Genomic DNA, 57671 nt, shown 5'->3' on the forward strand with positions numbered 1-57671 from the left:
AAGGGCGTCAACCCCGACGAGGTGGTGGCCGTCGGCGCGGCCCTGCAGGCGGGCGTCCTGCGCGGCGACGTCAAGGACGTGCTGCTCCTCGACGTCACCCCGCTGTCCCTGGGCATCGAGACCAAGGGCGGCATCATGACCAAGCTCATTGAGCGCAACACCACCATCCCGACCCGGCGCTCGGAGATCTTCACCACGGCGACCGACAACCAGCCCTCGGTCGGCATCCAGGTCTACCAGGGCGAACGCGAGATCGCCGCCTACAACAAGAAGCTCGGCGTCTTCGACCTCACCGGCCTGCCGCCCGCCCCGCGCGGAGTCCCGCAGATCGAGGTGGCCTTCGACATCGACGCCAACGGCATCATGCACGTCTCCGCCAAGGACCTCGCGACCGGCCGCGAGCAGAAGATGACCGTCACCGGCGGCTCGGCACTGCCCAAGGAGGACATCGACCGCATGATGCGGGACGCCGAGCAGTACGCGGAGGAGGACCGCAAACGCCGGGAGGCGGCCGAGACCCGCAACCAGGCCGAACAGCTCGTCTACCAGACCGAGAAGTTCATCCGGGACAACGGCGACCGGATTCCCGCCGACACACGCGGAGAGGTCGAGTCGGCCGTCGCCGACCTCAAGGACCGGCTGGAGCGGAACGCCGACACGGCCGCCCTGCGCGAGGGCGTCGAGAAGCTCGCCTCCGTCAGCCAGCGCATGGGCCAGGCGATGTACGCCCAGGCCCAGCCGTCGTCGGAGGCGGGCGGCGGACAGTCCTCCGCACCGCAGGACGACGAATCCGTGGTGGACGCCGAGATCGTCGACGACGAGCGGGAGACCAAGGGGCCCGCCGCCTAGGCCCGCTCAGGACCCCGCCCGCTCCCAGCCCCGCCGGTCCGGGCGCGGCCCCAGCTGCCGGGGGTCGCGCGACCGGTACACCACGTACGGCCGTACCAGGTACTGCACCGGCGCGCTGAACATGTGCACCAGACGCGTGTACGGCACCAGGGCGATCAGCACCATCCCGGCCACCGCGTGCACCTGGTACAGCACCGGCACGCCCTCCATCAGCCCCGTCTGCGGGCGCAGGATGAACAGGGAGCGCGCCCAGGGGGCGATGGTGCCGCGGTAGTCGTAGCCGTCGCCGGAGGTGTCGGAGAGCTTGGCGGCCATGCCCAGCACGATCGCCCCGAGCAGGAGGACGTACATGGCCTTGTCGTTGGCCGTGGTCGCCCGGAGGACGGGCGCCTTGGTGCGGCGCCGGTAGATCAGCATCCCGATCCCGGCGACCGCCAGCACCCCGGCCGCCGTTCCGCCGTACAGGGAGAACAGGTGGTAGGTGTACTCGCTCACGCCGAGCGCCCCGGTCCACGACGCCGGCACGAACAGCCCGACCAGATGGCCGACCAGCACGAAGAGGATGCCGTAGTGGAACACCGGGGAGGCGATGTTCAGCAGCTTCGACTCGTACACCTGGGAGGAGCGGGTCGTCCAGCCGAACCGGTCGTAGCGGTGCCGCCAGACCAGTCCGGCGACGAGCAGGGCGAACGCGGCGTAGGGCAGCACACCCCACAGGAAGACGGTCACGGGCGGTCTCCGGGGGGTGTGGTCGGCAGGGTGGCGCACACGGCGTCCAGGACGCAGGCGTACGGGGTGCCGAAGGCGGTGAGCCGGGAGCGCAGCTCCTCCAGGGCGCCGCGGTGCTCGACGAGCAGGCCGTCGTCCCCGGTGCGGGAGGTGAACTCCAGCACGGCGGGCAGGAAGTCGGGCAGCTCCTCGCCGGTGAACGTGAGCCCGTGGGCGCGGTAGAGGTCCTTGAAGCGGACCAGCGACATCCCGCGCCGCCGGGTGTCCCCGTCCCGCCACCAGCTCAGGTACAGGCTGTGGCGGTTCCTGAAGTCGAAGACCTCCACGTAGTGCGCCTGGAGCTCCCCCTGCGGAGTCACCGCCGCGTGGTCGGTGAACCCCCGCAACTGGGGCGCGGCCTCGCGCACCAGCGGCAGCCGGGCGCGGAAGTCGTCGTCGGGGTAGGTGAGACACAGCGCCGCCGCCTGGTACAGCACCTCGAAGCCGGGCATCAGACCTCCCTCTCGTCGTCCGCGGTCTGCCGCCTGCGCAGGATGTGGAAGTTCTCCACTGGCACCAGCGGCAGCCGCCGCCGTCCCGAGTCCTGTCCGAACGGGCCGTCGCCGCCCATCCCCGGGCCACCGTCGTAGTCCAGGCTGCACGCCTCGGGCAGCGCCGACTCCTCCAGCCGGCGCGCGTCCCCGACGGCCGCCGTCGGGATCACGTACCGCTCCTCGTACTTGGCGATCGCCAGCAGCCGGTACATGTCCTCCACCTCCCCGGGCGTCATGCCGACGGCCGCCGGGACGGCCGGGTCGGGCTCGTCGCCGAGGTTGACCGACCGCATGTGGGAGCGCATCGCGGCCAGCTTCTCCAGGGACGCGCGCACCGGGCCGACGTCACCCGCCGTGAACAGCTCGGCCAGGTACTCCAGCGGGATGCGCAGCGTGTCGATCGCACCGAAGAGGTTGCCCGCGTCCTCGCCGTCGTGCCCGGTCTCCGCCAGCGCGTCCACGACCGGCGACAGGGGCGGGATGTACCAGACCATCGGCAGCGTCCGGTACTCCGGATGCAGCGGCAGCGCCACCCGGTACGTGCTCACCAGCGCGTGCACGGGGGAGCGGCGGGCCGCCTGAAGCCAGTCGTACGGGATGCCCGCCTCCTTTGCCGCCCGGATCACCGCGGGGTCGGCGGGGTCGAGGAAGACGTCCAGCTGCGCCTCGTACAGGTCCCGTTCGTCCGGCGTGGACGCGGCCCCGGTCACCCTGTCGGCGTCGTACAGCACGACCCCCAGGTACCGCAGCCGTCCCACGCACGTCTCCGAGCAGACCGTCGGCAGGCCGGCCTCGACGCGCGGGTAGCAGAAGGTGCACTTCTCGGCCTTGCCGGTGCGGTGGTTGAAGTACACCTTCTTGTACGGGCATCCGGTCACGCACATCCGCCAGCCCCGGCAGCGGTCCTGGTCGACCAGGACGATGCCGTCCTCCGACCGCTTGTACATCGCCCCGGACGGGCAGGACGCCACGCAGGACGGGTTGAGGCAGTGCTCGCAGATGCGCGGGAGATAGAACATGAACGTCTGCTCGTAGGCGAACCGCACCTTCTCGGCGGCCCGCTCCCGGGTGCGCTCCACCATCGGGTCGAGATCGCCGTGGGCGGGGGCGCCCGCCAGGTTGTCGTCCCAGTTCGACGACCACGCGATCTTCATCGGCTTGCCGTCGAGCTGCGAGACGGGCCGCGCCACGGGGTAGTCGGTGCCGAGCGGGGCGTCGGTGAGGTTCTTGTAGTCGTACGTCCAGGGCTCGTAGTAGTCCTTGATCTCGGGGAGCCTGGGGTTGGAGAAGATCCCGGCGAGTTTCTTCAGCCTCCCTCCCGCCTTGAGCTTCAGCGCGCCCCGCCGGTTCAGCTCCCAGCCGCCCCGCCACCTGTCCTGGTCCTCGTAGCGGCGGGGGTAGCCCTGGCCGGGCCGGGTCTCGACGTTGTTGAACCACACGTACTCCATGCCCCGGCGGTTGGTCCACGCCTGTTTGCAGGTGACCGAGCAGGTGTGGCAGCCGATGCACTTGTCGAGGTTCATGACCATCGCGAGCTGGGCCATCGGGCGCATCAGTACTCGACCTCCTGGGCGCGGCGGCGGATCACCGTCACCTCGTCGCGCTGGTTGCCCGTCGGGCCCAGGTAGTTGAACGCCCAGGACAACTGGGCGTAGCCGCCGATCAGATGGGTCGGCTTGAGGATCAGCCGGGTGAGCGAGTTGTGGATGCCGCCGCGCATGCCCGTCGTCTCCGCCAGCGGCACGTTCACGGTGCGCTCCTGCGCGTGGTGCATGTAGACCGTGCCGGGCGGCATGCGGTGCGAGACCACCGCCCGGGCCACCACCACCCCGTTGCGGTTGACCGCCTCGATCCAGTCGTCGTCGGCCACCCCGACGGCCTCCGCGTCCTGCGGGGACATCCAGATGTTCTGCCCGCCCCGGGACAGGGACAGCATGAACAGGTTGTCCTGGTACTCGGAGTGGATGGACCACTTGTTGTGCGGGGTGAGGTACCGGACCGTCACCTCCCGCTGCCCGTCGGGGCCGAGCCGCGGTTCGCCGAACAGCCGGTGCATGTCCAGCGGCGGCCGGTACACCGGCAGTGCCTCGCCCAGCTCGTGCATCCAGTCGTGGTCCAGGAAGAAGTGCTGCCGGCCGGTGAGCGTGTGCCAGGGCTTGAGGTGCTCGGTGTTCAGCGTGAACGCCGTGTACCGGCGGCCTCCCGACTCGCTGCCCGACCACTCCGGCGAGGTGATCACCGGCACGGGCGCGGCCTGCGTGTCCGCGTACGTGACCCGCTTGCCCTCGTGCTCGGCGGCCAGGTGCGCCATCTCCTGCCCGGTCTTCGCCTCCAGGGTGCGGAAGCCCTGCACGGCCAGGCGCCCGTTGGTCGTGCCGGACAGCGCCAGGACGGTGTTCGCCGCCTTCACCGCCGTGTCCAGCGCCGGGCGTCCGTCGGCCGGGCCGCCCCGTACCGCGCCGTTCATGTGCCGCAGCCGCTCGACCTCCTCGTCCGGCTTCAGCGTGATGCCCTTGGCGGGCAGGCCCTTGGCCTCCACCAGCGGGCCCAGCGCCGCGAACTTCGCGCCGACCGCCGTGTAGTCCCGCTCCACGACGGTCAGGTTCGGCAGGGTCCTGCCCGGCACCGGGTCGCACTCCCCGCGCTTCCAGTCCCGCACGACACCGCCCGGCTGGGCGGTCTCGCCGGGTGTGTCGTGCTGGAGCGGCGCCGCCACCAGGTCCCTGCGCACGCCGAGATGGCCGGCGGCCAGCTCGCTCAGCTTCTCCGCGAGCGCCTTGAAGGTGTCGAAGTCGGTCCGCGCCTGCCACGGCGGGTCCACGGCCGGCGAGAAGGCGTGCACGTAGGGGTGCATGTCCGTACTGGACAGGTCGTGCTTCTCGTACCAGGTCGCGGCGGGCAGCACCACGTCCGACAGCAGCGTGGAGGAGGTGTGCCGGAAGTCCAGCGACAGCAGCAGGTCGAGCTTGCCCTCGGGCGCCTCCTCCCGCCAGACCACGTCCCGGGGGCGCTCGTCGGGTGCCGCCTGTTCGGCGCGCAGCGAGGAGTGCGTGCCCAGCAGGTGCTTCGTGAAGTACTCGGCGCCCTTCGCCGACGAACCGAGCAGGTTGGCCCGCCACAGGTTCACGATCCGCGGCCAGTTCTCCGGCGCGTCCGGGTCCTCGCAGGCGAACCTCAGCGTCCCCGCCCGCAGCTCGGCCACCGCGTGCGCCACCGGGTCGCCGAACACCTCGCCCAGCTGAAGCGGATTGCGGTCGAACGTCGGATACGACGGCATCCAGCCCGTGCGTGCGGACAGCGCGAGACAGTCAGCGGCCGTCATCCCCGCCAGCCGGCCCTGACCCAGCGGCGAGGCCAGCACGTCCGCGCCGAACCGGTCGTAACGCCACTGGTCGGTGTTGAGGAACCAGAACGCCGTGCCGATCATCTGGCGCGGCGGGCGCGACCAGTCCGACGCGGCGGCCAGCGCCGCCCAGCCGGTCACCGGACGGCACTTCTCCTGGCCCACGTAGTGCGCCCAGCCGCCGCCGTTGCGACCCTGGCAGCCGGTCAGCTGGAGCAGGGCCAGGAAGGTGCGGTAGATGGTCTCGGAGTGGAACCAGTGGTTGGTGCCCGCGCCCATGAGGATCATGCAGCGGCCCTTCGACCGCTCGGCGGTCCGTGCGAACTCCCGGGCGATCCGCACACACGCCGCCGCCGGGACGGAGGTGTGCGTCTCCTGCCAGGCCGGGGTGCCGGGCGCGCCGGCGTCCTCGTAGGAGGCGGGCCAGTCGCCCGGCACCCCGGGGCGCGCCACGCCGTACTGCGCCAGCAGCAGGTCGAACACCGTCGTCACCAGCGGCCCGTCCGGCCCGCCGGGCCGGATCGCCGGAACTCCCCGCCGCACGACGTCCCCGCGGCCCTGCCCGTGCGGGCCGCCGTCGGTGTCGAAGCGGGGCAGCAGCACCTCCACGCCCGCCGCCTCCCCATGGCCGTGCAGGCTCAGGCGGGGGCGTACGTCGCCCAGGTCGAGGTTCCACCTCCCCCGGTCGGCCTCGTTCCAGCGGAAGCCGAGGGAGCCGTTCGGGACGACCGGGCGGCCCGTCGCCTCGTCCAGCACGACCGTCTTCCAGGGCGCGTCCTCGCCCTGCTGCCCCAGATCGGCGGCGCGCAGGAACTTCGCCGGGACGTGGCCCCCGTCCCGCTCGCTCAGCGTCACCAGGAACGGCAGGTCGGTGAAGCGCCGCACGTAGTCGTCGAAGAACGGCGTGACGCGGTCGACGAAGAACTCCTTCAGGACCACGTGCCCCATCGCCAGCGCCAGCGCGCCGTCCGTGCCGGGGTGCGGGTGCAGCCACAGGTCGGCGAACTTGGCGTTGTCCGCGTAGTCGGGTGCGATCACCACGACCTTCTGGCCCCGGTAGCGGGCCTCCGCCATCCAGTGCGCGTCCGGCGTGCGGGTCACCGGGACGTTCGACCCCCACATGATCAGATACGCCGCGTCCCACCAGTCGCCCGACTCCGGCACGTCCGTCTGGTCGCCGAAGACCTGCGGGGAGGCCACCGGCAGATCGGCGTACCAGTCGTAGAACGACAGCATCGGGGCACCGATCAGCGAGTGGAAGCGGGCACCGGCCGCGTGCGACACCATCGACATCGCCGGGATGGGGGAGAACCCGGCGATGCGGTCCGGGCCGTACGTCTTGATGGTGTGGACGTGGGCCGCGGCGACCATCTCGACCGCCTCGTCCCAGCTCGCCCGGACCAGCCCGCCCTTGCCGCGCGCCCGCTGGTAGCGCCTCCGCCGCTCGGGGTCGCCCTGGACGTCGGCCCAGGCCAGCACCGGGTCGCCGAGCCGCTCCTGGGCCTCCCGGTACATCTCCAGGAGCACCCGGCGCACGTACGGGTGACGCACCCGGGTCGGCGAGTACGTGTACCAGGAGAAGGCGGCGCCCCGGGGGCAGCCGCGCGGCTCGTACTCGGGGCGGTCCGGACCGACGGACGGATAGTCGGTCGCCTGCGTCTCCCAGGTGATGATCCCGTCCTTGACGAACACGTTCCAGCGGCACGAGCCCGTGCAGTTCACGCCGTGGGTGGAGGTCACGACCTTGTCGTGGCTCCACCGGTCCCGGTAGAAGGCGTCCGCCTCCCGGCCGCCCACCAGCCCGATGCTGTGCAGGTCGGGCGCGGCCGTGCCGGGCCGGAAGAACCGCCCCGCGCGCAGCAGGGCGGCGCCCGGCTCGGTGGGCGGTGTCCGCGTGTCCGTCACGTGCGCTCCCTTGCTCGCCCTGGTTCCCGAACCTAGGGGCGGGCGCGGGAGCGCACCCGTTCGCAGCGCCCGTACGGGTCAGGGCGCACGCGGGCGGCCGTAGGTCAGGGCTTGCGCGCCACTCCCGCGTACACCGGCACGATGCCCTCCGCCTGGGCCGCCACGTCCTCCGGCTCGGGCCGCCACCCGGTCACCGGGATGATGCCGGGGCCCAGCAGCTGAAGGCCGTCGAAGAAGCGCGCGAACTCGGTGAGCGAGCGCGGGTGGAACGGCGTGCCGCTGCGCGCGAACAGGCCGGCGGCCTTCCCCACCGCCTCCGGGTTCAGATCCGGCGTGACCTGCGACAGGATCAGGAAACTGCCCGGGGCGAGGGCGTCGACGTACCGCTTCAGCAGACCGTGCACGTCGTCGCCGTCGACCGCGTCGCCGAGGTAGTGCGTCAGGGCCACCAGCGACAGCGCGACGGGCTGTGCGAAGTCCAGGGTCTCGCCGGCCAGCCGCAGGATGGTGTCCGGGTCCCGGACGTCCGCGTGGACGTAGTCGGTGGAGCCCTCCGCCGATCCGTGCAGCAGCGCCTCGGCGTGCCGGAGCACGATCGGGTCGTTGTCGGCGTACACCACCCGCGAGCCGGGGGCGACCCCCTGGGCCACCTGGTGCAGGTTCGGCTCGGTGGGGATGCCCGTCCCGATGTCCAGGAACTGGCGTGTCCCGGCCTCGGCGACCGTCCGGACGGCCCGGTGCATGAACCGGCGGTTGGCGCGTGCCCCGCGGACGGCCGTGTCGTCGACGGCGAGGATCTTGCGGGCCAGCTCCTCGTCCACCGGGTAGTTGTCCTTGCCGCCCAGCCACCAGTCGTAGACGCGGGCCGGATGGGGCCGGCTGGTGTCGAGGGGGGCGGGGGCGGCGTCGGATCCGGTCATGCGGTGTCTTCTCCTCGAAGGCTCTGCCGCGGTGCGCGGCGGGACGGGCGGATGGGGCGGGCAAAGGGGACGGCGGACGGGTCGGGCGGACGGGTCGGGCGGATCAGAAGTTCTCGCGGTACTCACGCAGGAGTTTCTCGGTGCGCTGGGTCGACGCCGCCCGCGCCGTCATGTGGTCCAGGACCTCCAGGTGCGTGGAGACCTCCGCGCGCGAGTCCAGGTACAGGGCGCCCGTCAGGTACTCCGTGAAGACCATGTCCGGCAGCTCCGGCTCGGCGAAGCGGAACAGCGTGAAAGGCGCGTACGTCCCCGGGTGCGGCCCGTCCGCGAACTCGGCGACCTGCAGCGTCACCCGGTCACGGGCGGCGAACTCCAGCAGCTTGTCGAGCTGTTCGCGCATGACCCGGCCGTGGACGCTCACCGGCCGCCGCAGCACCGTCTCGTCCATCACCACCCAAAGATGCGGCCGGTCCGGGCGCTCCAGCAGCCGCTGCCGCTCCATGCGCAGGGACACGTGCCGCTCGACCGTGTCCGGGCCCGCGCTCCCGATGGTCCCGGCCTCCATGACCGCCCGCGCGTAGTCCTCGGTCTGCAACAGCCCCGGCACGAAGTGCGGTTCGTAGGACCGGATCATCCGGGCCGCGCCCTCCAGGCTCACGTACAGGCTGAACCAGTCCGGCAGCACGTCGTGGTACCGCTGCCACCAGCCGGGCCGGTTCGCCTCCTCGGCCAGCGCCACGAACGCGGTCACCTCGTCCTCCGGCACGCCGTACGCCGTCAGCAGGATCTGGACGTACGGTATTTTCAGCGCGACCTCGGCCGTCTCCATCCGCCGCACGGTCGCCGGGGCCACCCGGAGCACCTTGGCGGCCTCCTCGCGTTTGAGGCCCGCCGCCTCGCGCAACTCCTGCAGCCGCTTCCCCAGGACCACCTGGCCCACGGTGGGTGCGGCACGCCGCTCACTCACGCCACGCCTCCCCAACGCGCCGAAGATGACCGCAGTTTGTCATGTTCCCCTGTCGATCTCACAGGGCGGTGGGCACATCGGCGGCATTACCTGCCGGGTAATCGACCGTGCGCGGGCCGGACGGGATCGTGGAGTCACCGGGTACCGGGCCGGCGCACTCCGGTCCGGCACCCGGGTCCCGACAGCCGTGCCCGACCCCGACGAAGGGTGACTCGTCATGTCCACGAACCAGCTGGCCGCCCTCGCCCGCACCGCCGAACCGCAGGTCATGCTGCGCCGATTCCTGGCCCTCGACGCGGTCGTGACCGGCGGCAACGCGGTCGCCTACCTCGCCCTGTCCGGCCCGCTCGGCCGGTTCCTCGGGGCCGGCTCCGGGCTGCTGCTCGCCCTCGGCGCGTTCCTCGCCGGGTACGCCGGCGCCGTGGGCCTGCTGGCCTCGCGCCGCCACCCGCCGGCCCTCGCCGTACGGGCCGTCGTCGAGGCCAACCTCGCCTGGGCTGCGCTGAGCTTCGTCGCCCTCGCCGTATGGCTGTCGCCCACGACCGCCGGGGCCGTGTGGACGGTGCTCCAGGCGCTCACGGTGACCGGGTTCGCGCTGCTCCAGCACATCGCGCTGAGGGCACGTCAGGGAAGCAGCGTGTGAAGGTACTTGACCGTTGCCGGGTCGGCCGGGAGCAGCGTCTCGATGGCCAGCTCGGCGACGGTCACGTCCATCGGCGTGTTGAAGGTGGAGATGGAGGAGATGAACGACAGCGTCCGGCCCTCGTGCTCCACCTGCATCGGCAGCGCGAAGTACGGCACCGGCTCGTCGGGTTCCGCACCCGGCGCGCCGTCCGGCACCGGGTAGGCCGCCACCTCTTCGTACAGGGCCCGCAGCGGCTCCGAACGGTGCAGGGCGATCTGCCGTTCCATCTGCGCCAGCAGGTGCCCGCGCCACTCGCGGAGATTGCGGATGCGCGGTGCCAGGCCCTCCGGGTGCAGCGTCAGCCGCATCGCGTTCAGCGGGGGCTCCAGCAGGTGCTCCGGGACGCCCTCCATCAGCATCATGATGCCCCGGTTGGCGGCCAGCACGTGGTACGTCGCGTCCACCACCAGCGCCGGGTAGGGCTCGTAGCCCCGGATCAGCCGCTCCATGCCCTCGCGCAGGGCGTCCAGCGCCGGGTCGTCCAGCGGGGTCTCCGGGTAGTGCGGGGCGTAACCGGCCGCGAGCAGCAGCGCGTTGCGCTCGCGCACGGGCACGTCCAGGTGCTCGGCGAGCCGCAGCACCATCTCCTCGCTCGGCCGGGAGCGGCCGGTCTCGATGAAGCTGATGTGCCGGGCGGAGGAGTCGGCCCGCAGGGCCAGTTCCAGCTGGCTGACCCGCCGCCGCTCCCTCCAGGCCCGCAGCAGCGGGCCCACGCCCTGGGCGGTGGCAGCGGTACCGGACATGAGAGCGGTCATGTGCCGAACGGTAGTCGACGGCGCCGCCCTGCGGCACCGCTCCATCCCGTGTGACTCCCGTGTGACCAGGGCCCCGGCGGCCGCGCTGTGGCAGGCTGGGAGGGTATCCGCCCCGTTCGCCCGCCCAGGGAAGGAGCGCAGCCCATGCCCGTCGAACCGCTGTCGCAGAAGGAGATCGAGGAGCGGCTGGCCGAGCTGCCCGGCTGGTCCCTCGACGCCGGCCGGCTCACCCGCTCCTACCGGCTCGGCTCGCACTTCGAGGCGACGGCCATGGTCGTCCACATCGCGCAGGTGCAGGAGGAGCTGGACCACCACTCCGACCTGACGCTCGGCTACAACACGGTCTCCCTGTCCGTCCACACCCACAGCGCGGGGGGTGCCGTCACCGAGAAGGACGTCGAGCTCGCCCGCAGGGTGGAGGACCTGGCCGCGGGCCACGGTGCACACTGACGGCGTGCTGGACTACGACAAGGAAGCGGAACGGTACGACGCCTCGCGCGGCGGCGAGCCCCGCGCCGCGGCCGCCGCGGCCGCCGTGCTCGGCCTCGTGCCGCCGCGGGCGCGCAGCCTGCTCGACGTGGCCTGCGGCACCGGCATCGTCACCCGGCGGCTCGCGGCCGGACGGGACGCCCTGCGCGTGACCGGCGTCGACCTGGTACCCGCCATGGCCCGCCGGGCCGCCGCCCGGCTGCCCGGCGCCGTCGTGCTGGCCGACAGCCGCCGGCTGCCGTTCCGGGACGGGGAGTTCGACGCCGTCAGCAGCGTGTGGCTGCTGCACCTGGCCGGCAGCGCCGAGGCCGTGCGGACCATCGTCGGCGAGTGCGCCCGCGTGCTGCGGCCCGGCGGGGTGTACGTCACCACCGTGGACAAGGGCGCCTCGCACAACGTGGGCAGCGACATCGACGCCGTGCTCGCCTCCCGTCCGCCCAGTACCGCCCGGGACGCCGCGGAACTGGTCGAGCAGTACGCCGGCGCGCACGGCCTGGTCCCGGCCGGCCGGGCCACCTTCACCGGCCACGGGCAGGGCCGCAGCCCGCGCCGCACGATCGCGGACCTCAGGCGCGGCTGGTTCGTCACACTGCCGCCCGGCGAGCCGCTCGCCGAGACCTTCGCCGCCCGCCTCGCCGCCCTCCCCGACCAGGACCGCCCCCGCCCCGACCCCGTCTTCACCTTGCGGGCCTTCATCAAGCCGTAGGCCCGCCGCCGCTTCCCGCCCGCCGGCGACGCCCGGCAGGACCGCGACGCCGCGGCCTTGCCCTGCGGGTGCCGGGGTGGTGGCGTGCTGCTCTGTGGGCGGGTGCCGCGAAGGTGACGCAGCCCTGCGGGTGGAACGCCGGAAGCCGACCCTCACCCTCTGGGTGGAACGCCGCGAACGTAAGACCCGGCCTTGCGGGCGGGTGCCGCGAAGGTGACGCCAGCCCTGTGGGTGGAACGCCGGAAACAGACCCCCGCCCTCCGGGTGGATGCCGGGATGACGGTGCCTTGGCCTGTCGGCGGACGCCGGGATGGCAGTGCCCTGCCCTCCATGTGGACGCCGGTGAAGTCGTGCCCTGCCCTCCGGGCGGACGCCGGGATGGTGGCGCCCCCGCCTCCGTGCGGGCGCCGGAAGGCGACGGCGGGCGTGCCGGGAACCGGGCCGGGGCGGCAACTTCCGTGGTGGCGGTGGCGACTGGGGGACGGAAATCCCCCGTCCTCCCAGGAGGCCCCCATGAAGCACCCGCGCGGGCACCGCAGACGCCGTGTCCTCCTCCCGGCCCTCGCCGCCGCGGCGGCCCTGGCCGGCGCCGGTCTGACCACGCTCGGCACCGACACCGCCGAGGCCGCCACCGCCCGGCAGGCCGAGGCCCTCGACCGGGGTGTGGTCAGCGTCCACACCGGCAGCGGCAACCTGATCAGCTGGCGCTGGCTCGCCACCGACCCGGACAACGTGTCCTTCAACGTCTACCGGGCCGGCACCAAGGTCAACTCCACGCCGGTCACCGGTTCCACCAACTACTTCCACTCCGGCGCCCCGTCCCACGCCGACTACACCGTCCGCGCGGTCGTGAACGGCGTGGAGCAGGGCGACTCGGTCCACGCGATCCAGTTCCGCGCCGGCTACAAGGACGTCCCGATCACCCCGCCGGCCGGCGGCACGACACCCGACGGCGTCGCCTACACCTACGAGGCCAACGACGCCTCCGTCGGCGACCTCGACGGCGACGGCGCCCTCGACATCGTCCTCAAGTGGCAGCCGACCAACGCCAAGGACAACTCCCAGTCCGGCTACACGGGCAACACGATCGTCGACGGCGTCAGGCTCGACGGCACCCGGCTGTGGCGCGTCGACCTCGGCCGCAACATCCGCTCCGGCGCCCACTACACCCAGTTCCAGGTGTACGACTACGACGGCGACGGCCGCGCCGAGGTCGCCATGAAGACGGCCGACGGCACGAAGGACGGCACCGGCGCGGTCATCGGCAGCTCGTCGGCCGACCACCGCAACTCCTCCGGCTACGTCCTGTCCGGCCCCGAGTACCTGACCATGTTCGACGGCCGCACCGGCAAGGCCCTGGGCACCGTCGACTACGTCCCGGCCCGGGGCACCGTCTCCTCCTGGGGCGACTCCTACGGCAACCGCGTCGACCGCTTCCTCGCGGGCACGGCGTACCTGGACGGCTCACGCCCCTCCCTGATCATGGCGCGCGGCTACTACACGCGCACGGTGATCGCCGCCTGGGACTGGCGGGGCGGCACCTTCACCCGCCGCTGGACCTTCGACACCAACTCCTCCACCAACACCGGCAAGGGCTACGACGGCCAGGGCAACCACCAGCTGTCCGTGGCGGACGTCGACGGCGACGGCAAGGACGAGATCGTGTACGGCGCGATGGCCGTCGACGACAACGGGCAGGGCCTGTGGACCACGCGGAACGGCCACGGTGACGCCCTGCACGTCGGCGACCTCGACCCCTCCCGCGCGGGGCTGGAGGTGTTCAAGGTCGACGAGGACGCCTCCAAGCCGTCGTCGTGGATGGCGGACGCGGCGACGGGCCGGATCCTGTGGTCCACGCCCGCGAGCGGCGACAACGGCCGGGGCGTGTCCGCCGACATCTGGTCCGGCAGCGCGGGCGCCGAGTCCTGGTCGTCCGCCGAGAGCGGCATCCGCGACCCGAAGGGCACGGTGGTGAACGGCCGCAAGCCCTCCAGCACCAACTTCGTGGCCTGGTGGGACGGCGACCCGGTCCGCGAGCTCCTCGACGGCACCCGCATCGACAAGTACGGCACGTCCGGCGACACCCGACTGCTCACCGGCTCGGGCGTCTCCTCCAACAACGGCACCAAGGCCACGCCGGTCCTGTCCGGTGACATCCTCGGCGACTGGCGGGAGGAGGTCGTCTGGCGCACCGCCGACAACACGGCCCTGCGCATCTACTCGACACCGCACGAGACGGCCACGAGGATCACGACCCTGCTCCACGACACCCAGTACCGCACGGCCCTCGCCTGGCAGAACTCCGGCTACAACCAGCCCCCGCACCCCGGCTTCTTCATCGGCGCCGGCATGCCGGCGGCGCCGAGGCCGACGGTCCACACACCGTGACCGGCGCGAACACCGCCCCGACACGGTGAGGGAGGCGGCCGTCCCGGGTCACCGGGCGGCCGCCTCCCGCGTCGTCGCCGGGTCTACGCGGCCTCGTCCACCGCCGGGGGCCTCCTTCCGATCACCACATGCCGGACCCACCCCTGCGTCAGCCGTGTCCGGGACGCGAGCACCTCCACCGGCACGCCCCGCCGGTGCGCGGCGCGCAGCACCGCGTTCCGCCACTCCTGCTGTCTTCTTCTCGCCGCCTCGTCGGTGAGCGTGCGGTGCAGCAGCACCGCCAGTCCGACCAGCAGCCGGCCCGCCAAGTCCTTCCACGGTCGCCCCACGCAGCGCCCCCTGTCGTTGCCACCACTCCCACTCACACAACGGTCGAAGGAGTGCAGCACGGCCACAAGGGCGTGAAACGGGCGCACTTGTCCCGGAGGAGACGGGACGCGGGCGGGCACGCGCCCTCCACGAGCGCGGGAAGGGCCGGGCGGCCCCGTGTGGGAGGGACCGCCCGGCCCGGTGCGCGGAGCATCAGCGGGGACTATTCGAGGAGCTCCGCGTACGAGCCCATGGCGAGGGCGATGTCCGCCTGGGCCCAGAACCGGTGGTACGTAAACGTGGGCGCGGCACCGCCCGCGAGATAGCTCTCGATCTTCGACCAGGCCGGGTCGTCCTGGTAGAAGGAGCGGATCGAGTCGAAGGTCGACGAGGAGTTGATCGCGTCGCCGTTCGGCATGGTGCCGGTCCAGCCGTTCGGCACGTACACCGGGTCGTCGAAGCGGCTGTAGTCGGCGCGGGTCTCCGGGACGGCGATGCCGAGCGCGTCCTGGTTGTTCTCCCACATGCCGTCGAGCAGCGCCTTGGCCGTCGCGGCGGCCTCCGTGTCACCGGAGCGGTCGGCGTAGTACGTCAGCGTCTTGGCGTACGCCGCCGCCACGCCGACGTCGTTGGTGTAGTCCGCGACGGTGACGTGCAGGTCGCTGTTGTCACCGGGGGAGGAAGGGTTCCAGGTGTCGGGCTTGCCCGACCACTGGAGCGTCGACGGGATCCGGAAGCTGCCGTCCGGATTGACGGTGGTCTCGGACAGCGCCCAGTCGACCCACTTGTCGAGGACCGCCTTCGCCTCGGCGTCACCGCTCTGCCGGTAGTACTCGGCGACCCGCTCCATGGACCACGCCTGGAAGCCGAACCACTGGTTGGACGGCGGGTCGTGGTACACGGGCTTCTCGTCGTAGTACATGCCGTAGAAGGTCGGCGTACCGGCCGGCGGGGTCGCGTACCGGCCCGCCCAGCTGTTGGTCGCACCGCCCGCGATGGCACCCTCGTCGGACTGCAGCCAGCGGTAGAACTCGAGCTGCCGGTCGAGGGACTTGGCCCAGTCGGCCGCGCCCGTCGCCGACTTCGGCTTCAGGTCGGCGTAGGTGCTCAGCGCGTAGGCGGCCAGCGGGTTCTGGTAGCCGCCGTGGGTGTGGCTGGAGCCGATGCGCCAGGCCCAGCCCGCGGAGGTGTCCACGGCGCCGCCCCAGGCGTAGTACCAGGACAGCAGGTAGTGCGAGGAGTCCTTGCCGGTGCCGGCCGGGCAGGCGGAGGCGCCCACGCAGTTGCCGACCTTCTTGAAGTACTTGTCGAACATGGCGTAGCGCAGGTAGTCGCCCATCTTGGCGGCCTTGGCCACGGTCCCGGCGACCTCACCGCCCTTGCCCTGCTCCTCGGCCCAGATGTCCGCCCAGTAGGCGGCCTGCACCGCTCGCGCGTCGGCGTCCGGGGCGTTGGTGAACTTCCACTGCTTGGCGTAGGACGCGTCACCGGTGAACAGGTCCAGGTAGCCGTTCTTCCCGCCGTACTTGAAGGCGTCGCAGGTCGGCTGCGGCACCGTCTCCCACACCGACTCCTGCGCACCGCGCTGGAAGGTGTTGATGTAGGACGGGCCGGTGTCCGACGGGCCGGCCTCGCACTTGCCGGGCGAGTTGCCGTAGCCGTAGACGTTGTCGACGTCCTGCAGCCAGTGCATGCCGTAGACGTCGTCCGTGCCGTACGCCGACTTCAGCTCACCGGCGATCGGGTCCGGGCCCACCGAGACGCCGCTGTCGAGCTTCGCCGGGTACTCCTGGGGAGTGTCCAGCTCGGGCGCGTAGGTGGCCGGTTTCGAGGCGTTGTACGAGGAGTTGGTCGGCTGGTCGGCGTGGGTGGGGATCATGTACTTCTCCATGATCTCCCAGGCGTTGTTGAACTTCGCCCAGTCGCCGGTCACCTTGCCGTACATCGCCTGCAGCCACAGCAGATAGCTGTACGCCTCGGACGTGGTCTCGTGGCCGTGGTCCGGCGCCTCGACGATCAGCGTCTCGACCGAGTGGTAGGGGATGCCCTCGGGCGAGAAGTAGCCGTTCGCCGGGTCGGTGATCTTCCCGTAGAGCTCCAGGAAGCGGGCGTCGTACTCCTTCGCGGCCGCCAGTTGCGTCACGGTGACCGCGGCCTTGCCGTGGCCGGGGGCCGTCGACTCGAAGACGGCCGAGCCGGTGCCGGAGGAGTCGGCGGTGACGGTCACCTTCTGGGCGGTGTCCCAGTTGGAGGGGGTGAAGGTGAGCGTCGCCCCGCCGCTGACCGTGAGGCCGGTGTTGCCGCTGGCGCGGGCCGTCGTGACGGTCACGTTCGCGGTCGGCTGCTTGGACAGCTTCACCTCGTACGTGCCCGACTGCCCCTGCCGGACGCCCAGCTGACCCGGCGTGGCGACCACGGTCGGTCCCGAGGCGACCGTGATGCCGACCGGGGTGGAGTCGGCGGAGGCGCCCAGGCTGTCGTACGCCTTCGCCACCAGGGAATGACTGCCCACGGTCAAGCCAGTGGCCGAGAGCGTGTACGGCGCGCTGGTGTCGGTGCCCAGCAGGGTGGTGTCGTCGTAGAACTCGACCTTGGTGATCGTGGCGTCGTCGGCGGCGGCCGCGGTGGCCGCCAGCGGGACCGCCTCGCCCTGCGTGTAGACGGCTCCGGCCTCCGGGCTGGTCAGCACGGTGATCGGCGGCTGGTGCGCACCGGTGCAGGGGGTGCCGTTGACGGCGAAGCTCGTCGGCGCGGTGTTGGTGCCGCTGTAGGTGAACTGGCCGCCGGTGGAGACGGCCGCTCCGGCGGCGATGCGGGCGTTGTACGAGGCGTTCTTGACGGTGACCGTCTGACCGGACTGGGACCAGCTGCCGTTCCAGCCGTTCGTCAGCTTCTGGTTGCCCGAGTAGGCGTAGGTCAGCGTCCAGCCGTCGATGGCCTCGGTGCCGCGGTTGGTGAGGGTCAGGTCCGCGGTGAAGCCGGAGCCCCAGTCGTTGGTCTTGTAGTCCACGCTGCACTGGAGCGCCGCTGCGTGGGCGGGCGTCGTCCCCGTCCCCAGCGTGGTGAGGGGGAGCGCGAGGGCCGCCAGTACGGCGGTCCACAGCCGCCGCGCGGCGCGGCGTCTGCGTCTGGGATGCATGGTGCTGGTTCCTCCTTGCGGCTCGGAGAGGTGGGGGAGGAGCAACAAGCCTTGAACCAGTGGGAGCGCTCCCATATTGAGGAGAGGGGTGGGAGCGGTCAAGGTGCTTGAAGAGTCGAAAAGATTCGACCTGCGACTCCCGGAGAAAGTCGGTTACTCCTCTGTTCTTTGCCGTCACTTGGCGCTACCTTCACTGGCACCAGTGGGAGCGATTCCATCAGTCGACGCGTCCGTGACGGCGCGCCCGAACTGCAAGGAGTCGCTCATGCGACACCCCCCGCGTTCAGTACTTTTAGCCGTCGCCGGCGCGGTCGTCCGCCCGGCACCTGTACGGCCTCCGCACCCGCTCCACCGAGAGCCGCTGCACCTCCACGCCCGCCCCGGTCACCGCCCAGGTGCCGCAGGCCGACGTCCCTGATCTCCGAACACGACGGCACAGCCGTGCCGTCCGGCGGGCACCGCGCGGCCTGACGCCGCGGGCCCCGGCGGACAGTGCCGTCGCCCCACGAAGAAACCCCGGAGAAAGAAAGAAGGAACCCGCACTCATGAGTCGTACCAGAACCGCGATGCTCGCCGCCCTGGCGCTGGTCGCCGGAGCCTCCGGCACGGCGTTCGCCGTCCACTCGGCGGACACCGGCGCCGCGGCCGTCCCCTGTACCGTCGACTACAAGGTGCAGAACGACTGGGGCAGCGGCTTCACCGCCGCGGTCACGGTCACCAACAACGGCGCCGCCCGCTCCGGTTGGTCCCTCGCCTGGTCGTACGCCGGGAACCAGAAGGTCACCAGCGGCTGGAACGCGAAGGTCAGCCAGAGCGGCGCCGCCGTCACCGCGGCGAACGAGTCCTACAACGGGAACCTGTCCACGGGCGGTTCGGTGAGCTTCGGCTTCCAGGCCACCTACAGCGGCAGCAACGCGATCCCGGCCACCTTCACCCTCAACGGGGTGACCTGCAACGTCGACGACGGCGGCTCGACCGACCCCGACCCGACCGACCCGCCGGACCCCGGTGGCCCCTCCGGCCGGGTGGACAACCCCTACGCCGGCGCCAAGGTCTACGTGAACCCCGAGTGGTCCGCCAAGGCCGCCGCCGAACCCGGCGGCGACCGCATCGCCGACCAGCCCACCGGTGTGTGGCTCGACCGGATCGCCGCCATCAACGGCGTCAACGGCGGCATGGGACTGCGTGACCACCTCGACGCGGCACTGGAGCAGAAGGGCTCCGGCGAGCTGGTCGTCCAGCTCGTCATCTACAACCTGCCCGGACGGGACTGCTCGGCCCTCGCCTCCAACGGCGAGCTGGGCCCGACGGAGATCGACCGGTACAAGACCGAGTACATCGACCCGATCGCCGCGATCCTCGCCGACCCGAAGTACGCCTCGCTGCGGATCGTCAACACCATCGAGATCGACTCGCTGCCCAACCTCGTCACCAACGCCGGCGGCCGTCCCACGGCCACCCCGCAGTGCGACACGATGAAGGCCAACGGCAACTACGTGAAGGGCGTCGGCTACGCCCTGAACAAGCTGGGCAACGTGGCCAACGTCTACAACTACGTCGACGCCGGCCACCACGGCTGGATCGGCTGGGACGACAACTTCGGCGCCAGCGCCGACGTGATCAAGCAGGCCGCCACCGCCGAGGGTGCCACCGTCGACGACGTGCACGGCTTCATCACCAACACGGCCAACTACAGCGCCCTGAAGGAGAACAACTTCACCATCGACGACTCCGTCAACGGCACGTCCGTACGGCAGTCCAAGTGGGTCGACTGGAACCGGTACGTGGACGAGCTGTCCTTCGCCCAGGCGTTCCGGAACGAGCTGGTCTCCAAGGGCTTCAACTCCGGCATCGGCATGCTGATCGACACCTCCCGCAACGGCTGGGGCGGCGCGGCCCGGCCCGCCGGTCCCGGACCGCGGACCAGCGTCGACGCCTACGTCGACGGCGGACGCTACGACCGCCGCATCCACCCCGGCAACTGGTGCAACCAGTCCGGCGCCGGCCTCGGCGAGCGCCCGCAGGCCAACCCGGCCGCCGGGATCGACGCGTACGTGTGGATGAAGCCCCCGGGCGAGTCCGACGGCGCCAGCAAGGAGATCCCGAACAACGAGGGCAAGGGCTTCGACCGGATGTGCGACCCCACCTACGAGGGCAACGTGCGCAACGGCAACAACCCCTCGGGCGCGCTGGCGAACGCCCCGCTGTCCGGGCACTGGTTCTCCGCGCAGTTCCAGGAGCTGATGAAGAACGCCTACCCGCCGCTGTCGTGACCGGGTGACGCCGTCGGGGCCCGGCCTTGCCGTGCGGGCCCCGGCGGATCGTTTTTGCGATTGCGGCAACAGAAGTTGTCGCAGCGCGCGCGGTGGCCCACCCTGGGCGGCACACGGGAACGGGAGGCCACCACCATGGCGCACGCGCACCACCACGACCACCACGCCGACGACCACGCGCACCACCACGACCACACCGACCTCGACTGGGCCGCGATGGCCCCGCTGCTGGAGGCGCAGGCGGAGCTGTTCACACCGCTGTACGCGCAGGCGATGGCCTGGCTGGCGGCGGACGTGACCGATCCCGGGCTGATCGTCGACGCGGGCAGCGGACCCGGTGTCGTCTCGTGCCTGTTCGCCGACGCCTTCCCCGGTGCGCGGGTCGTCGCCGCCGACGGTGCCGGACCACTGCTGGAGCGGGCCCGCGACCGTGCCGCGCGGCTCGGTGTCGCCGACCGCTTCGGCACCCTCACCGGTGACCTGCCCGGCGTGCTGGGCGAGCTGGACTACCCGGCCGACCTGCTGTGGGCCAGCCAGAGCCTGCACCACCTCGGCGACCAGCGGGCGGCCCTCGCCGCGTTCGCGGGGCACCTCGCGCCCGGCGGCACGCTGGCGATCCTGGAGGGCGGGCTGCCCGCCCGCTTCCTGCCCCGGGACATCGGCATCGGACGCCCCGGGCTGCAGGCCAGGCTGCACGCGGTGGAGGAGGACGCGTTCACCGCGATGCGCGAGAGCCTGCCCGGATCGGTCGCCGAGACCGAGGACTGGCCGGCGCTGCTGACCGCCGCGGGGCTGAAGCACACCGGCACCCGCAGCTTCCTGCTGGACCTGCCCGCCCCCCTCCCGGACGAGGCCCGCGCCTATGTCGCCGCCTCCCTCTCGCGCCTGCGCGACCGGGTCGGCGACACCCTCGACCCGGTCGACCGCGCCACCCTGGACCGGCTCGTCGACCCCGACGACGAGGCGGGCGTCCACCACCGCCAGGACGTGTTCGTGCTGCTGGCCCACACGGTCTACACAGCCGTCCGTCCGGCCTGACGGGGGCGCCGCCCCCGGACGCGCGGAAGGGCCCGGACGAAACCGGGCCCCTCCGTGCGCGGGCTCCTGGCCGGGTGGTGCCTGCGGTGCTCAGCCCATGTCGAACGTCGCCGGGTCCGGGCCCAGGCGCCGGTCCTCGTTCAGCGCGCTGATCGCCGCGAGGTCCTCGGTGTCCAGCGTGAAGCCGAAGACGTCGATGTTCTCCGCGATGCGGGACGGCGTCACGGACTTCGGGATCACGATGTTGCCGAGCTGGAGGTGCCAGCGCAGGACGACCTGGGCCGGGGTGCGGCCGTGCTTCTGGGCGATGGCCACGATCGCCGGCACCTCCAGCAGGCCCTTGCCCTGGCCGAGCGGGGACCACGCCTCGGTGGCGATGCCCTGCTGTGCGTGGTACTCGCGGGCGGCGTGCTGCTGAAGGTGCGGGTGCAGCTCGATCTGGTTGACGGCCGGGACGACCGACGTCTCGCCGATCAGCCGCTCCAGGTGCTCCGGCAGGAAGTTGGACACGCCGATGGCACGGACGCGGCCCTCGGCGTGCAGCTTCTCGAACGCCTTGTACGTGTCGACGTAGCGGCCCCGCGACGGCAGGGGCCAGTGGATCAGGTACAGGTCCACGTACTCCAGGCCGAGCTTGGCGAGCGAGGTGTCGAAGGCGCGCAGCGTGGCGTCGTAACCCTGGTCGCTGTTCCACAGCTTCGTGGTGACGAAGAGGTCCGCACGCGGGATGCCGGAGGCGGCGAGGGCCTTGCCGGTGCCCTCCTCGTTGCCGTAGATCGCCGCTGTGTCGATGCTGCGGTACCCGGCCTCCAGCGCCGTCGCGACGGCCGTCTCGGCCTCGTCGTCGGGCACCTGCCAGACGCCGAAGCCCAGCTGGGGCATCTCGACGCCGTTGTTCAGGGTGATCGGGGGGACCTTGCTGCTCACGAGCTCTTGATCCTTCGGTTGTGGTCAGGTGGTGCTCCCATGGTCAACGATCACGGGCCGCGATGCATTCCTGACCGGCGAAGTCATGCTCTGTACAGTGCCTCGACCTCGTCGGCGTAGGCCTTCTCGATGGCCCGGCGCTTCAGCTTCAGGGACGGGGTCAGCAGCCCGTGCTCCTCGGTGAAGGGCTGGGCGAGGATGCGGAAGGTGCGGATGGACTCGGCCTGCGAGACCAGCGTGTTCGCCGCGACGACCGCCCGCCGCACCTCGGTCTCCAGGTCGGCGTCGTGCACCAGGTCGGCCGGTGACATCCGGGGCTTGTTGCGCATCGTCAGCCAGTGGTCGACCGCCTCCTGGTCGAGGGTGACGAGGGCCGCGACGTACGGCCGGTCGTTGCCCACCACGATGCACTGGTTGACCAGCGGATGGTCCCGCACCCGCTCCTCCAGTACACCGGGCGAGACGCTCTTGCCGCCGGAGGTCACCAGGATCTCCTTCTTGCGGCCGGTGATGGTGAGGTAGCCGTCCTCGTCCAGCGCGCCCAGGTCGCCGGTGGCCAGCCAGCCGTCGTGCAGGGCCTCGTCGGTGGCCTTGGGGTTGTTGAGGTAGCCCTGGAAGACGTTGTCGCCGCGCAGCCAGATCTCGCCGTCGTCCGCGATGTGCACGGTGACGCCGGGGACGGGACGGCCGACGGTGCCGTAACGGGTGCGCTCGGGGGGGTTGGCGGTGGCCGCCGCCGTGGACTCGGTCAGGCCGTAGCCCTCGTAGATCTGCACGCCCGCGCCGGCGAAGAACAGCCCGAGCCGCCGGTCCATCGCCGAGCCGCCGGACATGGCGTTGCGGATGCGTCCGCCCATCGCGGCCCGCACCTTGCCGTAGACGAGCTTGTCGAAGAGCTGGTGCTGCATGCGCAGGCCCGCCGAGGGACCCGGGCCGATGCCCCAGGCCTTCGCCTCGACCGCCTCCGCGTACTTCACCGCCACGTCGACGGCCTTCTCGAAGGGACCGGCCTTCCCCTCCTTCTCGGCCTTGCGCCGGGCCGCGTTGAACACCTTCTCGAAGATGTACGGCACGGCCAGGATGAAGGTCGGCCGGAACGCGGCCAGGTCGGGCAGCAGCGCGGCGGCGTTGAGCTGCGGCTGGTGGCCGAAGCGGACCCGGCCGCGGATCGCCGCGACCTCCACCATCCGTCCGAAGACATGGGCGAGCGGCAGGAACAGCAGCGTCGCCGCCTCGTCGCCCTTCTTGGAGTGGAACACCGGCTCCCAGCGCTCGATGACGGTGTCCGCCTCGTACATGAAGTTGCCGTGCGAGATGACGCAGCCCTTGGGGCGGCCCGTGGTGCCCGAGGTGTAGATGACGGTGGCGACCGAGTCCGGTGTGACCGCCTTGCGGTGCCGGTGCACCACCTCGTCGTCGAGGTGGGCGCCGGCCTCGTAGAGTTCCTGGACGGCCCTCGCGTCGAGCTGCCACAGCCGGCGCAGGTGCGGCAGCCGGCCGATCACGGTGGCGATCGTCATCGCGTGGTCCTCGTGCTCCACGATCGCGGCGGTGACCTCGGCGTCGTACAGCATCCAGAAGCACTGCTCGGCCGAGGAGGTCGGGTAGACGGGCACCACCTGGGCGCCGATCGTCCACAGGGCGAAGTCGAAGAGCGTCCACTCGTAGCGGGTCCGGGACATGATCGCGACCCGGTCGCCGAAGCGGACGCCCTGGGCGAGCAGGCCCTTGGCGAGGGCCAGGACCTCGTCGCGGAACGCGCCGGCGGTGACGTCCCGCCACCGTCCGGTCTCGTCCTTGCGGCCCAGTGCGATGTGCTGCGGATCCTCCCGGGCATGCCGGAAGACCACGTCGGCCAGACCGCCCACCGGTGGTGGCAACGCCGACGGAGGGCTCGTGAACTCGCGCAAACCCCGCTCCCCGCTCCTGGTGACGCCCCTCACAGCGCGGTGAAAGCTACCCCACGCCGGGCGGGCACGGGAGGGGCGCGAGAATCGAACGGGGCTCATGTCCGCGCTGGTCAGCGCCGGAAAATGCGCTCACATGGGGAAGGGTCGGACAGATTCCTGACGGTTGAGTAAGTTTCGGTGCCGTAATCTCCACCGAATCTGTACGACCCGCTTACCCCCGGCAGGGGTGCTCGCGGCCGCCCTCACCCCCTTCAGCGCGAGCACCGCGGATTCCGTCACACCCGCCTCCCGTCCGGGCCCTTCGGCGTGGATCATCACGGCGCCGCGGACCCTGGCGCGCGCGTCTGCCGCGTCGTCGTCGGTGGCCGGCTCCCCCGCGCTCGGCTCGGCTCGCGCGGGACCCGTTTCAACGGCACCGCACCTCAGGGCCGGCCTGACCGGAACGGCAGGCGTCGGCGCCGGTCGGGCCGCTCCCGGCTATCCGAGGCCCGCGCGCCGGGGCCGGTGCAGCCGGTCGCCGCCGGCCAGGATCGCGGCCGCGAGCGCGTCCGCCGCTTCCTGCGCGGACGTACGGCGGCGGCCGTGGACCAGCACGAAGTCGACCGCGCCGAGCTCCGGCAGGCCGGCCCGCTCCGGCACCCGCACCAGGCCGGGCGGGATCAGTCCCCGGGAGTGCGCCATCACGCCGAGGCCCGCGCGGGCGGCGGCGATCAGGCCGTTGAGGCTGCCGCTGGTGCACGCGATGCGCCACTCGCGGCCCTGCCGCTGCAGCGCGTCCAGCGCCAGCGCCCGGGTGATGCCCGGCGGCGGATAGACGATGAGCGGCACCGGACGGTCCGGATCCAGCCGCAGCCGCTCCGCGCCGATCCACACCAGCCGGTCGCGCCGGACCGGCTCGCCCTGCGGGTCCTCGGGGCGGCGCTTGGCCAGCACCAGGTCCAGCTTCCCGGCGGCCAGCTGCTCGTGCAGCGTGCCCGACAGCTCCACCGTCAGTTCCAGGTCGACCTCGGGATGGTCGTGCCGGAAGCCCTCCAGGATCTCGGGCAGGCGGGTCAGCACGAAGTCCTCGGACGCCCCGAACCGCAGCCGTCCGCGCAGCCGCGTGCCGGTGAAGAAGGCCGTGGCCTGCTCGTGCACCTCCAGGATCCGGCGGGCGAAGCCCAGCATCGCCTCGCCGTCCTCGGTCAGCTCCACCGAATGGGTGTCCCGGGTGAACAGCAGCCGGCCGGTGGCGTCCTCCAGGCGCCGCACGTGCTGGCTCACCGTCGACTGGCGCAGCCCGAGCCGGTGTGCGGCCTGCGTGAAGCTCAGCGTCTGGGCCACGGAGAGGAAGGAGCGCAGATGCGAGGGGTCGTACACGGTCCCAGGTTATCGCGACACGTGATGACAGTGAGAGCGGTGTACGGGATTCCCGATCGAATGAGGCGGGAGCACGATGGAGAGGGGACCCACGGCCCCCGCACCGCACGAACGAGTCCCCGAGCGAACGAGCAAGTGGAGCACTGTGAGACCCCTGCGATGGCCGCGCCGGCTGCCGGTCGACCCGTACATCCTGCTGCTGCTCGGGACGGTGGGCCTCGCGGCACTGCTGCCGGCGCGCGGCACCGGCGCGGACGTCGCCTCCGGTGCCTCCACGGCCGCGATCGCGTTCCTCTTCTTCCTCTACGGCGCCCGGCTCTCCACCCGTGAGGCGCTGGACGGGCTGAAGCACTGGCGGCTCCACGTCACCGTGCTGGCCTGCACCTTCGTCGTGTTCCCGGTGCTGGGCCTCGCGGCCCGGGGACTCGTCCCGGTGTTCCTGACCCATCCCCTCTACCAGGGCCTGCTCTTCCTGACGCTGGTGCCGTCGACCATCCAGTCGTCGATCGCCTTCACCTCCATCGCCCGCGGCAACGTGCCCGCCGCTATCTGCGCGGGCTCCTTCTCCTCGCTGGTGGGCATCGTCGTCACACCGCTCCTGGCCGCCGCCCTGCTCGGCGGCAGCGGCGGCGGGTTCTCCGCCGACTCGCTGCTGAAGATCGTGCTGCAGCTGCTGGTGCCGTTCGCCGCCGGGCAGGTGCTGCGCCGCGGGATCGCGGGCTTCGTCGCCCGGCACAAGAAGGTCCTCGGGCTCGTCGACCGCGGCTCGATCCTCCTGGTCGTCTACACCGCGTTCAGCGAGGGCATGGTCCAGGGCATCTGGCACCAGGTGAGCCCCGTCCGGCTGGCCGGCCTGCTGGCCGTGGAGGCCGTGCTGCTCGCCGTGATGCTGCTGCTGACCTGGTACGGCGCCAAGGCGCTGCGCTTCGGCCGGGCGGACCGGATCGCGATCCAGTTCGCGGGCTCGAAGAAGTCCCTCGCCTCCGGGCTGCCCATGGCGAGCGTCCTGTTCGGCGCCCACGCCTCGCTGGCCGTGCTGCCCCTGATGCTCTTCCACCAGATGCAGCTGATGGTGTGCGCGGTCATCGCCAGGCGCCGCTCCCACGACGCCCCCGAGGACGCCGGCCCCGGGGAGCCGGCCGCGCCGCCACGGACGGCGGTCGGCACCGGACCGCGCACCGGCTGACAGGCGCCGCGGCGAAGGACGCCCGGGCACGTCAGGCGCCGGTGTCCACCCGGTCCAGGGGCAGCCACAGGACGGTGTTCCGGGCGGCCGTGGCCGGGTCCCCGGCGGTGATCTCCTCGTCGGTCAGCGCCCGGTTCCAGACCCGCACCTCGTCGATCGCGCCCCTGAAACGGGCCCGGCCGTCCACGCGTTCGCCGATGTGCACGCCGAACGGCGAGTTCCGGCTGACCGAGCCGGGCACGTCCGGCGCGCTCACCGACGTCCCGTCCACGAACAGCGTGAGCCGCCCGCCGCCGCGCCGCAGTGCCACATGGTGCCAGCGGCCGTCGTTGTACGCGCCGGCGGCGCGCACGTACGCCGACCGCGGCGCCGCCGCGCCGTCCCGTGCCGTGATCAGACCCTGGACCCGGCCGCTGCCGGGCTCGGCCCGCAGCCACACCTGGGGCTGCCGGGTGCCGACGCCGCCCATCCACAGCAGGGGCTGCTCCCCGTCGGCGGCGGTGTACCGGAACCACAGCGAGGCGGTGAAGTCCCCGGCCCCGAGCGGAAGCCGGTCCCGGTACGGCAGGCGTACGGCGTCGTCGGCGCCGTCGAAGGCGAGCGCGCCGCCCGCCGCGCCGTCCGCCGCCGGGGCGGCGCCGCCGAGCACGGCCGCGGGCGCCGCGCCCCGGGCGAGGTCGGCGGTGGTGGGGTCCGGGCCCCGGCGGGGGCGCAGCCAGTCCTCGGTGAAGCGGGCGAAGCGGATCTCGTCGCGGGCGTCCACCGCGCCGGCCTCGTACAGCAGGCCCACGGTCGCCTCGTCGACCGCGGTCATGTCGGAGTAGCCGGACCAGTCCCGGGTGACGACCGTGCCGCGGTCCACGCCGTCCCAGCTCGCGCCGCCGTCGTAGGAGGACCGGATCGTCATCGTGCGGCGGCGGTCGGGGTCGGCCGGGGCGGACAGCAGCAGCCGGTCGCCGAGGCGGAGCACGGAGCCCTGCACCTGCGGGGTGTACAGGTCCGGCAGGGCCCGGAAGGGGGCGGCGAAGCTGTCGCCGCCGTCGTGGCTGACGGCCTGGGTGCGGTGGCCGAGGTCGGCGCCCTCCTCTTCCCGTCCGCTGACCAGGAGCGAGCCGTCGGCGCGCTCGGTGAGGGTCAGTTCGGACGGCTTCTGCCGGAAGGTGCCGTCGGCGGCGACCGGCCAGGTGTCGGTGGCCCCGACCCGCCAGTGATCGCCGCCGTCGTCGCTGACGAGGAGCGCCGCGTGGTTGCCGGTGACCCGGTCGCCGTCCCAGGTCTCGGCGTTGACGCCGAGGACGAGGCGTCCGGCACGGCGGCCGCCGGTGAGCTGTACACCGTGCACGGGGCCGGTGGCGTACCAGGCGTTCCAGCCGGGCGGCCGGACCTCCGCGCTCAGGTCGCGCGGTGTCGACCAGGTGAGTCCGTCGTCGTCGCTGTACTGCAGGTGGGGGACGCGCTCGCAGGGCACCGCGCAGTTCTCGGCGTCCGTGCGGCCGGCGTTGTAGGTCTCGGCCAGCAGGATCCGGCCGGTGGCGCGGTCGACGACCGGGGCCGGGTTGCCGTGCGTGTCGCCGCCGCCCTCGTTGACGACCCGCAGCGGGCCCCAGGTGCGTCCGCCGTCGGTGGAGCGTCTGAGGACGATGTCGATGTCGGCCGCGTCCCCGCAGTTGAGGGCGCGGCCCTCGGCGAAGGCGAGGAGGGTGCCGCGGGTCGTCCGCACGAGGGCCGGGATGCGGAAGCAGGCGTAGCCCGGCTCCCGGGCCGCGTCGAAGAGGACCTGCTGCTCGAACCGCGGAGCGCGGCCGGCGGACCGGGCGTGCGCGGACGGCGGCGAGGCGGCCGCCGCGGCCGTCGTCGCCAGGGCCAGCAGGGCGGCGAGGGCGGTCAGGGGGGATCCCGGGCGGGTGCGGGGAGGTGACGGCATGGACGGTCTGCCCTTCGGGCGGCTGGTCGGGAGCCGGTGATCAGGAGATCACGGAGCGACGGCGTTCCCCGCCGGTACGCCCGCCGGATCGCGTGCGTGTCGCCCGGGCGGCCTCGGCGTTCAGGGAACGAGGACCACCTTCCCGAGGTTGCGGCGCGACGTGACGACCTCGTGCGCCCCGGCCGCCTCCGCCGGCCCGAACCGCCCGTGCACGACGGGCCGGAGCGCACCGTCCGCGAACAGGTCCCACAACTCCCGGCGCCACGCCTCGTACAGCCGGGGTTCCTCACGGGCGATCCGCGCGATCTGAAGACCCGTCATCGTCCGCGCACCCACCAGCAGGTCGTACGCCCGTACGGTCCCGCCGCCCGAGCCGTACGCCACCAGCCGCCCGCCCGCCGCGAGGGCGCCGACGGCCGGGGCGAGCACCTCCCCGCCGACCGCGCCGAGGACGGGCGCAGTCGACGGGCCCGCCCCCGTCGTCGTAGACCACCATGTGGACCGAACCCGCCGCACGCCGTCGTGAGACGGGGCCCCTGCGGCGCAGGGGGCGCTCCCCGCCGGTCGGGGCCCCGTCGCCGTGCCGCGGGGAACCGCGTCAGCCCTGGGCGGCCGCGGCCCGCAGGGCGATGCGGTCCTCGCCCGCGTACACGTTCATGGAACCGCCCCGCAGGAAGCCCACCAGCGTCAGGCCCGTCTCGGCGGCCAGGTCCACCGCGAGCGACGAGGGCGCCGACACCGCCGCCAGCACCGGGATGCCGGCCATCACGGCCTTCTGCGCCAGCTCGAAGGAGGCCCGGCCGGACACCAGCAGGATCGAGCGGGACAGCGGCAGGTCCCCGTTCTGCAGGGCGCGGCCGACCAGCTTGTCGACCGCGTTGTGCCGGCCGACGTCCTCGCGGACGTCCACCAGTTCCCCGTCCTCGGTGAACAGGGCCGCCGCGTGCAGGCCGCCGGTGCGGTCGAAGACCCGCTGGGCCGCCCGCAGCCGGTCGGGCAGGCCGGCCAGCAGCTCCGGCTCGACGCGGACCGGGGGCGTGTCGGCGATGGGCCACCGGGCCGTCGTACGGACCGCGTCCAGGCTCGCCTTGCCGCACAGGCCGCAGGACGATGTCGTGTAGACGTTCCGCTCCAGGGTGATGTCCGGGATCGCCACGCCCGGGGCGGTCTTGACGTCCACCACGTTGTACGTGTTGGAGCCGTCGACCGTGGCGCCCGCGCAGTAGACGATGTTCTGCAGGTCGCCCCGCTCGGCGAGCACGCCCTCGCTCACCAGGAACCCGGCGGCCAGCGCGAAGTCGTCACCCGGAGTGCGCATCGTGATCGCGAGCGGCTTGCCGTTCAGCCGGATCTCCAGCGGTTCCTCGGCGACGAGCGTGTCCGGGCGGGTGGAGACCGCCCCGTCCCGAATGCGGATCACCTTGCGTCGTTCCGTGACTCGTCCCATGTCCGTGCCCCTCGTACCGGTCAGTCCCGGTTCTGTACGTGCTGGTAGCCGAAGCGGCCCTTGATGCACAGGTTGCCGTGGGTCACCGGGTTGTCGTGCGGCGAGGTGACCTTCACGATCTCATTGTCCTGCACGTGGAGCGTGAGGTTGCAGCCCACGCCGCAGTACGCGCACACCGTGGTCGTCTCCGTCTGCCGTGACTCGTCCCAGGTGCCCGCCGCGCGCATGTCGAACTCGGACTTGAACGACAGGGCCCCGGTGGGGCACACCTCGATGCAGTTGCCGCAGTAGACGCACGCCGAGTCGGTCAGCGGGGCGTCGTGCTCGACGGCGATCCGGGCGTCGAAGCCGCGGCCGGAGACGGAGATGGCGAAGGTGTTCTGCCACTGGTCGCCGCAGGCGTCCACGCATTTGTAGCAGAGGATGCATTTGCCGTAGTCCCGCACGTACAGGTCGTTGTCGACCCGGGGTTCCTCGTCGAGACGGGCGGCGTCCGGGCCGAAGCGGTCGGGCTTCGCCTCGTACTCCTTGATCCACTGCGCGGCCGGGGGCGTCGTGGACAGGTCGACCGAGGAGGCGAGCAGTTCCAGGACGACCTTGCGGCTGTGCCGGGCGCGCTCGGTGTCCGTGCGCACCTCCATGCCCGGCTCGGCCTTGCGGGAGCAGGCCGGGACGAGGGTGCGGGAGCCCTCGACCTCCACCACGCACACCCGGCAGGCGTTCTTCGGGGCGAGCGTGTCGCCCTGGCACAGGGTCGGCACCTCCTTCCCGGCGGCCCGGCAGGCGTCGAGGATCGTCGACCCCTCCGGCACCCGGGCCTCCTGTCCGTCGAGCGTGAACTCCACCAGCCGGCGCGGCACTCCGAGCGGTATCGCGGTCATTCGTACGCCCCCAGACGGTCGATGGCGGATTCCACGGCGTTCCACGCGGTCTGGCCCAGACCGCAGATCGAGGCGTCCCGCATCGCGCGGCCCACCTCCCTGAGCAGCGCGATGTCGTCCGCCGCGGCCGCACCCGTGCGGTCCGCGATCCGGCGCAGCGCCTCCTCCTGGCGCACGGTCCCGATCCGGCACGGCACGCACTGCCCGCACGACTCGTCGCGGAAGAACTCCGCGATGCGCAGCAGCAGCCGGGGGAGCGGAACCGTGTCGTCGAAGGCCATGACGACCCCCGAACCGAGCGTCGTGCCCGCCTCACGCGTCCCCTCGAAGGTGAGCGGGACGTCCAGTTCGTCGGGCCGTACGAAGCCGCCCGCCGCCCCGCCGAGCAGCACCGCCCGCAGCCCCTCGCGGACCCCGGCCAGCTCCAGCAGCTCGCCCAGCGTCGCGCCGAACGGCAGCTCGTAGACGCCGGGGCGCTCCACGCTGCCCGACACGCAGTACAGCTTGGGCCCGGTGGACCGTCGCGTGCCGATCGCCGCGTACGCGGCGGCGCCCATGGTCAGGATCGGCAGCACGTTGACCAGCGTCTCGACGTTGTTCTCCACCGTGGGCTTGCCGAACAGACCCTTCTCCACGGGAAACGGCGGCTTGGAGCGCGGTTCGCCCCGGTAGCCCTCGATGGAGTTGAACAGGGCCGTCTCCTCACCGCAGATGTACGCGCCCGCGCCCCGCCGGATCTCGATGTCGAAGGCGTAGCCCTGGCCGAGCACGTCGTCGCCGAGCAGACCCCTGGCGCGCGCCTGCTCGATCGCGTGGCGCATGCGGTGCGTCGCCCGCGGATACTCGCCGCGCAGGTACAGGTAGCCTTTGTGCGCGCCGGTAGCGTACGCCGCGATCGTCATCGCCTCGACCAGCGCGTACGGGTCGCCCTCCATCAGGACGCGGTCCTTGAAGGTGCCCGGCTCGGATTCGTCGGCGTTGCAGACGAGGTAGTGCGGGTGGTCGGGCCGGGACGCCGTGGCCTGCCACTTGCGGCCCGTCGGGAACGCGGCGCCGCCGCGGCCGAGCAGGCCGGAGTCGGTGACCTCACGGATCACCGCGGCGGGGCCCAGCTCGAAGGCGCGGCGCAGGGCCGTGTAGCCGCCGTGGGCCCGGTAGTCGTCGAGGGAGCCGGGGTCGACGGTGCCGATGCGTTTCAGCAGGGTCAGGGTGGGGTCGCCCGCCTGGGGGACCGCCGTGGTGGGTGGGGGTTCGGTGCGGGCGGTCTCGGGTGCGGTGGCCGCTTGGACGGTGGTGTCAACGGTGGCGGGGGCGCAGACGGCGGTGGCCCGTAGGGTGTTTCGCCCCCGCCGCCCCTTCCCGTTCCCGGCCCCGGGGGCTGCCGCCCCCGGACCCCCGCTTCGGCCCTGACGGGCCTCGTCCTCAAACGCCGGACGGGCTGGATCTTCCCCTGCACGTATCACCAGTGCCGCCGGTGCCCGCTCGCACAGACCCAGGCACGGGCTGCGCTCGACCCGCACCCCGCTCTCCGGCCCCAGCCGCGCCTCGGCGCCCGCGCACAGCTCCGGCGCCCCGGCCGCCGTGCACGCGAGGTCGGTGCACAGGTACAGCACGGTCGCGGGGCGGGGACGCACCGAGAACATCGCGTAGAAGGTGGCCACCCCGTACGCCTCCGCCGGCGGCACCGTCAGCCGCCGGCACAGGTAGTCCAGGGCACCCTCACTGATCCAGCCGACCCGGTCGTTCAGGGCGTGCAGCCCCGGCAGCAGCAGGTCGCGGCGGTCGCGGGCCTCCCGGCCGCCGCGCGCCCACCGCAGGTCGGCGTCGGTCCGGTCGGCGCCCTCCCAGGAGGACTCCGGTGGTCCCAGCAGGGCGTCCACGGCCGCCCGTTCGTCGTCCGTCGGCTTGCTGTCGCCGAAGTGCAGGTCCACCTGTGCTCACCTCACGTGTGTCGCAGCCGGCAGCTTCTCGATCCGGATCGCCGACGCCTTGAACTCCGCCGTCCCGGCGATCGGGCAGTTGGCCTCGATCGTCAGCCGGTTGGTGTCCACCTCGTCGGGAAAGTGGAAGGTCATGAAGGCGAGCCCGGGCCGCAGCGCCGTGTCGATCCACACGGGCGCGACGACCGACCCGCGCCGCGAGGCGACCCGCACCTGTTCGCCGACCACCACCCCGTAGCGCTCGGCGTCCTCGGGGCACAGCTCGACCGCCTCGCCGCGCCTGAGCGGGGAGGCGTAGCCGCCGCTCTGCACACCGGTGTTGTAGGAGTCCAGCCGCCGGCCGGTGGTCAGCCGGATCGGGTACTCCTCGTCGGTGAGGTCCACGGGCGGGTCGTGCCGCACGATCCCGAAGGGGGCGGGCCTGCCCCGCCGGTCCGGGTCCGGGTCCCACAGCCGGCCGTGCAGGTACGTGGGTTCGAGGCCGTCGGTGCTGGGGCAGGGCCACTGGATGCCCTGGTGCTCCGCGAGGCGTTCGTACGTCATTCCGTAGTGGTCCGGGGAGAGCGACCTCAGCTCGTTCCAGACGGCCTCGGCGTCGGCGTACTTCCAGTCGTGGCCGAGTCGGGCGGCCAGGTCGCAGAGGATGTCGATGTCCTCGCGGGCCTCGCCGGGCGGGGAGACCGCCCTGCGGACGCGCTGGACGCGCCGCTCGCTGTTGGTGGTGGTGCCGTCGGTCTCCGCCCAGCCGGCCGTCGCCGGGAGGACCACGTCGGCCAGTTCGGCGGTCTTCGTCAGGAAGATGTCCTGCACGACGAGGAAGTCGAGCGCCTTCAGCCGCCTCACGGCCTGCTCGCTGTCCGCCTCCGACTGGGCCGGGTTCTCGCCGATGCAGTACACGGCCCGCAGCGAGCCGTCCTCCATGGCCTCGAACATCTCCGTCAGGTTCAGCCCGTAGCTCGGCTGGATGACCGTGTCCCAGGCCGACTCGAACTTCAGCCGGACGTCCGCGTCGAGGATGTCCTGGAAGCCCGGCAGGCGGTTGGGGATCGCCCCCATGTCGCCGCCGCCCTGCACGTTGTTCTGGCCGCGCAGCGGCTGCAGGCCCGAGCCGTAGCGGCCGACGTGGCCGGTGAGCAGGGAGAGGTTGATCAGCGCGCGGACGTTGTCGGTGCCGTTGTGGTGCTCCGTGATGCCGAGGGTCCAGCACAGCTGGGCGCGCTCGGCGCGGGCGTAGGCGTGCGCCAGCTCACGGATGGCGGCGGCCGGCACGCCCGTCACCTTCTCGGCGAGGGACGGCGTCCACGGCTCGACGAGCGCCCGGTACTCCTCGAAGCCCGTCGTCGCCCGCTCGATGAACGCCTCGTTGGCCAGTCCCGCGTGGATGATCTCGCGGCCGATGGCGTGGGCCATCGGGATGTCGGTGCCCACGTTCAGGCCGAGCCAGCTCTCCGCCCACTCGGCGGTGGAGGTGCGGCGCGGATCGACGGCGTACATGCGGGCGCCGTTCCGTATCCCCTTCAGCACGTGCTGGAAGAAGATCGGATGCGCGAAGCGGGCGTTGGAGCCCCACATCACGATCACGTCCGTGTGCTCGATCTCCTCGTACGAGGACGTGCCCCCGCCCGAGCCGAAGGCCGCCGACAGGCCCGCGACGCTCGGTGCGTGGCAGGTGCGGTTGCAGGAGTCGACGTTGTTGGTGCCCATGACGACCCGGGCGAACTTCTGGGCGACGTAGTTCATCTCGTTCGTGGCGCGGGCGCACGAGAACATCCCGAACGCGCCCTGGGCCGCCCGAAGGCCCCGGGCCGTGCGGTCCAGGGCCTCCTCCCAGGTCGCCCGGCGGAAGGGCGCGTCGCGCGAGTCCCGGACGAGCGGGTGGGTGAGCCTGGTGTAGGTCTTCGTGCTCCGGTCGCGTTTCCTCATGCGGCGCTCCTCAGCGCGAGCAGGTCCGACAGGGCGTGCACGGTGCGCAGGGTGGGCACCGGCACCCCGGTGATCTCCGCCAGTTCGACGACGGCCGCCAGCAGGACGTCGAGTTCCAGCGGCTTGCCGCGCTCCAGGTCCTGGAGCGTGGAGGTGCGGTGGTCGCCGACCTTCTCGGCGCCCGCGAGCCGGCGCTCGATGGAGACGCCGACCTCGCAGCCGAGGGCCGCGGCGACCGCCAGCGTCTCGGCCATCATCGTCTCGATGACCCGGCGGGTCCCGCCGTGCCGGCACATCTGCCCCATGGTGGCGCGGACCAGGGCGCTGATCGGGTTGAAGGAGATGTTCCCCAGCAGCTTCAGCCAGATGTCGCTGCGCAGCTCCGGCTCCACCGGGCACTTCAGGCCGCCGGCCCGCATCGCCTCGGCGAACGCCAGACAGCGCGCCGAGACGCTGCGGTCGGGTTCGCCGAGGGAGAACCGGGTGCCTTCCACGTGCCGTACGACGCCGGGCTCCTGAAGTTCGGTGGCCGCGTAGACGACGCAGCCGACGGCCCTCTCGGGCGCGAGCACCGCACTGACCGCGCCGTCCGGGTCCACGCTCTGCAGCCGGTGGCCGTCGTACGGGCCGCCGTGCCGGTGGAAGTACCACCAGGGGATGCCGTTCTGGGCGGCGACGATTGCCGTGGTGCCGTGCAGCAGCGGCTCGATCAGCGGCCCGCACGCCGCGTACGAGTTGGCCTTCAGCCCCAGGAAGACATAGTCGACCGGGCCGACCTCGGCCGGGTCGTCGGTGGCGCGCGGGCGCGCGGTGAAGTCGCCGCGCGGGCTGCGCACCCGTACTCCGTGCCGCCTCATGGCCGCCAGATGCGGTCCACGGGCGATGAGATGGACGTCGGCGCCCGCGCGGTGCAGCGCGGCGCCGACGTAGGCGCCGATCGCTCCGGCGCCGAGGACTGCGACTTTCATGGCGATCCAGCTCCGTCCGGCCGAGGGTTACCGAGGAACTGCCGACACGATGACAAGCCTGTCGACGAAATATTGTCTACAGTATGGAGGTTGGGCCAGCAAGGCTTCGCGCAAGCACCACCGGCAGTTGTCTTCTCAACCGCTTTCTCTCTGCCTACGGTTGGGGACCCATGAGTCCCCCCGTCGCACCCCCGGGCTGGAGCCGCTGGCTCGTTCCCCCCGCCGCACTCTCCGTCCACCTCTCCATCGGGCAGGCGTACGCCTGGTCCGTGTTCAAACCGCCCCTGGAGTCCGCGCTCGGTCTCAGCGGCACGCAGAGCGCGCTGCCCTTCCAGCTCGGCATCGTCATGCTCGGTCTGTCCGCCGCGTTCGGCGGCACGCTCGTGGAACGCAACGGGCCCCGCTGGGCCATGACCGTCGCCCTCGTCTGCTTCTCGTCCGGCTTCCTGCTCTCCGCGCTCGGTGCGGCGAGCGAGCAGTACTGGCTGATCGTCCTCGGCTACGGCTTCGTCGGCGGGATCGGCCTCGGCATCGGCTACATCTCGCCCGTCTCGACGCTCATCAAATGGTTCCCGGACCGGCCCGGCATGGCCACCGGCATCGCCATCATGGGCTTCGGCGGCGGGGCGCTGATCGCCTCGCCGTGGTCGGCCCGGATGCTGGAGTCGTTCGGCGCCGACAACACCGGGATCGCGCTCGCCTTCCTCGTGCACGGGCTGTCGTACGCCGTCTTCATGCTGCTGGGCGTGCTGCTGGTGCGGGTGCCGCGCACCCCCGGGGCGGCGGACGGCTCACCGGCCCCGCTCGAAGGGGTCCAGGTCTCGGCGCGCAGCGCCGTGCGCACCCCGCAGTTCTGGCTGCTGTGGATCGTGCTGTGCATGAACGTCACCGCCGGCATCGGGATCCTGGAGAAGGCCGCGCCCATGATCACGGACTTCTTCGCCGACACCTCCACACCGGTGTCGGCGACGGCCGCCGCCGGGTTCGTGGCGCTGCTGTCGGCGGCCAACATGGCCGGCCGCATCGGCTGGTCGTCGGCCTCCGACCTGATCGGCCGGAAGAACATCTACCGCGTCTACCTCGGCGCCGGCGCGCTGATGTACGCGCTGATCGCCCTGTTCGGCGACTCCTCCAAGCCCCTGTTCGTGCTGTGCGCCCTCGTCATCCTCTCCTTCTACGGCGGCGGCTTCGCCACGGTCCCCGCCTACCTCAAGGACCTCTTCGGCACCTACCAGGTCGGCGCGATCCACGGGCGGCTGCTCACCGCCTGGTCCACCGCCGGGGTCCTCGGGCCGCTGATCGTGAACTGGATCGCCGACCGGCAGGAGGAGGCCGGCCGGCACGGCTCGTCCCTGTACGGGATGTCGCTGGTCATCATGATCGGGCTGCTGGTCGTCGGCTTCGTCGCCAACGAACTCGTCCGGCCGGTGCACGCCCGGCACCACGTTTCCGCCCCGGCACCGAAGGAGGCCGCCGATGTCCCACGACAGCAGCCCGAGTCCGCCTGACCTGCCCGGCCGCCGGCCGCTGATCGCCTTCGCCTGGCTCTGGGTGGGGGCCCCGCTCGCCTACGGGCTCTACGAGCTGGTCCGCAAGGCGACCCAGCTGTTCACGGGGTGAGGCGTCCGGGCGCCCGTGGACGCTGACCGAAGCCGACAAGGCGGGCGCCCGATTCCTGTCGCTTCACCTGCCGTCGTACCCGTCGGTCACTGATCAGACTGGTGGATCCCGCAACCCGAGGACCAGGGGGATTCCACCATGCACGGCTCGCGCATCACCGCCGTCGGCCACTACCAGCCCGCCGGGATTCTCACCAACGAGGACCTGGCGGGCAGGGTCGACACCAGCGACGAGTGGATCAGGAGCCGGGTGGGGATCCGTACCCGCCGCATCGCCGGGCCCGACGAGCCGGTGGACGAGCTGGCCGGCCACGCCGCCGCCAAGGCACTGGCGGCGGCCGGGCTGGCGCCGGCGGACGTGGACCTGGTGCTGGTCGCCACCTCCACCGCCATCGACCGCTCCCCGAACACCGCCGCCCGCGTCGCCGCCCGCCTCGGCATCCCCGGGCCCGCCGCGATGGACGTCAACGTGGTGTGCGCCGGCTTCACCCACGCCCTGGCCACCGCCGACCACGCCGTGCGCGCGGGCTCCGCGACCCGCGCCCTGGTCATAGGCGCCGACAAGATGTCCGACGTGACCGACTGGACCGACCGCACCACCTGCGTGCTGGTCGGCGACGGGGCGGGGGCCGCCGTCGTGGAGGCCGCCGGCCCGGGCCGGGAGCCGGGGATCGGACCCGTGCTGTGGGGGTCCGTGCCCGAGATGGGGAACGCCGTGCGCATCGAGGGCACGCCGCCCCGGTTCGCGCAGGAGGGGCAGAGCGTCTACCGCTGGGCGACCACACGGCTGCCCGCCATCGCGCGTCAGGTCTGCGAGCGCTCGGGAGTGGAGCCGGCCCAGCTCGCCGCCGTCGTCCTGCACCAGGCCAACCTGCGCATCATCGAGCCCCTCGCCGAGAAGATCGGCGCCGTGAACGCCGTCGTCGCCCGCGACGTCGTCGACTCCGGCAACACCTCGGCGGCGAGCATCCCCCTCGCCCTGTCCAAGCTGGTGGAACGCGGCGAGATCGGCACCGGAGACCCGGTGCTCCTCTTCGGCTTCGGCGGCAACCTCTCGTACGCCGGACAGGTCGTCCGCTGCCCGTAGGCCGGCCATGCGAGCCGCCAGGCGGCGCCGGGCGGGGTGTGACGCGTCCTACTCCCCGCCGCTCTGGCCACTGTGCGCCGTAGACTGTAGACGATAGACAACGGATACTCAGTGCCACGCGGACCCGGCCCCGGCTTCGCCCGCTCCCGCCGCGGCCGCCGCGCGTCGACCACGAGGGGGACCGATGTTGTCCGCAGGACTGCCGCAGGGCGCGGTGCCCAGGCTCGAACGGCCCGGTCCGCTGCGGGACCGTGTCTATGAGGCGCTGCTCGAACTCATCACCACCCGCGCCCTCCAGCCCGGCCAGCACCTCGTCGAAAGCGAACTCGCCGGTCACCTCGGCGTGTCCCGGCAGCCCGTGCGGGAGGCCCTGCAACGCCTGAACACCGAGGGATGGGTCGATCTTCGCCCCGCCCAGGGCGCGTTCGTGCACGAGCCGACGGAGGAGGAGGCCGACCAGCTCCTGACGGTCCGTACGCTGCTGGAGGCCGAGGCCGCCCGGCTCGCCGCCGCGGCCGCGGACAGTGCCGGCGTGGCCGCCCTGGAGGAGCTGTGCGAGCAGGGCGAGCAGGCCGTCGCCGCCGACGACGTGGACGCCGCGGTCGCCCTCAACGCCCGCTTCCACGCCAAGATCATGGAGCTGGCCAGCAACGCGGTCCTCGCCGAACTCGCGGCGCAGGTCGACCGCCGGGTGCGCTGGTACTACACGCCGATCGCCCGGCAGCGCGGCCGGCAGTCCTGGATCGAGCACCGCCGGCTGATCGCCGCGATCGACGACCGGGACGAACAGCGCGCGACACGGCTCATGCGCGAACACACCGAGCACACCCGGCAGTCGTACCACGCACGCGCGAAGTCCTGACCCCGGCGCCGCCTTCCGGGCCGCTCGGCGACGTGCCGGGCGGCCCTCTTCGTGCCCGGCAGAAGGGGGCATCCGACGCGTCTTTGTCCTCTCAGTGGAGAAAGTCGGCAGGAATTCGTGCGCGACTTCTTCCCAGCCCCGTCGTCCGCTGCTACGTTCCCTTCGAAAGCAAGCCACGGACGCGGCCGAAAAGCGGCGCGCACAAGCCGATTGAGGCGGGGAGGGGCTCGTGAGACGGATGACGGCGCGACCCGCGAACGCCCATCAGGCCCGGTTGCTCCAGCTGCTGCGTGACGGCGGCCCCAACTCCCGCGCCCAGCTGGGCGACCAGGTCGACCTGTCCCGGTCCAAGCTGGCCGTGGAGGTGGACCGCCTGCTGGAGACGGGGCTGGTCGTGGCCGACGGACTCGCCGCCTCCCGCGGCGGGCGCCGTTCCCACAACATCCGCCTCAACCCCGGCCTGCGCTTCCTCGGCGTCGACATCGGCGCCACCTCGGTCGACGTCGCCGTCACCAACGCCGAGCTGGAGATCCTCGGGCACATCAACCAGCCCATGGACGTACGCGAGGGACCCGTCGCGGTCTTCGAGCAGGTGCTGTCCATGGCCGCGAAGCTCAGGGCCTCCGGGCTCGCGGAGGGCTTCGACGGCGCCGGCATCGGGGTCCCGGGGCCGGTCCGCTTCCCCGAGGGCGTGCCGGTGGCTCCGCCGATCATGCCGGGCTGGGACGGCTTCCCCGTGCGGGAGGCGCTCAGCCAGGAACTCGGCTGCCCGGTCATGGTCGACAACGACGTGAACCTGATGGCGCTGGGGGAGCAGCACGCGGGCGTCGCCCGCACCGTGCACGACTTCCTCGTCGTCAAGATCGGCACCGGCATCGGCTGCGGCATCGTCGTCGGCGGTGACGTCTACCGCGGCACGACGGGCAGCGCGGGCGACATCGGGCACATCCAGGCCGTGCCCGACGGACGTCCGTGCGCCTGCGGCAACCGGGGCTGTCTGGAGGCCCACTTCAGCGGCGCGGCACTGGCCCGCGACGCCACGGAGGCCGCCCAGCAGGGCCGTTCGGCCGAACTCGCCGGCCGGCTGGAGGCGAACGGCGGCCTCAGCGCCGCCGACGTCGCCGCCGCGGCCGCCGCGGGCGACGCCACCGCGCTCGACCTGATCCGGGAGGGCGGCCGGAGCACCGGCCAGGTCATCGCCGGCCTGGTCAGCTTCTTCAACCCGGGTCTCGTGGTGATCGGCGGCGGGGTGACCGGACTCGGCCACAACCTGCTCGCCGCGATCCGCACCCAGGTCTACCGCCAGTCGCTGCCGCTCGCGACCGGCAACCTGCCCATCGTCCTTGGGGAACTGGGCCCCACCGCCGGAGTCATCGGCGCGGCCCGGCTGATCAGCGACCACCTGTTCTCACCCGCGTAACAGCTCAGTCGTACCCGCAGCACAGTCGTACCCGCAGCACACCAGCACCTCCGCAAGCGCACCACTCCGTCCCGCACCGCCCCACCGCGCACCGCCCTGCCCGTATCACCCCACCGCGTACCACTCTGTCCGCGCCGCCCCACCGTGCTCCGCCCTGCCCTGACACCGGCCCGTACGCCCGCCGAGGGGACCACACATGGCTCCAGAACCACCGCTGCTCAGCATGTCCGGAATCACCAAGTCCTTCCCCGGAGTCCGGGCCCTGGACGGCGTCGACCTCGACGTCCAGGCCGGTGAGGTGCACTGCCTGCTCGGCCAGAACGGCGCCGGCAAGTCCACCCTCATCAAGGTGCTGGCCGGCGCCCACCAGCCCGACACCGGCACCATCCGCTGGCGCGGCGAGGACGTCACCCTGCGTTCGCCCATCGCCGCCATGCGCCTCGGCATCGCCACCATCTACCAGGAACTCGACCTGGTGGAGCACCTGTCGGTCGCCGAGAACGTCCACCTCGGCCACGAGCCGACGACCGCCGGTTTCGTCGTACGGGGGCGGGCGGCCAGGGCCTCGACGGCCCAGCTGCTCGCAAGGCTGGGGCACCCGGAGATCGATCCCGGGCGGCTGGTCGGCGAACTGTCGGCGGCACAGCAGCAGATCGTGTCCATGGCGCGGGCGCTCTCCCACGACGTACGGCTGATCGTGATGGACGAGCCGTCCGCCGCCCTGGACCCGGACGAGGTCGACAACCTCTTCCGGATCGTCGCCGACCTCACCGCCGAGGGCGTCGCCGTCGTCTACATCTCGCACCGCCTGGAGGAGATCCGCCGCATCGGCGACCGGGTCACCGTCCTGAAGGACGGCCGGGCCGTCGCGGGCGGGCTGCCTGCCAAGGAGACGCCCACCCGCGAGGTGGTCGCGCTCATGACCGGACGCAACGTCGAGTACGTCTTCCCCGACCGGCCGGCCTCGGCACCACAGGGCGAACCCGTGCTCAGCGTGCGGGGGCTGTCCCGGGACGGCGAGTTCGCCGCCCTCGACCTGGAGGTCCGCCCGGGGGAGATCGTCGGCCTCGCCGGACTCGTCGGCTCCGGCCGCTCGGAGATCCTGGAGACGGTCTACGGGGCCCGCAAGCCCTCCACCGGCCAGGTCCTCGTCGACGGCCGGCCGCTCAGGCCGGGCAGCGTGCGCGCCGCCGTCCGCGCCGGGCTCGGGCTCGCCCCCGAGGAGCGCAAGGCACAGGCGCTGCTGATGCTGGAGTCCGTCACCCGCAACGTGTCGGTCTCCTCCATGTCCCGCTTCGCCCGCGGCGGCTGGATCGACCGGGGCGCCGAGCTGGGCGCGGCCCGCGCGGCGACGCGTGAGCTGTCGCTCAGGCCCGACAACCCGTCCGTGCCCGTGCGCACCCTGTCCGGCGGCAACCAGCAGAAAGCCGTCCTGGCCCGCTGGCTGCTGCGCGGCTGCCGCGTCCTGCTCCTCGACGAACCCACCCGCGGCGTCGACGTCGGCGCCCGCGCCGAGCTGTACGCGGTCATCCGCCGCCTCGCCGACGAGGGCCTCGCCGTCCTGCTGGTCTCCAGCGAGGTGCCCGAGGTACTGGGCCTCGCCGACCGCGTGCTGGTACTGCGCGAGGGCCGCGTCGTGCACGAGGCGCCCGCCCGCGAACTCGACGAACACCGCGTACTCGACCTCGTGATGGAAGGAAGCCCGGCGTCATGACGCAGCACGTGTCCCCGCCACGGGGCGGCACCGGCAAGGCCGCACCGGTGGACGGGCCGCCCGCCTGGCGGGGCCTGTTGGCCCGCGCCGACGTCCGCACCCTCTCCCTGCTCGGCGTCCTCGCCGTACTGGTCCTGATCGGCGGGATCACCAAGCCCGACGAATTCCTCGACACCCGCAACCTGCAGCTCGTCCTCACCCAGGCGTCCGTCATCGGCGTCGTCACCGTCGGCATGACCTTCGTGATCATCTCCGGGGGCATCGACCTGTCCGTCGGCGCGATCGTCGCGCTGGCCTCGGTGTGGGCGACCACGGTCGCCACGCAGGAGTACGGGTTCTTCGGCATCCTGTTCACCGCGATCGTGGTGGGCGTCGGCTGTGGACTGGTCAACGGCGTGCTCATCGCCTACGGCGCGATGGTGCCGTTCATCGCCACCCTCGCCATGCTGGCCTCGGCCCGCGGACTCGCCCTGCAGATCACCGACGGCCGGACCCAGATCGTGACGGTCGAAGGCATCCTCGACCTCGGCGAGCGGGACTCCTACGTCCTCGGCATCCCGCCCCTGGTCCTGGTCTTCGCGGCCGTCACCGTCGTCGGCTGGCTCGTGCTCAACCGGACCACCTTCGGCCGCCGCACCGTCGCGGTCGGCGGCAACGCGGAGGCCGCCCGGCTCGCCGGCATCGACGTCCGCCGCCAGCGGCTCTACCTCTACCTGCTGTCGGGGCTGTGCTGCGGCATCGCCGCCTTCCTGCTGATCGTCCTGTCCGGATCCGGCCAGAACACCAACGGCAACCTGTACGAACTGGACGCCATCGCCGCCGCGATCATCGGCGGCACCCTGCTCAGCGGCGGCCGCGGCACCATCGTCGGCTCCGTGCTCGGCGTCCTGATCTTCACCACGATCACCAACATCTTCGCCCTGAACAACCTGCAGACCGACGTCCAGCAGATCGCCAAGGGCGCGATCATCGTCGCTGCCGTGCTGGTCCAGCGCCGTACCGCAAGCACGCCTTGAGGAGAGGGTTCACCGTCATGACAGAGCTCACGAGCCGCAGAGGACTGCTCTTCGGAGCCGCCGCCGTGTCCGCCGGTGCCTTCCTCACCGGGTGCACGAGCAACGAGTCGTCCGACGACGACAAGCCGGCCGCGAACGACCAGCCGGCCGCCGACGACAAGCCCGGCAAGCCGGTCACCATCGGCTACGCCGGTCCGCAGGCCGACCACGGCTGGCTCAACGCCATCAACGACAACGCCAAGAAGCGCGCCGAGAAGTACTCGGACGTCACCCTCGAAGTCACCGAGGGCTCCAACGACACCGCCCAGCAGATCGGCCAGATCGAGACCCTCATCAACAAGAAGGTCGACGTCCTGGTGGTGCTGCCCGCCGACGGCAAGGCGCTCACCCAGGTCGGGCTGAAGGCGATGCGCGCGGGCATCCCGGTCGTCAACCTCGACCGGATCTTCAACACCCCGCAGGCCTACCGCTGCTGGATCGGCGGCGACAACTACGGCATGGGCCTGAACGCCGGTCACTACATCGGGGAGAAGCTCAAGGACAAGGCCGACGCCCGTGTCGTCGAGCTGGCCGGCCTGGACAACCTGGAGCTGACCAAGCAGCGCACCCAGGGCTTCGACGACGCCCTGAAGAACTACCCGAACATCAAGAAGGTGGCCCGCCAGGCCGCCGACTTCACCGTCGAGTCAGGGCAGGCCAAGATGGCCCAGCTCCTGCAGGCCCAGTCGAAGTTCGACGCCCTGTGGAACCACGACGACGACCAGGGCGTCGGCGCGCTGCGCGCCATCGAGCAGGCCGGACGCGACGACTTCCTGATGGTCGGCGGAGCGGGTGCGCTCTCCGCCTTCCAGGCCATCAAGCAGGACAACGGCGTACTGAAGGCGACCGTCCTGTACCCGCCGACCATGGCCGCCTCCGCGATCGACCTCGCGCGCGCCCTCGGACAGGGCAAGGGCATCGGCGGCATGGCCGAGTACGAGATCCCCGCGTCGATCACGCTGTACTCGGCCGTCGTCGACAAGGACAACGTCGACCAGTACATGTCCACCGGCTTCAAGTGAGGCCCGCCGTCCCGCCGGGCCTGACCAGCCCGGCGGGGCGGGGCCCACCCCCCACCGCGCCACCACGACGAGGAGGACATCCGCATGGGACAGCCGCAGCAGCCCGAGGGGGCCGAGGCGGAGGCAGCAGCCACCGGGACCGGGACCGCGGCCACGGGGGCGTCCGCGTCCAGACCGCCGCTGCGGGTCGGCATGGTCGGCTACGCCTTCATGGGCGCCGCCCACTCCCAGGGCTGGCGCACCGCCGGCCGGGTCTTCGACCTGCCCCTGAACCCGCAGCTGACCGCGATCTGCGGCCGGGACGCCGACGCCGTGCGCGCCGCCGCCGACCGGCACGGCTGGGCGAGCACCGAGACCGACTGGCGGGCCCTGGTGGAGCGGGACGACATCGACCTCGTCGACATCTGCACCCCCGGCGACAGCCACGCCGAGATCGCGCTGGCCGCGCTGGCCGCCGGCAAGCACGTACTGTGCGAGAAACCGCTGGCCAACACCGTCGCCGAGGCCGAGGCCATGGTGCGCGCCGCCGAAGAGGCGGCCGAGCGCGGCCAGTTGGCGATGGTCGGCTTCAACTACCGCCGGGTGCCCGCCACCGCGCTGGCCCGGCGGATGGTCGCCGAGGGCAGGATCGGCCGGCTGCGGCACGTCCGGGTGACCTACCTCCAGGACTGGCTGGTCGATCCCCAGGCCCCGCTGACCTGGCGGCTGCGCAAGGAACTGGCCGGCTCCGGATCGCTCGGCGACCTCGGCGCGCACATCGTCGACCTGGCGCAGTACCTGACGGGGGAGCGGCTGGCCGGCGTCTCCGCCCTCACCGAGACCTTCGTACGCCGGCGTCCGCTGCCCGGCGGTGCGGCGGTCGGCCTGTCCGCGGTGTCGGCGGACGGCACCACCGGCGAGGTCACGGTGGACGACGCCGCCGTGTTCACCGGCCGCTTCACCTCCGGCGCCCTCGCCTCCTTCGAGGCCACCCGGTACGCCACCGGCCGCAAGAACGCGCTGCGCATCGAACTCAACGGCGAGCGCGGCTCGCTCGCCTTCGACCTGGAGCGGCTCAACGAGCTGTCGTACCACGACGGCACGGAGCCCGGGGCGCACGCCGGCTTCCGCCGCATCCTCGTCACCGAACCCGACCACCCCTACCTGGACGCCTGGTGGCCGCCGGGCCACGGCCTCGGCTACGAGCACACCTTCGTCCACCAGGCCCGCGACCTCGTGCACGCCGTGGCCGAGGGCCGCCGGCCCGAACCCTCCTTCGCCGACGGTCTGCAGGTGCAGCGCGTGCTCGCGGCCGTGGAGGAGAGCGCAGAGAAGAACTCCGTCTACACCCCGATAGCCGTCTGAGGAGGCCAGAAGCGGATGCCGCGCAACTTCACCCTGTTCACCGGCCAGTGGGCCGACCTGCCCCTGGAGGAGGTCTGCCGTCTCGCCCGTGACTTCGGCTACGACGGCCTCGAACTCGCCTGCTGGGGCGACCACTTCGAAGTGGACAAGGCCCTCGCGGACCCCGGCTACGTGGACTCCCGGCACCAGCTGCTCGACAAGTACGGGCTGAAGTGCTGGGCGATCTCCAACCACCTGGTCGGCCAGGCGGTCTGCGACGCCATCATCGACGAACGCCATGAGGCGATCCTGCCCGCCCGCATCTGGGGCGACGGCGACGCCGAGGGCGTTAGGCAGCGCGCCGCGGCCGAACTGAAGGACACCGCCCGGGCCGCCGCCCGCTTCGGCGTCGACACCGTCATCGGCTTCACCGGGTCCGCCATCTGGCACCTGGTCGCCATGTTCCCGCCGGCGCCCGAGTCCATGATCGAACGCGGCTACCAGGACTTCGCCGACCGCTGGAACCCGATCCTGGACGTCTTCGACGCCGAGGGCGTGCGGTTCGCGCACGAGGTCCACCCCAGCGAGATCGCCTACGACTACTGGACGACACAGCGCGCCCTGGAGGCGGTCGACCACCGGCCCGCCTTCGGCCTCAACTTCGACCCCTCGCACTTCGTCTGGCAGGACCTGGACCCCGTCGGCTTCCTGTGGGACTTCCGCGACCGGATCTACCACGTCGACTGCAAGGAGGCCCGCAAGCGCCTCGACGGACGCAACGGCCGCCTCGGCTCGCACCTGCCGTGGGGCGACCCCCGGCGCGGCTGGGACTTCGTGTCGGCCGGCCACGGCGACGTCCCGTGGGAGGACGTCTTCCGCATGCTGCGCTCCATCGACTACCAGGGCCCGGTCTCCGTCGAGTGGGAGGACGCCGGCATGGACCGGCTCCAGGGCGCCCCCGAGGCGCTCACCCGTCTCAAGGCCTTCGACTTCGAGCCGCCCAGCGCGTCCTTCGACGCCGCGTTCAACAGCTGATCCGCACGCCCGGCGGGAGGTCGGGGGACGGGGGCCGGCACGTCCGCCGGTCCCCGGTCCGACCTGCCCGGAGCCCGCTTTGTCCCGCGTTTGGAAAAAGTTCTTCCCGTCCTGATCCAAGGGGTGTCGGCCCCGGAAGAACGCGGTTACCGTCCCTGAAGTGTTCAGGACACCCATGTCTCCGGGGTGACGGCGCACCCCGGCGCCCGCACGCACGTCTTCGCACCGCACGTCTTCGCACCCATCCCGTACGGCCACCGTTCCCGGAGGGACTTCGTGCACAGAAGCAGACCCAGAAGCACCAGGACCACGAGGCGCCCCAGAGTCCGCACCACCCTCGCCCTGTTCACCGGCCTGATGCTGGCCGTGGGCGCCCCGGCGACCGTCGCCGGCGCCCACCCCGGCCAAGCGGCGCAGGACGAACCGGCAGCCGCCGAAGGCCAGTTCCAGCAGGTACCGCTCGCCAAGGGCGAGCCGGAGATGGGCGAGCCGATGTCGCTCGCCGTGCTCCCGGACCGCAGCGTCCTGCACACCTCGCGCGACGGCACGCTGCGCCTTACCGACCAGGGCGGTGTCACCAAGGTCGCCGGCCGGCTCGACGTCTACAACCATGACGAGGAGGGTCTGCAGGGCGTCGGCATCGACCCGGACTTCGAGAACAACCGGGCGATCTACCTCTACTACGCCCCGCCGCTCGACACCCCCGCGGGCGACGCCCCGGAGACCGGCACCGCCGAGGACTTCAAGAAGTTCGACGGCGTCAACCGCCTCTCCCGCTTCGTCCTCAACCCCAACGGCACGCTGGACATGGCCAGCGAGAAGAAGGTCCTGGACGTCGCGGCCTCCCGCGGCACCTGCTGCCACGTCGGCGGCGACATCGACTTCGACGCCGAGGGCAACCTCTACCTGTCCACCGGCGACGACACCAACCCCTTCGCCTCCGACGGCTTCACGCCGATCGACGAACGGCCCGGCCGCAACCCGGCCTTCGACGCCCGCCGCAGCTCCGGCAACACCAACGACCTGCGCGGCAAGATCCTGCGCATCAAGGTCGCCGAGGACGGCTCGTACACGATCCCCGAGGGCAACCTCTTCGCCCCCGGCACCGAGAAGACCCGTCCCGAGATCTACGCGATGGGCTTCCGTAACCCGTTCCGCATGAGCGTCGACGACAAGACCGGCACCGTCTACGTCGGCGACTACGGCCCCGACGCCGGTGCCGCCGACCCGAAGCGGGGCCCGGCGGGACAGGTCGAGTTCGCCAAGGTCACCAAGGCCGCCAACTTCGGCTGGCCCTTCTGCACCGGCGACAACGACGCCTACGTCGACTACGACTTCGCCACCAAGACCTCCGGCGAGAAGTTCGACTGCGACGCCCCGAAGAACACCTCGCCGCACAACACGGGCCTCGTCGACCTGCCGCCCGCCCAGCCGGCCTGGATCCCCTACGACGGCGGCAGCGTGCCCGAGTTCGGCAGCGGCTCCGAGTCCCCGATGGCCGGCCCGGTCTACCGCTACGACGCCGGCCTCGACTCCAAGGTGAAGTTCCCCGAGGCGTACGACGGTGACTTCTTCGCGGGCGAGTTCGGCCGCCGCTGGATCAAGCGGATCGAGCAGAACGGCGACGGAACGGTCGCGAAGATCAACGACTTCCCGTGGACCGGCACCCAGATCATGGACATGGAGTTCGGCCCCGACGGCGCGCTCTACGTCCTCGACTACGGCGTCTCCTGGTTCCAGGGCGACGAGAACTCCGCCCTGTACCGGATCGAGAACGCCGAGGACGGCTTCTCCCCGATCGCCGAGGTGAGCGCGAACAAGACCTCCGGCGCGGCCGGCCTGAAGGTCGCCTTCACCGCCTCCGCCAAGGACGCCGACTCGCCGGACCTCACCTACGGCTGGGACTTCGGCGACGGCACGAAGGGCGAGGGCCTCAACCCCACCCACCAGTACAAGAAGGTGGGCACCTACACCGCGACCTTCACCGCGAAGGACCCCGAGGGCAACACCGGCAACGCCAGCGTGCGGATTGTCGTCGGCAACACCGAGCCCAAGGTGAAGATCGAGGTCCCGGGCAACGGCAGCCTGGCCGCGTTCGGCGAGCCCGTCCCGTTCAAGGTGACCGTCACCGACCCCGAGGAGACCGTCGACTGCTCCAGGGTCAAGGTCGTCTACAGCCTCGGCCACGACTCCCACGCCCATGAGCTGACCAGCGAGACGGGCTGCGAGGGCACCCTGAAGCCGCCCGCCGGTGACGGCGGACACGACCCCAACGCCAACATCTACGGCGTCGTCGGCGCGAGCTACGCCGACGGCGGGGCGAACGGCCAGGAGTCCCTGACCGGCACCGCCCGCACCGTGCTCCAGCCGCTGCACCGCCAGGCCGAGCACTTCTCCGCCCAGTCGGGCGTGAAGACGTACGACAAGAGCGCCGCCAACGGCGGCAAGACCGTCGGCGACATCAACGACGGCGACTGGATCTCCTTCAGCCCCTACCGGTTCGACGGGCAGAAGAAGATGACCGTACGGGCCTCCTCCGGTGGCGCGGGTGGCTTCGTCGAGCTGCGTACCGGCTCGCCCGACGGTCCGCTGCACGGCTCGGCGTACATCCCGCCGACCGGCAGTTGGGAGACCTTCCAGAACGTCGACGTGCCGCTGCGGGCGCTGCCCGGCCGCACCACGGAGATCTACCTGGTCTTCAGGGGCGGCGAGGGCGCGCTGTTCGACGTGGACGACTTCGAGTTCTCCAAGGAGCCGTTCAAGGGCGGCAAGAAGCTCCTGGTCTTCTCCAAGACCGCCGGCTTCCGCCACGACTCCATCCCGGCCGGCATCGCCGCGCTGAAGGAGCTGGGCGCCCCGGCCGGCATCACGGTCGACGCGACCGAGGAGGCCAGGCAGTTCACCACCGCCAACCTCGCCAAGTACGACGCGGTGGCCTTCCTGTCCACCACCGGTGACGTCCTCAACGCCGAGCAGCAGAAGGCGTTCGAGAACTACGTCGCGAACGGCGGCGGCTACATGGGCATCCACGCCGCCGCCGACACCGAGTACGACTGGGAGTTCTACGGCGGCCTCGTCGGCGCCTACTTCCACTCGCACCCGGCCATCCAGAAGGCCACCGTGCGCGTCGAGGACCACGACCACCCGTCCACCGCGCACCTCGGCGACACCTGGGAGCGCACCGACGAGTGGTACAACTACCGCACCAACCCGCGTGAGCAGGCCAAGGTCCTGGCCACCCTGGACGAGACCACCTACCAGGGCGGGAACATGAAGGGCGACCACCCGATCGCCTGGTGCCAGAGCTACGGCGGCGGCCGCTCCTTCTACACCGGCGGCGGACACACCAAGGAGTCCTACGCCGACGCGGCCTTCCGCGCCCACCTGCTCGGCGGCCTGCAGTACGCCACCGGCCAGGTCAAGGCCGACTGCAAGCCGAACAAGGGCTACCGGGGCATCTTCAACGGCCAGACCCTGGACGGCTGGAAGCAGGCAGGACCCGGCAAGTTCGTCGTCAAGGACGGCGTGATGGAGTCCGAGGGCGGCATGGGCCTGCTCTGGTACCAGGCCAAGGAGCTGAAGTCGTACTCCCTCAAGCTCGACTGGAAGATGCAGGGCGACGACAACTCCGGAGTCTTCGTGGGCTTCCCGGCCTCCGACGACCCCTGGTCCGCGGTGAACAAGGGCTACGAGATCCAGATCGACGCGACGGACGCACCCGACCGGACGACGGGCGCGGTCTACTCCTTCAAGTCGGCGAACATCAAGGCCCGTGACCAGGTGCTGCGCCCGCCCGGCCAGTGGAACTCCTACGAGATCAAGGTCCAGGGCGAACGCCTCCAGGTGTTCCTCAACGGAGTCAAGATCAATGACTTCACCAACAAGGACCCCGAGCGGAGCCTGACCGACGGCTACATCGGCCTGCAGAACCACGGCGCCGGCGACCAGGTCTCCTTCCGCAACATCCAGCTCAAGGAACTGCCCGTCACGGGCGACTAGAACGGCGGCGGGCGGAGGACGCCGGACCTCCGCCCGCCGTCTCCCCGGGCCCCGCGCCCGGTCCCCGCTTCCGGCGCTCACACCCGGTTCGCGTACGACAAGGAGGCTGCCCATGTCCGCCGAACCGTCCCTCCCCACCCCCTCCTCGTCCCCCCGTTTCGGTGTCTGGCTCATCGGGGCGCGCGGATCCGTGGCCACGACCGCGATCGCGGGCTGCGCCGCCGTCGCCGCCGGGCTCCACCCGCCGGCCGGCATGGTCACCGAGACCCCCGACTTCACCTCGTGCGGACTGCCGGCCTTGTCGTCCCTCGTCTTCGGCGGCCACGACACCGTCGACTGCCCGCTGCCCAAACGTGCCGAGCACCTCGCCGACGGCGGCGTCCTGCCGCACGGCCTGCCGTCCGCCGTGCACGCCGAACTCGTCGCCGCCGACCGGGAGATCAGGCCCGGCGGCCCCCTGCCCGGCGACACGGACGGCGGATCGGGCCGCACCCAGGACGAGTGGATCGACGTGTTCGCGGCCGACATCCGCGACTTCGTGCGCCGCCAGGGCCTCGCGGGCGCCGTCGTGGTGAACGTCGCCTCCACCGAGCCCGCCCCCACCGACGGCACGCTGCCGCCCAGCTCCCTCTACGCGGCGGCCGCCCTGCGCGCCGGCTGCCCCTACGTCAACTTCACCCCCTCCACGGGCCTGCACCACCCGGCGCTGGCCCCACTCGCCGAGTCCTCGGGCCTGCCGTACGCGGGCCGCGACGGCAAGACCGGGCAGACCCTGCTGCGCTCCGTGCTCGGCCCGATGTTCCGGCAGCGCGCCCTCGCCGTGCGCGCCTGGTCCGGCACCAACCTCCTGGGCGGCGGCGACGGTGCCGCCCTCGCCGACCCCGCGGCCGCCGCCGCCAAGAACGCCGGCAAGGAACGCGTCCTCGCCGACACCCTCGGTGCCGCACCCGAGGGCGAGGTCCACATCGACGACGTGCCCGCGCTCGGCGACTGGAAGACGGCCTGGGACCACATCGCCTTCGACGGCTTCCTCGGCTCCCGCATGATCCTGCAGACCATCTGGCAGGGCTGCGACTCGGCGCTCGCCGCCCCGCTCGTCCTCGACCTGGCCCGGCTGGTCGCCCGCGCCCACGACAGGGGCCTGTCCGGCCCGCTGAGCGAGCTGGGCTTCTACTTCAAGGACCCGGTCGGGGACGGCCCGTCGTCACTGGCCGAGCAGTACGCGGAGCTGAGGCGCTTCGCCGGGCGGCTGCGGGACGGCGCCGACGACCGCGGGGCGCAGCGGTGAGCCGCACGGTCGCCTCGGCGCGGGACACGCCCGCGCCGGCCGGGGCGAGGGCGACGGACGGCCCGGCGGCGTCTTCGCACGCCGCCTCGATCCCCGCCGGGTCCGCGCCCCGCACCCCCCGCCCCCGCTCCGGCAGCGCGGGCGCCTGGGCCGAGCTGCTGCGCCTGCCCGCGCTGTTCACCGTCCCCGGCGACGCCCTGGCCGGCGCGGCGGCGGCCGGCGCGCGCCCCGGACCCCGGACCCTGCTGGCCATCGGATCCTCCCTGTGCCTGTACGAGGCCGGCATGGCCCTGAACGACTGGGCTGACCGCGCCGAGGACGCCGTGGAGCGCCCGCACCGGCCGCTTCCGTCCGGCCGCATCCGTCCGGCCGCCGCCCTCGCCGCCGCCTGCGGTCTCACCGGCGCCGGTCTGGCCCTGGCCGCCGGCGCGGGACGGCCCGCCCTCGCGGTGGCCGCCCCTCTGGCGGCGACCGTCTGGGCCTACGACCTGGCGCTGAAGCACACGCCCGCCGGCCCCGCGGCCATGGCCGCGGCCCGCGGACTGGACCTGCTGCTGGGCGCGGCCGCCACCGGCGGCGGCACCCGGGCCGCACTGCCCTCCGCCGCGCTGCTCGGCAGCCACACCCTCGCGGTCACGGCCGTGTCCCGCCGCGAGACCACCGGCGGTTCGGTCCTGGCCCCGCTGGCGGCGCTCGCGACGACGGGGGCGCTGACCCGGCTGGTCGCCCACCGCGGCACCCGACTCCCGGCAGGCCGGAGGGCAGCAGCCGCCCCCGGCCTGCCGGGCTCCAGCCCGGCCGGGAGCCCGCCCCGGGCCACCGGCGCCCTCGCCACGGCCCTGGGCGCCGCCTACGCCGCCACGGCCGCCCGCCCCTACTTCCACGCCACGCTCAACCCCTCGCCCCCGCTCACCCAACGCGCCGTCGGCGGCGGCATCCGGGCCACGATCCCGCTCCAGGCCGCCCTCGCCGCCCGCTCCGGCGCGCCCGCCACGTCCCTCCTGGTCGCGGCCCTGGCTCCGGCCGCCCGGATGTTCGCGAGGCGCACCGGCATGAGGAAGGTGAGCATCACGTGACCCGCAACCCGAACCAGCGCACGAGCCGGGACACGACCGGCGACGACCGGGCCCGAGGCGTGAGCCGAAACCCGAGCACGGAACCGACCCCGGACATGAACCGGGACGCGACCGGCTCCCCGGTCCGGAACATGGGCCGGGAGGCAGGCGGCGGTCCAACCCGAGGCGTGAGCCGGAACGTGGGCCTGGCCCGGGATGTGGTCCGGGAGGCGGGCGGCTCCCCGGCCCGGGACGCGAGCCGGGAGACGGGCGGCGGTCCGGTCCGGGACATGAGCCCGGAGGTGGGTGGTGGTCCGGCCCGAGGCGTGAGCCGGAACGTGGGCCCGGCCCGGGACGCGAGCCGGGAGACGGGCGGCGGTCCGGTCCGGGACATGAGCCCGGAGGTGGGTGGTGGTCCGGCCCGAGGCGTGAGCCGGAACGTGGGCCCGGCCCGGGACGTGGTCCGGGAGGCGGGCGGCTCCCCGGCCCGGGACACGAGCCGGGTCGCGGCCGTGGGGCCGGGCCGGGGCGTGGGCGCGGGTTCCGCCCGGGACGGGGGCCGGGGTGCCGGCACCACCCCCCTCCGTTTCGGGTACGGCACCAACGGCCTTGCCGACCTCCGGCTCGACGACGCCCTCGCCCTCCTCGCCGACCTCGGCTACGACGGTGTCGGTCTGACCCTCGACCACATGCACCTCGACCCGCTCGCCGGCGACCTGGCCGCCCGCACGCGCCGGGTCGCGCACCGGCTGGACTCCCTCGGTCTGGGCGTCACGGTGGAGACGGGCGCCCGCTACGTCCTCGACCCGCGTCGCAAACACGGTCCCTCCCTCCTCGACCCGGACCCCGGCGACCGGGCGCGCCGCACCGACCTGCTGCTGAGGGCCGTGCGCGTCGCCGCCGACCTGGGCGCCCACGCCGTCCACTGCTTCAGCGGCGTCACCCCGCCGGGGACGGACGAGGAGACGGCCTGGAAGCGCCTCGCGGAAGCCCTCGCCCCGGTCCTGGACGCCGCCGCGGACGCCGGCGTGCCGCTCGCGGTGGAGCCCGAACCGGGCCACCTCCTGTCCACCCTCGACGACTTCCACCGGCTGCGGCGCACCCTCGGCGGCCCCGACGCCCTCGGCCTCACCCTCGACATCGGCCACTGCCAGTGCCTGGAACCCCTCCCGCCCGCCGACTGCGTGCGCGCCGCCGGACCCTGGCTGCGGCACGTCCAGATCGAGGACATGCGGCGCGGCATCCACGAACACCTCCCCTTCGGAGACGGCGAGATCGACTTCCCGCCCGTCCTCGCGGCCCTCGCCGCCACCGGCTACCAGGGCCTGACCGTCGTCGAACTGCCCCGCCACTCCCACGCGGGCCCCCACTACGCCGAACGCTCCCTCCCCTTCCTCCGCGAAGCCGCGGCAGCCGCGGCCACCGCAGCCACCGCGGCCACCCCCCGACACCCCCGCACGGCACCACCGGCCGGCCCCTTCCCGCCGGACGCACCCACCCCGGGCGAGCCCTCCGCCACCCCCGAAGGGAGCACCCCATGACGAACCCGAGGCCCACGCCGGGCACCCCGACGCAGGCCACCCCTGCCGCCGGATCCCCCCAGGGCATCACCCCCGCCCTGACCCCGCCGGAAGACCTGCGCGCCGCCCTCGCCGCCCGGCTCGGCGGAGCCGCACGCGCCTGGCTCGACCAGGCCCTGGACGAGGCCGCGGCGCATCCCGGCGCGCACGGCCCGATCTCCGTGTGGGAGCTGCGCCTCGCCGAGGCCGGACGCCGCTGCGGCCCCGCCCACGCCGACGCGGCCCGCGTCCTCATCCTGCACGCGGCCGGCGCCGGCACGGACGCCCTGACCCGGGTCTACTTCCAGGGAACGGCCGACGAACGCCGCGCCGCCCTGCACGCGCTGCCCCACCTCGTGCCCGGCCCCGACGCCCTCCCCCTGGTCGAGGACGCCCTGCGCACCAACGACACCAGGCTCGTCGCCGCCGCCCTCGGCCCGTACGCCGCCCGCCACCTCGACCCCCACCAGTGGCGGCACGCCGTGCTGAAGTGCCTGTTCACCGGCGTCCCCGTCGACCAGGTGGCGGAGCTCGGCCGGCGCGCCCGCGGGGACGACGAACTCGCCCGCATGCTCGCCGACTACGCCGCCGAACGCACCGCCGCGGGCCGTCCCGTCCCCGAGGACCTGCACCGCGTCCTGGCTCTGACCGGATCCGAGCGCCCGTCGCCCGGCACGGCCGACCCCCACGGCAAGGAGTCCTGATGCGCATCTTCGACCCCCACATCCACATGACTTCCCGGACCACCGACGACTACGAGGCCATGCACGCCGCCGGCGTCCGCGCCGTCGTCGAGCCGTCCTTCTGGCTCGGCCAGCCCCGCACCTCTCCCGACTCCTTCCGTGACTACTTCGACTCCCTGCTGGGCTGGGAACCCTTCCGCGCCGCCCAGTACGGCATCGCCCACCACTGCACGATCGCCCTCAACCCCAAGGAGGCCAACGACCCGCGCTGCACCCCCGTCCTCGACGAGCTGCCCCGCTATCTCGTCAAGGACCGGGTCGTGGCCGTCGGCGAGATCGGCTACGACTCGATGACCCCCGCCGAGGACAACGCCCTGGCCGCCCAGCTCCAGCTCGCCGCCGACCACGGACTGCCGGCCCTCGTGCACACCCCGCACCGGGACAAGCTCGCCGGCCTGCGCCGCACACTGGACGCCGTCCGGGAGTCCGCGCTGCCCGTGGACCGCGTCCTGGTCGACCACCTCAACGAGACCACCGTCAAGGAGGCCAAGGACAGCGGCGCCTGGCTCGGCTTCTCCGTCTATCCGGACACCAAGATGGACGAGGCCCGCATGGTCGCGATCCTGCGCGAGTACGGCCCGGACCAGGTGCTGGTGAACTCCGCCGCCGACTGGGGCAGGAGCGACCCGCTCAAGACCCGCAAGGTCGGCGACCTCATGCTCGCCGAGGGCTTCACCGAGGACGACGTGGACCGGGTCCTGTGGCGCAACCCGGTCGCCTTCTACGGTCTCAGCGGGCGCCTGGACCTCGACGTGTCCTCGCCGGACGCCACCCACGAGGGCAACTCCATCCTGCGCGGCGGGGAGTGAGCCATGCGCTTCCGGCACCCCGACGGCTCCACCGTGCACCTCGCCTACTGCACCAACGTCCACCCCGCCGAGACCCTGGACGGCGTCCTCGCCCAGCTCCGTGACCACTGCGAGCCGGTGCGCCGCCGGCTCGGCCGCGACCGCCTCGGCATCGGCCTGTGGCTCGCCCGCGACGCCGCCCACGCGCTGGTCACCGACCCCTCCGCACTGCGCGGCCTGCGCACCGAACTGGACCGGCGGGGCCTGGAGGTCGTCACCCTCAACGGGTTCCCCTATGAGGGCTTCGGCGCCGAGGAGGTCAAGTACCGCGTCTACAAGCCGGACTGGGCCGACCCCGAGCGCCTGGAGCACACCACCGCCCTGGCCCGGGTCCTCGCCGGGCTCCTGCCCGACGACGTCACCCACGGCAGCATCTCCACCCTGCCGCTGGCCTGGCGCACCGCCTATGACGACGCGCGCGCCGAGAAGGCCCGCGGCGCCCTGGTCACCCTCGCCGAACGCCTCGACGCCCTGGAGGAACTGACCGGCCGCTCCATCCGCGTCGGCCTGGAGCCCGAACCGGGCTGCGTCGTCGAGACGACACACGACGCCATCGCGCCGCTGACCGCGATCGGCCACGACCGCATCGGCATCTGCGTCGACACCTGCCACCTCGCCACCTCCTTCGAAGACCCGCACACCGCCCTGGATGCCCTCACCGCCGCCCGCGTCCCCGTCGTCAAGTCCCAGCTCTCCGCCGCCCTGCACGCCGAACACCCCCATCTCCCCGAAGTCCGCGCGTCCCTCGCCGCCTTCGCCGAGCCGCGCTTCCTGCACCAGACCCGCGCCCTCACCACTCACGACACCGTCCGAGCGGGAGGGACCACCGTCGCCGCCGGCCTGCACGGCACCGACGACCTCGACGAGGCACTGACGGGCGACACCCTGCCCGCCGGCGCGCCCTGGCGCGCCCACTTCCACGTCCCGCTGCACGCGGACCCCGCCGCGCCCCTCACCTCCACGCTCCCCGTCCTGAAGGCCGCACTGACCCGGCTCGTCGGCGGCCCGCATCCGCTCACCCGCCATCTGGAGGTCGAGACCTACACCTGGCAGGCCCTCCCGCCCGAGCTGCGGCCGCGCGCCCGCGCCCAGCTCACCGACGGCATCGCCGCCGAGCTCACCCTCGCCCGCGACCTGCTGACCGACCTCGGCCTCAAGGAACTGCCATGACCCGAGCGACCCACCCCGAAGGGCCCACCCCCCTCCTCGTCCTCGACGTCGTCGGACTCACCCCCCGACTCCTCGACCACATGCCCCACCTCAAGGCGCTCGGCCAGTCCGGCTCCCGCGCGCCGCTGGGCACCGTCCTGCCCGCCGTCACCTGTGCCGCCCAGTCCACCTTCCTCACCGGCGCCCACCCGAGCGAACACGGCATCGTCGGCAACGGGTGGTACTTCCGTGAACTCGGCGACGTCCTGCTGTGGCGCCAGCACAACGGACTCGTCTCCGGCGACAAGCTCTGGGACGCCGCCCGCCGCGCCCACCCCGGCTACACGGTCGCCAACATCTGCTGGTGGTACGCCATGGGCGCCGACACCGACATCACCGT

Annotated in this window: 44 protein-coding genes and 1 pseudogene (2 of these 45 only partly in view); 26 read left to right on the forward strand and 19 right to left on the reverse strand. The window is 72.5% G+C overall.

Translation table 11 applies throughout. The features are described 5' to 3' along the window. On the forward strand, positions 1–849 hold the end of the coding sequence (gene dnaK / locus H0H10_RS06050) for a molecular chaperone DnaK (RefSeq protein ID WP_188179781.1). Its footprint begins 1014 nt before the window's first position; only the last 849 of its 1863 coding nucleotides appear in the window; the start codon falls outside the window, past its left edge; it ends in the stop codon at positions 847–849. A gap of 6 nt (positions 850–855) precedes the next feature. Here the strand turns inward: dnaK and narI are convergent, their stop codons facing one another. The 6 genes from narI to H0H10_RS06080 all read right to left on the reverse strand — a co-directional run bounded on the left by narI (position 856) and on the right by H0H10_RS06080 (position 9246). Then, positions 856–1578 (reverse strand): respiratory nitrate reductase subunit gamma, encoded by a 723-nt coding sequence (gene narI / locus H0H10_RS06055; protein WP_188179782.1) that lies wholly within the window; start codon positions 1576–1578, stop codon positions 856–858. Further along, positions 1575–2069, reverse strand: a complete 495-nt coding sequence (gene narJ, locus H0H10_RS06060) for a nitrate reductase molybdenum cofactor assembly chaperone (protein WP_188179783.1) — start codon at positions 2067–2069, stop codon at positions 1575–1577. The genes narI and narJ overlap by 4 nt, the downstream gene beginning before the upstream one ends. Continuing rightward, on the reverse strand, positions 2069–3664 hold the full coding sequence (gene narH, locus H0H10_RS06065; RefSeq protein ID WP_188179784.1) for a nitrate reductase subunit beta: 1596 nt from the start codon (positions 3662–3664) through the stop codon (positions 2069–2071). The genes narJ and narH overlap by 1 nt, the downstream gene beginning before the upstream one ends. Next, complete coding sequence (locus H0H10_RS06070) at positions 3664–7359, reverse strand: nitrate reductase subunit alpha (protein WP_188179785.1); 3696 nt, start codon at positions 7357–7359, stop codon at positions 3664–3666. Before H0H10_RS06070 ends, narH begins: the two co-directional genes overlap by 1 nt. Before the next feature lie 104 nt (positions 7360–7463). Beyond that, positions 7464–8279 carry an SAM-dependent methyltransferase gene (locus H0H10_RS06075; protein WP_188179786.1) on the reverse strand — a complete coding sequence of 272 codons (816 nt, stop codon included), beginning with the start codon at positions 8277–8279 and terminating at the stop codon, positions 7464–7466. A gap of 103 nt (positions 8280–8382) precedes the next feature. Next, positions 8383–9246 (reverse strand): Sco1979 family transcriptional regulator, encoded by an 864-nt coding sequence (locus H0H10_RS06080; RefSeq protein WP_188179787.1) that lies wholly within the window; start codon positions 9244–9246, stop codon positions 8383–8385. A gap of 217 nt (positions 9247–9463) precedes the next feature. Between H0H10_RS06080 and H0H10_RS06085 the strand changes: the two genes are divergently transcribed. Next, positions 9464–9889 (forward strand): hypothetical protein, encoded by a 426-nt coding sequence (locus H0H10_RS06085; protein ID WP_188179788.1) that lies wholly within the window; start codon positions 9464–9466, stop codon positions 9887–9889. Here H0H10_RS06085 and H0H10_RS06090 read toward each other — a convergent pair. Then, positions 9871–10686, reverse strand: a complete 816-nt coding sequence (locus H0H10_RS06090) for a helix-turn-helix domain-containing protein (RefSeq protein WP_188179789.1) — start codon at positions 10684–10686, stop codon at positions 9871–9873. The two genes, H0H10_RS06085 and H0H10_RS06090, sit on opposite strands and share 19 nt — an antisense overlap. Before the next feature lie 144 nt (positions 10687–10830). On the opposite strand from H0H10_RS06090, the gene H0H10_RS06095 reads away from it, so the two are divergent. The 3 genes from H0H10_RS06095 (at position 10831) to H0H10_RS06105 (ending at position 14269) form a co-directional block, all read left to right on the forward strand. Next, the gene (locus H0H10_RS06095) at positions 10831–11136 is read left to right on the forward strand and encodes a 4a-hydroxytetrahydrobiopterin dehydratase (protein ID WP_188179790.1); all 306 of its coding nucleotides are present in this window, start codon (positions 10831–10833) and stop codon (positions 11134–11136) included. A 4-nt stretch (positions 11137–11140) separates the two neighbouring features. Beyond that, positions 11141–11881, forward strand: a complete 741-nt coding sequence (locus H0H10_RS06100) for a class I SAM-dependent methyltransferase (RefSeq protein WP_188179791.1) — start codon at positions 11141–11143, stop codon at positions 11879–11881. Between the two features lie 513 nt (positions 11882–12394). Beyond that, positions 12395–14269, forward strand: coding sequence for a rhamnogalacturonan lyase (locus tag H0H10_RS06105; RefSeq protein ID WP_188179792.1), 1875 nt, complete (start codon positions 12395–12397; stop codon positions 14267–14269). 83 nt (positions 14270–14352) lie between these two features. Here the strand turns inward: H0H10_RS06105 and H0H10_RS06110 are convergent, their stop codons facing one another. Next, positions 14353–14598, reverse strand: a complete 246-nt coding sequence (locus H0H10_RS06110) for a hypothetical protein (protein ID WP_188179793.1) — start codon at positions 14596–14598, stop codon at positions 14353–14355. Between the two features lie 203 nt (positions 14599–14801). Continuing rightward, the gene (locus H0H10_RS06115; RefSeq protein ID WP_188179794.1) at positions 14802–17717 is read right to left on the reverse strand and encodes a glycoside hydrolase family 48 protein; all 2916 of its coding nucleotides are present in this window, start codon (positions 17715–17717) and stop codon (positions 14802–14804) included. Between the two features lie 545 nt (positions 17718–18262). Between H0H10_RS06115 and H0H10_RS06120 the strand changes: the two genes are divergently transcribed. Both H0H10_RS06120 and H0H10_RS06125 read left to right on the forward strand, forming a co-directional pair. Then, a complete protein-coding gene (locus tag H0H10_RS06120; RefSeq protein ID WP_188179795.1) occupies positions 18263–19990 on the forward strand; it encodes a glycoside hydrolase family 6 protein in 1728 nt (575 codons plus the stop codon). A gap of 135 nt (positions 19991–20125) precedes the next feature. Further along, positions 20126–21028, forward strand: a complete 903-nt coding sequence (locus H0H10_RS06125; protein WP_188179796.1) for a class I SAM-dependent methyltransferase — start codon at positions 20126–20128, stop codon at positions 21026–21028. A gap of 90 nt (positions 21029–21118) precedes the next feature. On the opposite strand, the gene H0H10_RS06130 is transcribed toward H0H10_RS06125, so the two are convergent. From H0H10_RS06130 to H0H10_RS06140, 3 genes are all read right to left on the reverse strand, one after another. Then, a complete protein-coding gene (locus H0H10_RS06130) occupies positions 21119–21955 on the reverse strand; it encodes an aldo/keto reductase (protein ID WP_309141733.1) in 837 nt (278 codons plus the stop codon). 83 nt (positions 21956–22038) lie between these two features. Continuing rightward, entirely contained in the window at positions 22039–23865 is a 1827-nt protein-coding gene (locus H0H10_RS06135) for an AMP-dependent synthetase/ligase (protein WP_188179797.1), read from the reverse strand. Positions 23866–24342: 477 nt separating this feature from the next. Next, positions 24343–25224, reverse strand: a complete 882-nt coding sequence (locus H0H10_RS06140) for a LysR substrate-binding domain-containing protein (protein ID WP_188179798.1) — start codon at positions 25222–25224, stop codon at positions 24343–24345. Between the two features lie 172 nt (positions 25225–25396). Here H0H10_RS06140 and H0H10_RS06145 point away from each other — a divergent pair, with 172 nt between their 5' ends. Next, positions 25397–26410 carry a bile acid:sodium symporter family protein gene (locus tag H0H10_RS06145; protein ID WP_223179457.1) on the forward strand — a complete coding sequence of 338 codons (1014 nt, stop codon included), beginning with the start codon at positions 25397–25399 and terminating at the stop codon, positions 26408–26410. 31 nt (positions 26411–26441) lie between these two features. On the opposite strand, the gene H0H10_RS06150 is transcribed toward H0H10_RS06145, so the two are convergent. From H0H10_RS06150 to H0H10_RS06180, 7 genes and pseudogenes are all read right to left on the reverse strand, one after another. Next, the gene (locus H0H10_RS06150) at positions 26442–28334 is read right to left on the reverse strand and encodes an exo-alpha-sialidase (protein ID WP_188179800.1); all 1893 of its coding nucleotides are present in this window, start codon (positions 28332–28334) and stop codon (positions 26442–26444) included. 120 nt (positions 28335–28454) lie between these two features. Beyond that, positions 28455–28787, reverse strand: a pseudogene (locus H0H10_RS06155) (zinc-binding dehydrogenase); the annotation flags it as partial. Between the two features lie 145 nt (positions 28788–28932). Beyond that, positions 28933–29781 carry a formate dehydrogenase accessory sulfurtransferase FdhD gene (gene fdhD / locus H0H10_RS06160; RefSeq protein ID WP_188179801.1) on the reverse strand — a complete coding sequence of 283 codons (849 nt, stop codon included), beginning with the start codon at positions 29779–29781 and terminating at the stop codon, positions 28933–28935. A gap of 20 nt (positions 29782–29801) precedes the next feature. Next, positions 29802–30662, reverse strand: a complete 861-nt coding sequence (locus H0H10_RS06165) for a 2Fe-2S iron-sulfur cluster-binding protein (protein ID WP_188179802.1) — start codon at positions 30660–30662, stop codon at positions 29802–29804. Further along, entirely contained in the window at positions 30659–32593 is a 1935-nt protein-coding gene (locus tag H0H10_RS06170; protein ID WP_188179803.1) for an NADH-ubiquinone oxidoreductase-F iron-sulfur binding region domain-containing protein, read from the reverse strand. The genes H0H10_RS06165 and H0H10_RS06170 overlap by 4 nt, the downstream gene beginning before the upstream one ends. Before the next feature lie 6 nt (positions 32594–32599). Beyond that, complete coding sequence (locus H0H10_RS06175) at positions 32600–34525, reverse strand: molybdopterin oxidoreductase family protein (RefSeq protein ID WP_188179804.1); 1926 nt, start codon at positions 34523–34525, stop codon at positions 32600–32602. Further along, positions 34522–35493, reverse strand: a complete 972-nt coding sequence (locus H0H10_RS06180; protein WP_188179805.1) for a 2-dehydropantoate 2-reductase — start codon at positions 35491–35493, stop codon at positions 34522–34524. Before H0H10_RS06180 ends, H0H10_RS06175 begins: the two co-directional genes overlap by 4 nt. A 170-nt stretch (positions 35494–35663) precedes the next feature. Here H0H10_RS06180 and H0H10_RS06185 point away from each other — a divergent pair, with 170 nt between their 5' ends. From H0H10_RS06185 to H0H10_RS06270, 18 genes are all read left to right on the forward strand, one after another. Beyond that, the gene (locus H0H10_RS06185; RefSeq protein WP_188179806.1) at positions 35664–37001 is read left to right on the forward strand and encodes an OFA family MFS transporter; all 1338 of its coding nucleotides are present in this window, start codon (positions 35664–35666) and stop codon (positions 36999–37001) included. Beyond that, entirely contained in the window at positions 36970–37113 is a 144-nt protein-coding gene (locus H0H10_RS06190) for an MFS transporter small subunit (RefSeq protein WP_188179807.1), read from the forward strand. Before H0H10_RS06185 ends, H0H10_RS06190 begins: the two co-directional genes overlap by 32 nt. A 138-nt stretch (positions 37114–37251) precedes the next feature. Next, on the forward strand, positions 37252–38199 hold the full coding sequence (locus H0H10_RS06195) for a beta-ketoacyl-ACP synthase III (RefSeq protein WP_188179808.1): 948 nt from the start codon (positions 37252–37254) through the stop codon (positions 38197–38199). 184 nt (positions 38200–38383) lie between these two features. Beyond that, positions 38384–39061: a GntR family transcriptional regulator gene (locus H0H10_RS06200; protein ID WP_188179809.1), complete on the forward strand. Its 678-nt coding sequence runs from the start codon at positions 38384–38386 to the stop codon at positions 39059–39061. Positions 39062–39299: 238 nt separating this feature from the next. Next, positions 39300–40481: an ROK family transcriptional regulator gene (locus H0H10_RS06205; RefSeq protein WP_188179810.1), complete on the forward strand. Its 1182-nt coding sequence runs from the start codon at positions 39300–39302 to the stop codon at positions 40479–40481. Positions 40482–40677: 196 nt separating this feature from the next. Beyond that, entirely contained in the window at positions 40678–42195 is a 1518-nt protein-coding gene (locus tag H0H10_RS06210; RefSeq protein ID WP_188179811.1) for a sugar ABC transporter ATP-binding protein, read from the forward strand. Next, positions 42192–43211 carry an ABC transporter permease gene (locus H0H10_RS06215; protein ID WP_188179812.1) on the forward strand — a complete coding sequence of 340 codons (1020 nt, stop codon included), beginning with the start codon at positions 42192–42194 and terminating at the stop codon, positions 43209–43211. Before H0H10_RS06210 ends, H0H10_RS06215 begins: the two co-directional genes overlap by 4 nt. A gap of 17 nt (positions 43212–43228) precedes the next feature. Then, complete coding sequence (locus tag H0H10_RS06220) at positions 43229–44272, forward strand: substrate-binding domain-containing protein (RefSeq protein WP_188179813.1); 1044 nt, start codon at positions 43229–43231, stop codon at positions 44270–44272. Positions 44273–44356: 84 nt separating this feature from the next. After that, positions 44357–45616 (forward strand): Gfo/Idh/MocA family protein, encoded by a 1260-nt coding sequence (locus H0H10_RS06225; protein WP_188179814.1) that lies wholly within the window; start codon positions 44357–44359, stop codon positions 45614–45616. 15 nt (positions 45617–45631) lie between these two features. After that, positions 45632–46630: a sugar phosphate isomerase/epimerase family protein gene (locus H0H10_RS06230; RefSeq protein WP_188179815.1), complete on the forward strand. Its 999-nt coding sequence runs from the start codon at positions 45632–45634 to the stop codon at positions 46628–46630. Between the two features lie 276 nt (positions 46631–46906). Beyond that, positions 46907–50629 (forward strand): ThuA domain-containing protein, encoded by a 3723-nt coding sequence (locus H0H10_RS06235; RefSeq protein WP_188179816.1) that lies wholly within the window; start codon positions 46907–46909, stop codon positions 50627–50629. A gap of 112 nt (positions 50630–50741) precedes the next feature. Continuing rightward, complete coding sequence (locus tag H0H10_RS06240; protein ID WP_188179817.1) at positions 50742–51917, forward strand: inositol-3-phosphate synthase; 1176 nt, start codon at positions 50742–50744, stop codon at positions 51915–51917. 89 nt (positions 51918–52006) lie between these two features. Beyond that, on the forward strand, positions 52007–52993 hold the full coding sequence (locus H0H10_RS06245) for an SCO3242 family prenyltransferase (RefSeq protein ID WP_309141734.1): 987 nt from the start codon (positions 52007–52009) through the stop codon (positions 52991–52993). 509 nt (positions 52994–53502) lie between these two features. After that, a complete protein-coding gene (locus tag H0H10_RS06250; protein ID WP_188179846.1) occupies positions 53503–54513 on the forward strand; it encodes a sugar phosphate isomerase/epimerase family protein in 1011 nt (336 codons plus the stop codon). Then, positions 54510–55235, forward strand: coding sequence for an EboA domain-containing protein (locus tag H0H10_RS06255; RefSeq protein WP_188179819.1), 726 nt, complete (start codon positions 54510–54512; stop codon positions 55233–55235). Before H0H10_RS06250 ends, H0H10_RS06255 begins: the two co-directional genes overlap by 4 nt. Next, a complete protein-coding gene (locus H0H10_RS06260; protein WP_188179820.1) occupies positions 55235–56083 on the forward strand; it encodes a TatD family hydrolase in 849 nt (282 codons plus the stop codon). The genes H0H10_RS06255 and H0H10_RS06260 overlap by 1 nt, the downstream gene beginning before the upstream one ends. A 3-nt stretch (positions 56084–56086) precedes the next feature. Beyond that, the gene (eboE, locus tag H0H10_RS06265; RefSeq protein WP_188179821.1) at positions 56087–57292 is read left to right on the forward strand and encodes a metabolite traffic protein EboE; all 1206 of its coding nucleotides are present in this window, start codon (positions 56087–56089) and stop codon (positions 57290–57292) included. Beyond that, positions 57289–57671: the beginning of an alkaline phosphatase family protein gene (locus H0H10_RS06270; protein WP_188179822.1), read on the forward strand. 1015 nt of this gene lie beyond the right edge of the window; the window shows 383 of its 1398 coding nt (coding positions 1–383); the start codon lies at positions 57289–57291; the stop codon falls past the right edge of the window. Before eboE ends, H0H10_RS06270 begins: the two co-directional genes overlap by 4 nt.

This window comes from Streptomyces griseicoloratus (genome assembly GCF_014534645.1).
In the GTDB taxonomy this organism is placed as follows: domain Bacteria; phylum Actinomycetota; class Actinomycetes; order Streptomycetales; family Streptomycetaceae; genus Streptomyces; species Streptomyces griseicoloratus.

Excerpts from the sequence above, each read along its gene's own strand:
- narJ (WP_188179783.1), bottom strand. The coding sequence starts at position 2,069 with ATGCCCGGCTTCGAGGTGCTGTACCAGGCGGCGGCGCTGTGTCTCACC.
- H0H10_RS06090 (WP_188179789.1), bottom strand. The coding sequence starts at position 10,686 with ATGACCGCTCTCATGTCCGGTACCGCTGCCACCGCCCAGGGCGTGGGC.
- H0H10_RS06085 (WP_188179788.1), top strand. The coding sequence starts at position 9,464 with ATGTCCACGAACCAGCTGGCCGCCCTCGCCCGCACCGCCGAACCGCAG.
- H0H10_RS06185 (WP_188179806.1), top strand. The coding sequence starts at position 35,664 with ATGAGTCCCCCCGTCGCACCCCCGGGCTGGAGCCGCTGGCTCGTTCCC.
- H0H10_RS06200 (WP_188179809.1), top strand. The coding sequence starts at position 38,384 with ATGTTGTCCGCAGGACTGCCGCAGGGCGCGGTGCCCAGGCTCGAACGG.
- narH (WP_188179784.1), bottom strand. The coding sequence starts at position 3,664 with ATGCGCCCGATGGCCCAGCTCGCGATGGTCATGAACCTCGACAAGTGC.
- H0H10_RS06190 (WP_188179807.1), top strand. The coding sequence starts at position 36,970 with ATGTCCCACGACAGCAGCCCGAGTCCGCCTGACCTGCCCGGCCGCCGG.
- fdhD (WP_188179801.1), bottom strand. The coding sequence starts at position 29,781 with ATGGGACGAGTCACGGAACGACGCAAGGTGATCCGCATTCGGGACGGG.
- H0H10_RS06115 (WP_188179794.1), bottom strand. The coding sequence starts at position 17,717 with ATGCATCCCAGACGCAGACGCCGCGCCGCGCGGCGGCTGTGGACCGCC.
- H0H10_RS06165 (WP_188179802.1), bottom strand. The coding sequence starts at position 30,662 with ATGACCGCGATACCGCTCGGAGTGCCGCGCCGGCTGGTGGAGTTCACG.
- H0H10_RS06205 (WP_188179810.1), top strand. The coding sequence starts at position 39,300 with ATGACGGCGCGACCCGCGAACGCCCATCAGGCCCGGTTGCTCCAGCTG.
- H0H10_RS06255 (WP_188179819.1), top strand. The coding sequence starts at position 54,510 with ATGACGAACCCGAGGCCCACGCCGGGCACCCCGACGCAGGCCACCCCT.
- H0H10_RS06095 (WP_188179790.1), top strand. The coding sequence starts at position 10,831 with ATGCCCGTCGAACCGCTGTCGCAGAAGGAGATCGAGGAGCGGCTGGCC.
- eboE (WP_188179821.1), top strand. The coding sequence starts at position 56,087 with ATGCGCTTCCGGCACCCCGACGGCTCCACCGTGCACCTCGCCTACTGC.
- H0H10_RS06225 (WP_188179814.1), top strand. The coding sequence starts at position 44,357 with ATGGGACAGCCGCAGCAGCCCGAGGGGGCCGAGGCGGAGGCAGCAGCC.
- H0H10_RS06210 (WP_188179811.1), top strand. The coding sequence starts at position 40,678 with ATGGCTCCAGAACCACCGCTGCTCAGCATGTCCGGAATCACCAAGTCC.
- H0H10_RS06120 (WP_188179795.1), top strand. The coding sequence starts at position 18,263 with ATGAGTCGTACCAGAACCGCGATGCTCGCCGCCCTGGCGCTGGTCGCC.
- H0H10_RS06260 (WP_188179820.1), top strand. The coding sequence starts at position 55,235 with ATGCGCATCTTCGACCCCCACATCCACATGACTTCCCGGACCACCGAC.
- H0H10_RS06195 (WP_188179808.1), top strand. The coding sequence starts at position 37,252 with ATGCACGGCTCGCGCATCACCGCCGTCGGCCACTACCAGCCCGCCGGG.
- H0H10_RS06105 (WP_188179792.1), top strand. The coding sequence starts at position 12,395 with ATGAAGCACCCGCGCGGGCACCGCAGACGCCGTGTCCTCCTCCCGGCC.
- H0H10_RS06075 (WP_188179786.1), bottom strand. The coding sequence starts at position 8,279 with ATGACCGGATCCGACGCCGCCCCCGCCCCCCTCGACACCAGCCGGCCC.
- H0H10_RS06175 (WP_188179804.1), bottom strand. The coding sequence starts at position 34,525 with ATGAGGAAACGCGACCGGAGCACGAAGACCTACACCAGGCTCACCCAC.
- H0H10_RS06180 (WP_188179805.1), bottom strand. The coding sequence starts at position 35,493 with ATGAAAGTCGCAGTCCTCGGCGCCGGAGCGATCGGCGCCTACGTCGGC.
- H0H10_RS06240 (WP_188179817.1), top strand. The coding sequence starts at position 50,742 with ATGTCCGCCGAACCGTCCCTCCCCACCCCCTCCTCGTCCCCCCGTTTC.
- H0H10_RS06230 (WP_188179815.1), top strand. The coding sequence starts at position 45,632 with ATGCCGCGCAACTTCACCCTGTTCACCGGCCAGTGGGCCGACCTGCCC.
- H0H10_RS06125 (WP_188179796.1), top strand. The coding sequence starts at position 20,126 with ATGGCGCACGCGCACCACCACGACCACCACGCCGACGACCACGCGCAC.
- H0H10_RS06220 (WP_188179813.1), top strand. The coding sequence starts at position 43,229 with ATGACAGAGCTCACGAGCCGCAGAGGACTGCTCTTCGGAGCCGCCGCC.
- H0H10_RS06150 (WP_188179800.1), bottom strand. The coding sequence starts at position 28,334 with ATGCCGTCACCTCCCCGCACCCGCCCGGGATCCCCCCTGACCGCCCTC.
- H0H10_RS06215 (WP_188179812.1), top strand. The coding sequence starts at position 42,192 with ATGACGCAGCACGTGTCCCCGCCACGGGGCGGCACCGGCAAGGCCGCA.